Source organism: Bacillus hominis (genome assembly GCF_018332515.1).
Lineage (GTDB): Bacteria > Bacillota > Bacilli > Bacillales > Bacillaceae_G > Bacillus_A > Bacillus_A hominis.
Window position 1 is genome coordinate 1 of sequence record NZ_BOQD01000026.1, and the last position, 44,994, is coordinate 44,994.

Consider the following 44,994-nt stretch of genomic DNA (forward strand, 5'->3'; position numbering starts at 1 on the left):
CAAAAGAAAAGAAAGAAGTATATGTACTTCTTTCCCCTTCATCTTATTATCTTATTATTTTACTTTTTGTGAAACCATTTTTTCGTACGAAAGTAATCCATCAACAATAACTTGATTTAATTTAGCTACAGATTCCTTATCACTCTTTCCCTCCTTAATCGTTTGCACCGCTACTGACGTATACGTATAAAGCTTCTTCGCATCTTCACGCTTCATACTCTTTCCTTCCTTTTCAATAGCTTTCCACTCTTTTTCAATCGCCTCTACATCTTTTGGATTACTTTTCCCACTAGTTTGTACGCTGGACACATACTTTGCTAAATGAGTATATAATGGCTGTACTTTCACTAAAAACATTCCTACTTCTTTATCATTTTTGAGCAATGCTTTATCCGTAATATCCCAATTTTTTTTCAAAACTGAAACACCATCTTGCTTATATTGATCTATTAATTGATTAACAGCCTGTTCATCGCTCGTAATACCAACAACTAATGCATACTTATCACCGCTCGGTTTCAAAGCTGCAATTCCTCCATTACCTTTCCACTCTTCAAGAGCGGCCTGTCCCTTTTCTTCAGAAGAATAAATCCCTCCTTGAACAAAAAAGAATTTCATCGGATCTAATGACGTTCCTACCTGCGCTTTTTTGTTTTCCTCTTTTGGTGCTGGTGTTTGTTCTGCCGTTCCACCCACCTTTGATTCTTCATTCGGAGTCTGCTTCGAAGCTGTTACTTCGCTTCCCCCTGTCGTCCCTTGTCCAGTGACATGAAGCATTCCCATTCCCAACGCCGTACCAATAATAATCGCAGTTGCAACGATTGCAATTATTGTATTACTCCACTTCTTTCGGTATTTTTCCAGAGACACTGATTTCGCTTTTTGAAACGGAACGACGTTTTTCGGTCTCTCACTTTCTACTACCATCCAGTCAAATTCATCTTTCTTCTTTTCCTCATACTTCGCCTCTGTTCCATTCACTTTCACTGAGATCGTTCGTGATTGCTTGTCCATACACTCACACCTCACCTCTTATCGTTGTCCGGATCATATCATATTCATTTCACAAAAAAACGAGATATTTGTCAGAGGAATTCGCCAAATTATCCTATATAATTATCTTATATGTATGCATTTGACTTCATTTGTAGAACAAAAAACTAGATAGCAAAGACTATCTAGTTTTTTTCGCGAATATATTTTCGAACTTCAGAAATGAAATAAAGAGAACCCGTTATGATAAAGACATCATTTTCTCCTATCATTTCAACCTTTGTATCAATTGCCTCTTTCCAATTTTCAAAAACTAATTTTGATTCTTTCTGTGAATACGATGCAAGTTTGTCAGCAGAAATAGCACGATCGAAGGCGAATGTTGTAAAAATAATTTCATCAGCAATAGTTTCTAATTGACCTACCATGTTATGCAATTGTTTATCACCAAGGGCAGTAAATAAAACTATTACATTTTTATCTTTATAATGTGCCTCCACCGTTTTCACAAGACTTTCAATACCTTCTGGATTATGAGCACCATCTATAATAATATCTGGATTACTTTGCAACTTTTCAAATCGTCCAATCCAATATGCTTCATGTAACCCAGTTCTTATTTCTTCTTCCTCAATTAAAAATGATACATATGTTTTCAGATACATCACTGCCATAAGTGCTAATGCTGCATTTCCCACTTGGTGAATACCTTTCATTGTGATTTGCATATCTTCAAATGCGGCGAAAGGACAAGTAAAATCAAACTGTTCTCCATCTTCGTTAGACTGTTTATGTAACGCTGTAAAATGCTTGCCGATCTCGTATAAGTTTGCATTATTTTCCTTCGCAACCTTTTGAATGACTTGCAACGCTCCCTCATCTTGCACACCAGTAACTACCGGAACACCTGACTTAATAATCCCTGCCTTTTCGTATGCGATTTCTCCTAGTGTATCCCCTAAAATATGCATATGATCGTGACCAATATTCGTAATAATTGTAAGAACAGGATGAATAACATTCGTAGAGTCAAAACGTCCTCCAAGTCCTGTTTCAAATAAAACAACATCACAGAAATTGACTTTACCGAAATAACAAATTGCCATAACAGTAATAATTTCAAACTCAGTCGCTTCCCCTAGATCAGTTTCATCTAATTTTTCAACGATTGGCTTTACCATCTTTACAAGTTCAGTAATCTCTTCATCTGCAATTGGCGTTCCGTTTACACTAATACGCTCATTAAATGTTTCGATATAAGGAGAAGTAAACGTTCCTACTTTATATTTCGCGCCTTCTAGCATGTAGCGCATATATGTTAAAGTTGAACCTTTTCCATTTGTGCCGGCAAGATGAACACATTTTATATGACGCTCTGGATTTCCGAGTTCTTCTAACATCCATTGCATTCTTTCTAGCCCTGGTTTTATCCCAAATTTCAATCGGCTATGAATCCATCCTATCGCTTCTTCGTATGTATGTATCACGTATGCTTTTCCCCTTTCAAAAAACCTTCATCATTCTATTATACGCAAAGAAAAGAGACTCACCAATATAGTGAGTCTCTAAAAAATATTTTATTTCTCAAGATCTGCTAGACGTTGGCGAACTGCTTCGCGTTTTTCTAGATAATCTTGCTCTTTCGCACGCTCTCCGTCAATAACTTCTGCAGGAGCTTTCGCTACGAATCCTTGGTTTGAAAGTTTCTTCTGTACACGTTCTACTTCTTTATCGAACTTCTCAAGTTCTTTTTCAAGACGCGCTTTCTCTTCATCAAGATTGATAAGATCAGCTAATGGTAAGAATAACTCTGCACCTGATACGATTGCAGTCATCGCTTTTTCTGGCGCTTGTAAATCAATCTTAATTGTTAGCTCACTTGGGTTACAGAAACGCTCAATGTAAGAACTGTTTTTCGTAAGCTGAGCTAGTACTGTCTCGTCTTTTGCTTTAATTTGCATTTGAACTTTTTTGCTCATTGGTGTATTTACTTCCGCACGGATGTTACGAACAGAACGAATGATATCAACTAGAAGGTGCATTTCTGCTGCCGCTTCTTTATCTTGTAAATCTTCACGAACTGTTGGCCATGCCGCTACTGTAATAGACTCGCCTTCATGAGGTAAATGCTGCCAAATTTTCTCTGTTACAAATGGCATGAATGGGTGTAATAGACGCATTGTTTGGTCTAATACGTAAGCTAAAATAGAACGAGTTGTTTTCTTAGCTGCTTCATCTTCACCGTATAGTGGCAGTTTCGCCATCTCAATGTACCAGTCACAGAAATCATCCCAAATGAAGTTGTATAATGAACGACCAGCTTCACCGAACTCATATTTATCCATGTTACGTGTTACACTTTCGATTGTTTCGTTTAAGCGAGTTAAAATCCACTTATCTGCAACTGATTTTTCACCAGTTAAATCGATTTCTTCATACTTCATGTCATCCATGTTCATTAATACGAAACGTGATGCGTTCCAAATTTTATTAATGAAGTTCCAAGTAGATTCTACTTTTTCCATGCTGAAACGTAAATCTTGGCCTGGTGCACTTCCTGTTGATAAGAAGTAACGCATTGCATCTGCACCGTACTTCTCGATAACATCCATCGGATCAATACCGTTACCAAGAGATTTACTCATTTTACGTCCTTGCTCATCACGAACTAAACCGTGAATTAATACATCTTTAAATGGACGCTCTCCTGTAAACTCTAAACCTTGGAAAATCATACGAGATACCCAGAAGAAGATAATGTCATAACCAGTTACTAAAGCATCTGTTGAATAGAACTTTTTAAAGTCTGCTGCCTCTTCATTCGGCCAGCCAAGTGTTGAGAACGGCCATAGTGCTGAACTAAACCACGTATCAAGTACGTCGTTATCTTGATTCCAGTTTTCAATATCCGCTGGCGCTTCCGTGCCTACGTATACTTCACCAGTTTCTTTATGGTACCAAGCCGGAATACGGTGTCCCCACCATAATTGACGAGAAATACACCAGTCATGAATGTTTTCCATCCAACGTAAGTATGTGTTTTCAAAACGATCTGGTACGAACGTTACTTTTTCTTCTTCTTTTTGTTGAAGTTCTACCGCTTTTTCTGCAAGTGGAGCCATTTTTACGAACCATTGTGTTGATAAGTAAGGCTCAACAACTGCACCGCTACGCTCGCTATGACCTACTGAGTGCATATGAGGCTCGATTTCTACTAATACGCCAGCTTCTTGTAAGTCTTTCACTAACTCTTTACGACATTCGAAACGATCCATACCGTTATACTTACCAGCTTTTTCGTTCATCGTTCCATCTTCGTTCATTACTAAAATACGTGGTAAGTCATGACGGTTACCTACTTCAAAGTCATTCGGGTCATGAGCTGGTGTAATTTTTACAACGCCTGTTCCGAAGTCTTTTTCTACGTATTCATCAGCAATAATCGGAATCTCTCGACCTACGATTGGAAGTGTAACTGTTTTTCCGATTAAATGTTTGTAGCGATCATCTTCTGGATGAACTGCTACCGCTGTATCACCAAGCATTGTTTCTGGACGCGTAGTTGCAAGGCGAATGTGACCAGAACCGTCTGTTAACGGATAGTTCATATGGTAAAATGCACCTTGAACTTCTTTATGAATTACTTCAATATCAGAAAGAGCTGTGCGTGTTGCTGGATCCCAGTTGATGATATACTCACCACGGTAAATTAAGCCTTTTTCATATAATTGAACGAATACTTTATTAACAGCGTTAGATAAACCTTCGTCTAATGTGAAGCGTTCACGAGAATAGTCTAGTCCTAAACCAACTTTCCCCCATTGTTGACGAATGTGAGAAGCGTATTCTTCTTTCCATTCCCAAGCTTTTTCAAGGAATTTCTCACGGCCAAGATCGTAACGTGAAATACCTTCTTCACGAAGTTTTCCTTCTACTTTCGCTTGCGTTGCGATACCAGCATGGTCCATTCCTGGAAGCCATAATACATCGTAACCTTGCATACGCTTTGTACGAGTTAAAATATCTTGAAGCGTCGTATCCCAAGCATGACCTAAGTGTAACTTACCAGTTACGTTCGGAGGTGGAATTACAATTGTATACGGTTGTTTCTTCTCGTCTCCTGTTGCTTCGAAATATTTGCCTTCAAGCCACCATTGGTAAAGGCCTTCTTCAACGGACATATGATCATATTTAGTTGGTAAATTCTTTTCCGTGTTTGACATTATTTTCCCTCCTTAAAATAAAAAATGCCCCTCATCCAAAAAAGGACGAGGGACATCGCGGTACCACCTTTATTTACAAACAAATTCAGAATTTGCTTATACTCTTAATTTGATAACGGACAAATCCGTCTTTTCCTAATGAGAACTATTCCGTTCAGAAAAGATGCTCCAGGGCTACCTTCTAACATAACTATCTAGAGAATCTCCCAGCTAATGATTCTCCTCTCTGAAGACGTTTCATGTCATACTCTTCCCCTTCAATGCATTTATATGATTGTTAATTATTATATACAATAGTGTAAAAAACGAAACCTTATTCGTCAAGATAAATTTGAAACTACGGCTTTTATCTCTTTATGGAACTAATAAAAAAAGATAAGCAGGGTTCTCCCTACTTATCTTCTTTATCCCGCTATTTGCCGGGCAGTAAGACCCCCACTGATTAAAGTTTCACTTTATCCGTTCCCTTGCTGGGCAGCTTGTAATTGCGTAAGGAAATATTCTGTATTGCTAACGAGCCAATGCGATTGTTGCAGGCTTTTCACCCCGCGGAGCTCATTTTCCTCATTACGACTCTTTCTTCTTTTCGTATACGACTGAATTTGCCGAATAAAATGCGACGGGTACGTCATATACGCAAACATAAGAAGCTGCTCCTCTTTCGTAAACGGGAAATTTTTTTGATACATTTGATACCATTCAAAGCGATCACTCCGTGCAATTGGATATGTGTTTAAAGACCTTGAATAAAAGCTGACGATATCCTGTACCGGTGTAGCAAACTGAGACTTTTCTAAACTAATAAAATAACCGTTTCGTTCATAATCAAATAAAAAGTGATTAAGCGATACATTCCCATGAACGAAAGTAGTACGTGTTGTTTCCTTTTCTTTCATTGCATCATGCCATTCACTTAATTGCTTCGTTGCGAACTCACGCGCTCTCATAACATGGTGATAATACGTACAATATTGTAATTCAAACGGAGACATATACCACTTCGCTTCAGATTCTACAAGAAACTCTTCTAACATCTCACCATCATTTTCCCAACGGTCGGATATATTCGTATAATGTTTTTCTAAATCTTCTTCTGTATACGTCTCCTCTTTCACCGTTTTTTGATGCAACGTCCCGAGCGTTTGAAACATCTTATGGTATTGATCATTATCTTCGCCATTTCCTTCCGCACGTTCTAACCAAGGCATTAAATAATAACTATACGTCCCATCACTTAAAACATAATTCCCGTCCGTCGCATGATAGATGGGTACATAATTCGAAAAACCTTTCTCCTTCAAATATTGAATATGGTGCAAAAAATTATTCCGCTCTAATTTTCTATCTTGTATTTTCTTTAACGCATACGGACCTTGATTCGTATAAATTTTCATTACACTTCCGTGCTCTTCCATATGCTGAGTGTCCAATCTATATTGCTTCACAATGGGTTCATAGCGATTTCGTAATTCAATATCCATACGAATAACCCTTTCTTATTCAAAACATAGCTTCTAGGAAAAGAAAAGCGGTGAGTGAAAAAACTCACTCACTTATTTCGCCTTTGCTTTTGAAACAGGAATATATATAATTTGCCCTGTAGTTAAATATATATCTTCTGATTGATTTACACGATATAAGTTTTGTACAGTCGTTTCATAACGTTCTGCAACAGCTTCAATTGTATCTCCTTCTTGTACGAAGTACATTCTTAACTTCGTAAATTCTTCTTCTGGTTCTTTCGTAAATAATTTCGTTAAATAAAGTGCATTTTCATCTCGCTGTGAATATGCCTCTTCCTCTGGCTCTTCCTGCTTTTTCGCTTTTTCTTTCTTGAAATTTTTTCGCCCGAACAATTCAAATTGTGGCGTCGTTTCTTTCTCCTCTTCACGCCCCGCAAATTCATGTTCTTCTAATTCCTCTTCTTCTATTTCTTGCTCTTTTCTTTCTTCTAGCTGAAACGGTTCAAATGCATAATCTTCCCATCCATCTGATTCTTTATAGGCTGGTACTTCTTCATGCGGCGCAGGTCTATTCTCATCCTCTTCAGCTGAAACATCCTCTAACTCGGCATATGCCGTTTCTTCCTCTTCATCCTCGGTTCTTTCCTCGTCACATAAACCTGTAATAGATAGATCCGCTAACAATTGTAAGCAACCATTTTCCTTTAATTCATAATCAAACTCCTCGATTGATACATATAATTCTTCAATTACTTTCACTCGATTTCTTGGAATTGATATTTCGAGCGGAAAGGAATGGACAAGTTCATTAACCCCGTCTTCCCTTGTTTCTACATAATCAATTGCCTTTGCTGGTGATAGCTCTCTTAATGAATAAGCTGAATCATCTTGCCTTGCAACGTACTCTCCCGTTAAATCTAATTGCCCTCTCACGATAACTTCATGATCGAGCTCCTCTATCTCAACGTCTGGATCTAACGAAATTGACAAAAGTTCTTCGACTTCCTGTCCCTTTTGGAACCAAACAGATTCTTTTAACGAAAATCGTAACGAATGATCTGTTGCCACTTCTTTTCCCCCTCCCAAACTATATGTCATTACAGATTTATGTTCCCTAAGGCTACTTTATGAATAAAAAAAATCGCTCCCCTAATGGAAAGCGATTTTCTCTAAGAAATTATGCTTTTAATTTTGACATTGCAATTTCAGCCGCCGCAATTGTCGCCTCAATATCTGTATCACTATGTGCTGTTGATAAGAATAAGCCTTCAAATTGAGAAGGTGGTAAAAATACACCTTGTTCTACCATTTCACGATAGTAAGCTGCAAAGAATTCTAAGTTTGAAGATTTTGCTGCATCATAATTAATAACCTGCTCATCTGTAAAGAAAATACCAATCATAGAACCTGCACGATTAATGTGATGCGGGATATTATGCTTTTCAGCTGCCTTACGTAGTCCAGCCTCTAACATTTCTGCTTTACGCTCAAATTCCACATATGATTCTGGCGTTAACTGCACTAACGTTTCATAACCTGCTGTCATTGCAAGTGGATTACCCGATAATGTTCCAGCTTGGTAAATCGGTCCGCTTGGTGCAACTTGACGCATAATCTCTGCCTTACCACCGTATGCTCCTACCGGCAAGCCACCACCGATTACTTTACCTAAACAAGTTAAGTCAGGAGTTACGCCGTAGTAACCTTGTCCACAATTATAAGCAACACGGAATCCTGTCATTACTTCATCAAAAATAAGTAGTGCACCGTTTTGCTCTGTCACTTCACGAAGTCCTTCTAAAAACCCTGGTTGTGGAGGAACAACACCCATATTCCCTGCCACTGGTTCTACAATTATACAAGCGATGTCATCACCGAATTGTTCGAAAGCATATTTTACACTTTCTAAATCGTTATACGCTACTGTAATCGTATTTTGTGCTACACCTTCTGGTACACCAGGGCTATCTGGTAAACCTAGCGTCGCCACACCAGAACCTGCTTTAATTAATAACGAATCGCCATGACCATGGTAACAACCAATGAATTTCAAAATTTTGTTACGTCCTGTATAACCTCGTGCTAAACGAAGTGCACTCATTGTCGCTTCTGTTCCAGAGTTAACCATACGTACAATCTCAATTGATGGTACGCGCTCAATAACAAGCTGCGCTAATTTATTTTCAATTTCTGTTGGTGCACCGAAGCTTGTTCCTTTTTCAGCAACAGCTTTTAAAGCCTCAACAACACGGTCGTTCGCATGACCATGAATTAAAGGTCCCCACGATAATACGTAATCGATGTATTCATTTCCATCGATATCATATACTTTAGAGCCTTTTCCACGCTCCATAAACAATGGATTCATACCGACAGATTTAAAGGCACGAACAGGGCTGTTTACGCCGCCCGGCATTAAATTTTGCGCCTCTTCAAACGCCGCAATCGACTTATCAAACTTTTTCATTATTTAGCGCCTCCTTCTCGTAACCATCTTGCTGCATCTTTTGCATGATACGTAATAATCAAGTCAGCTCCTGCGCGTTTCATGCTAATTAATTTTTCAAGTACAACTTCTTTTTCATTAATCCAACCATTTTGCGCTGCCGCTTTAATCATCGAATATTCACCACTTACGTTATAAGCAACGACTGGTAAATTAAAGTTATTTTTCACATCACGAACGATATCTAAGTAAGAAAGAGCTGGCTTTACAATTAAGAAATCTGCCCCTTCCATTACATCTGATTCTGCTTCACGGAATGCTTCCATACGGTTTGCTGGGTCCATTTGATATGTTTTACGGTCTCCAAATTGTGGTGCACCGTGCGCAGCATCACGGAATGGTCCATAAAATGCTGATGAATATTTCACAGCGTACGACATAACTGGTACGTGCGCGAAACCATTTTCATCTAATGCATGGCGAATTGCTGTTACGAATCCATCCATCATGTTAGATGGTGCAATAATGTCTGCCCCTGCTTTCGCTTGACTTACAGCTGTTTTTGCAAGAACTGCAAGAGACTCATCATTTAAAATAACGCCATCTTCAATAACACCGCAATGACCATGGCTTGTGAATTGACATAAACATGTATCTGCAACTACTACTAGCTCTGAGAACTCATCTTTAATTTGCTTAATTGCACGCTGTACAATTCCATGCTCACAATATGCCGATGATCCAACTTCGTCCTTTTCAGCAGGTAAACCAAATACAATAACAGAACGAATACCTAAATCAACGATCTCTTGCATTTCAGCTTGCAATAAATCTAAAGACATTTGATATACGCCTGGCATAGAAGGAACTTCATTACGAGTATTTTCTCCTTCTAATACAAAAATAGGGTAAATAAAATCTTCTGTATGTAAAAATGTTTCACGCACAAGTGCTCGCATGCCCCCACTTTGTCTTAGACGACGATGACGATTAAATTGTAAAGAATTCATAGATTTCTATCCCCATTCTTTTATTTTGATTATGCATGTAAAGTAGATTCACAAATGCATTGTATTAACGATTCTATTGTATATTCTTCCGGTACGATAATATTTGAGAAATAACGCCTTGCCTCTTTTGCTGTTACCGGTCCTATACAAGCAATTGTACATTTTTTTGCCCATTCTCTCCAGTTTGTACCCTCGAGTAAATAAACAAAACTATCAACAGTTGAAGGGCTCGTAAATGTAATAATATTTACTTTCCCTAATTTCAATGCTGTTATAAGCTCTTGCTTTTTCTCTACATTCGCTTTCGTACCATATACGATTAGCTCATCTAAAAAAACACCAAACTCTCTTAGCTTTACTGGGATTACATCTCTTGCTAAATTCCCTTTCGGAAACAAAATACGCTCGTTTCCACTTAACTCTTTTAGAAACTCTTCAGCAAATACTTCTGCAACAAATGAGGTCGGAACGAAATGAACTTTATAGCCTCTTTTTTCTAACTCTAATTTTGTTTTCACGCCTACCGCAGCGATTTTAATAGTTAAAGGTATTTTCTTTCTCAAACCATCTAGAAAAAAGGCTACACCATTTTTACTCGTAAAAATAACCCAGTCATACAAATGCAGTTGTCCTGCTTTATATTGAATTTGTTCCGGAGATGTGCCCTCCATACGCAAAAGCGGAATTTCCAATGGAATTCCGCTCCTTTCTTTCACTGCTACACTCATTTGTTTCGCTTGATGCTGGGCACGTGTAATCAATACTGTTTTGCCAGCGAGAGCATCCATATTTATTGTTGCTCCTTATTTGCAGCAAGAATGAGCTCTTTTGCTCCTTGTTTAATTAAACGGTCCGCAGCCTCTAATCCAACTTGCTCCGGATCAGTACCTAATACTGTCTCTTTCAATAAAACAGAACCGTCCATAGAACCGACAAGAGCTGTTAATTCGATTGCATCATTTTCTTTAAGAGTTGCATATCCAGCGATTGGAACTTGGCATCCACCTTCAAGTTTATGAAGAAATACTCGTTCAGCAGCCACTGTTCTTTCTGTTACTGCATCATTAATATGTGCTAACAATTCCAGTAAATCCTTATCATCCTCACGACATTCAATCGCTAATGCACCTTGTCCTACGGCTGGTACACATAACGTTTCATCTAAATGTTCTGTAATAACTTCCCCGTCCCAGCCCATTCTCTGTAATCCAGCTGTCGCTAAAATAATCGCATCGTAATCTTCATCTTTTAACTTACGTAAGCGTGTATCGATATTCCCACGAATCCATTTCACTTGTAAATCTGGTCTCGCAGCTAGTAGTTGTGCACTACGTCTCAAACTACTCGTTCCTAAAATCGCACCTTCTGCTAAATCTTTAAACGATTCTCCGTTTTTAGAAATAAACGCATCACGAGGATCCACACGCTTTGGTGTACAACCAATCGTTAATCCATCCGGAAGTACAGCTGGCATATCTTTCATACTATGTACAGCCATATCAATTTCTTTCGTAAGTAACGCGTGTTCAATTTCCTTTACAAATAAACCTTTTCCACCTACTTTTGAAAGAGTAACATCTAAAATAACATCACCTTTTGTGACGATTTCTTTCACTTCAAATTCATATGGTAAGCCGAGCGCTTTTAACTGATCGATAAACCAATTCGTTTGTGTTAATGCTAGTTTACTCTTTCGTGAACCTACAATAATTTTGCGCATAATTCTCTCTCCTCATTATAAATACCAAAAGTGGAAATTGGATAAACTGCTTAATAGAAAAATGTTAATTAGTATTACGAGAAATGCCCCGATATTCCACAGCACAATTTTCTTCCCTTGCAACACATCTGCCGCTCGTAAATACAAGCCCGTACAATATACAAATAGAACGACAAAAGACCCGATTACTTTCGTATCATACCAATGGAAATTATCCAATTTTGTATATCCCCATATGCAACCTAATATAATTGCTAATAAGAAAAACGGAACAGAAAATAAATTTAATCCGTAAGACATAGATTCAAGCTTCGGCAAATTACCTAATCTTCTTAATCTCGCATTCCACTTTTTCTTTTTTAGTAGCCGATATTGCAATAAATACATAATAGAAAAAATAAACGATACAGTAAACGTCGCATAAGAAATAATCGCCATACCGACATGCACGTATACAAGCTCTGAAACTAATTGCTCCGCAAGTACTGGCGACATCTTTCCGAGCGGTGTAAAAATAGAAAAAGCGCTTACGCCAAATGCTACAACATTTGTAAAAAAGACTAAAAAGTCAATGCGCATAAATCGGTTAATGACTAATGACATCGTAATCAATAACCAAACATAAAAATAAATCCCTGATAATAAAGTTAAAATAGGATTCGTTTCTGAATCCGTAGCCCTAAGCAACATAAAAATAGACTGCAGAACCCATACAATCGAAAGTAACCAAAAAGCAAATCGGTTCGCCTTTCGGTTACTTTGGAAATAATCTATAAAATATAAACTAATGCTACAAGCATATAAAATAATTGCAATATGATAAATAATACTGTTATTAAAAAAACTCATCCGATCATCCTTCCAAATTATAAAGATGGAACGGATGGTGTCCACGCTCTTTTATGTTTTACTTCTTCCGCACGACTCTCTACTTCTTCCATTTCCAAATCAAAAATCTTCGCAAATAAAGCTAGTTTTTCCGTCGCCCCCTCTTCAGCAGCTATTTCCTTCGCTACTAAAATTGGGTCTTTTAACAATTGATTAATAATACTTTTCGTATGTTTACTAATTACTTTTTTCTCACGATCACTAAGGTTTGGTATTTTTCGCTCAAGGCTTTCCATCGTATCACTTTGAATTGCTAGCGCTTTATCACGAAGAGCCGATATTAACGGTACAACACCAAGCGTACTTAACCAAGTTTTAAATAAAACCATTTCCTCTTCAATCATAAATTGAATTTTCTCTGCTTCTTTTAAACGTTCAGCACGGTTTGCTTCCACTACACCTTGCAAATCGTCGATATCATATAAGAAAGAGCCTTCTAATTCATCAATCGCAGGATCAATATCACGCGGTACTGCAATATCAACCATAAATAACGGACGACCAGAGCGCATTCTCTCCACTTTCGTCATCATCTCTTTCGTAATGACATATTCTGATGCACCCGTTGAACTAATTAAAATATCCGCTTCTAATAATGCACATTGCAATTCACTTAAAGGCTTTGCATGTCCCATATATTTCTCAGCCATCACTTCCGCTTTTGTAAGCGTCCTATTCATAACTGTTACTTTACGAGCTCCACTTCCGTATAAGTTTTGCAGTGCAAGTTCACCCATCTTACCGGCACCAAGAATAAGTACATGACAATCTGTTAAATCGCCAAATATTTTCTTTCCAAGCTCAACAGCAGCATAACTAACAGACATCGCACTTTCACCAATCGTTGTTTCTGAGTGCGCACGTTTTGCTAACGTAACCACTTGCTTAAACAACTCATTAAAAATTGTACCTGTCGCTTTTACTTGTTGTGCTTCTAAAAAGCTATCTTTTATTTGACCTAAAATTTGCGTCTCTCCAACAACCATAGAATCTAAACCGCACGTTACGCGGAATAAATGATCTATTGCGCCATCTTGTTCAAAAATAGACAAGTATGGTGCGACTTCTTCTATTTCAAGCTGAAACCAATCAGCTAAAAACTTCTTAATGTAATACCGTCCCGTGTGTAATTGATCGACAACAGCGTAAATTTCAGTGCGATTACAAGTTGATACAATGACATTTTCTAGCACGCTCTTTTGATTTTGTAATGTGGTCATTGCTTGCTCTAGCTCTGCTGCCTGAAATGTGAGTTTCTCACGAAATTCTACAGGGGCTGTTCGATAATTTACACTAACAACAAGAATATGCACGCAGCATGTCCCCCTTCACCCGTTTTATCACTTTATCTACTATCATAATACAACTTTCCTCTTATGAATCTGACAATCGTGTGAACAACTGATTATTTTTTATTTATTCTCCATATGTAATAAAGGAGCTTCAGTAAGATTAATAAAGAACTTTCTACTTTATAATGATTATAAAATAACAACTCTATTTGTACGTTACCAAAAAAAGTCCTCATAATCAAGTGATGGAAACTATTCCATATTAATTATAACATCATCTTCTCTATCTTCTTTCATCATGAAGGAAAATATGTATGATTGTTCCAAAACATAGCACCTACTTTCTCAATGCAATGTATTTGACATTGTATTTATTTTTCGTTATATTGATTTTACAAAATTAAATTGCGCACAACTAAAAAGAAAGGAGTTATTCATGAGAGAAGATTCTTTGCATCTAGATAACCAACTTTGTTTTTCTATTTATGCTTGTTCTAGAGAGGTTACCCGTTTTTACCGACCTTATTTAGAGGAAATGGGCATTACGTATCCCCAGTACATTACTTTACTCGTACTATGGGAACAAGACGGACTAACAGTAAAAGAAATTGGAGAGCGTCTATTTTTAGACTCTGGTACGTTAACACCTATGTTAAAACGCATGGAATCCTTAAACCTTATACAACGTATTCGTTCAAAAGAAGACGAGCGAAAAGTTTGTATTAAATTAACGGAACAAGGTAAAGATTTAAAAGAAAAAGCTTGTTCATTACCAAAAACAATGGCTACCAACTTAGGAATTACAGAGCAAGAATATCGTTCTTTACTAATCCAATTAAATAAACTAATTGAAACAATGAAAACAATTAATGATAGAAAAGGGGAGTAAACATGGATAAATTATATACCGCTTCAGTAACAGCAACAGGTGGAAGAAACGGTAAGGTAGTTTCAGATGATGGCATATTAAATCTTGATGTAAAAATGCCAAAAGCACTAGGCGGCGCAGGTGGAGAGGCAACAAATCCAGAACAATTATTTGCAGCTGGTTATGCAGCTTGCTTTGATAGCGCATTGCAACTTGTAATTCGTACAAAACGTGTGAAAGTGGAAAGTACAGAAGTGACTGCACACGTTTCTATCGGTAAAGATACAGATGGTGGTTTCGGACTATCTGCTGTACTTGACGTACATGTTGCTGGTGTTTCTCATGCCGAAGTACAAGAACTTGTAGAAGCCGCTCACGGTGTATGTCCTTACTCTAAAGCAACAAGAGGAAATATTGAAGTTACATTAAACGCACGCTAAAAGTTTAGTAAATAAAAAAACGCGCGACATTCGTCACGCGTTTTTTGTTTTTGTCATTTTATGAATTGCCTTCCACGCTTCTTCTTTTCCAAGTCCTGTTTCAGAAGAGAATAGAACGATTTCATCGCCAATTTCAACAGCAAGCGTTTCTTTTACAACTTTTAAATGCTTTTGCCATTTCCCTTTCGGAATTTTATCGGCTTTCGTTGCAATAATAATTGTTGGGATTTCATAATGCTTTAAGAAATCATACATCATCACGTCATCTTTTGTTGGTTGGTGACGTAAATCAACTACTAATACAGCTGCGTCTAATTGCTCACGTGTTGTAAAGTATGTTTCAATCATTTTGCCCCATGCCGCGCGCTCCGTTTTAGATACTTTCGCATATCCATAACCTGGAACGTCAACAAAATGCATCATTTCATTGATTAAGAAAAAGTTCAGCGTTTGCGTTTTTCCTGGTTTAGAAGAAATACGTACTAACTTTTTACGATTTAAAATTTTATTAATAAAGGAAGACTTCCCGACATTAGAACGACCTGCCAAAGCAATTTCTGGTAAATCACTGTCTGGATATTGTTCCGGTTTAACGGCACTAATTACAATATCTGCTTTTGTTACTTTCATTGTTTCACTCCTACTAATGCGTGCTCCAATACTTCGTCTAAATGAGATGCAAGCACAAACGTAAGGTTTTCTTTTACGCTCTCTGGAATATCATCTAAATCTTTCTCATTTTCCGCCGGTAAAATAATTTTTGTTAAGCCTGCGCGGTGAGCACTTAATGTTTTTTCTTTTAAACCACCAATTGGTAATACACGACCACGAAGTGTAATTTCACCTGTCATACCTACTTCTTTACTTACAGGAATACCTGTTAGTGCAGAAATAAGTGCCGTTGCCATCGTAATACCTGCTGACGGTCCATCTTTTGGAACTGCTCCTTCTGGAACATGAATATGAATATCGTTTTTCTCATGGAAATTCGGATCGATCTGCAGCTCTTCTGCACGAGAACGAATATAGCTAAACGCTGCTTGTGCGGATTCTTTCATAACATCCCCAAGTTTCCCTGTTAAAATTAATTTCCCTTTTCCTGGCGCTACAGACACTTCAATTGCAAGTGTATCGCCGCCCGCTGCTGTGTAAGCTAAACCTGTTGCCATACCAACTTGGTCTGTTTTTTCAGCTTGACCATAACGGAATATATGCTTACCAAGTAAATCAACAATATTTTTATCTGTTACAACAATGCGCTTGCGTTCTGCTGTAACGATAATTTTTGCTGCTTTACGACAAACTTTTGCAATTTGACGCTCTAACGTACGAACACCAGCCTCGCGTGTATAATAACGAATAATTTCAAGAAGCGCTTCATCACGCACTTGCAAATTACCTTTTCGCAAACCGTGCTCTTTTAATTGTTTCGGCAATAAATGCTCACGAGCAATGTGCACCTTTTCAAGTTCTGTATAACCAGCAATCGAAATGATTTCCATACGGTCAAGCAATGGGCCTGGAACACTTGCAAGTGTATTAGCAGTTGCAACGAACATAACTTTCGATAAATCATATGGCTCTTCAATGTAATGATCACTGAAGTTATGATTTTGTTCCGGATCTAACACTTCAAGTAACGCCGCTGATGGGTCTCCCCTGAAATCGTTAGACATTTTATCAATCTCATCTAATAAGAAGACTGGATTAACTGTTTTCGCCTTTTTCATACCTTGAATAATACGTCCTGGCATCGCACCTACATATGTACGACGGTGACCACGAATTTCAGATTCATCACGCACACCACCAAGAGAAACACGTACAAAATTACGATTTAACGATGTTGCAATAGAACGTGCTAACGAAGTTTTCCCAACCCCAGGAGGTCCTACTAGACAAAGAATTGGTCCTTTTAATGAATTCGTTAACTTCTGTACAGCTAAATACTCAAGTACTCGCTCTTTCACTTTTTCAAGACCGTAATGATCTTTATTTAAAATTTCTTCCGAATGAGCGAGGTCAATCATATCCTCTGTTGCTGTTGTCCATGGGAGAGCTAATAACCAATCAATATAATTACGAATGACACCACTCTCAGCAGAACTTACAGGTAACTTTTCATAACGATCTAATTCTTTCAGTGCAGCCTTCATTGTTTCTTCAGGCATTCCCGACTGTTCAATTTTCTCACGAAGTTCTTCAACTTCCCCGCCCTTGCCTTCTTTATCACCAAGTTCAGTTTGAATCGCCTTCATTTGCTCACGTAAGAAATATTCTTTTTGCGTGCGCTCCATTGAACGTTTCACTTTTTGTCCAATTTTCTTTTCTAGGCTAAGTAACTCTTGTTCATCTTGAATAATTGAAATAAGTGTATGTAGTCGTTCTTTCACAGATACAATCTCTAAAATCTCTTGTTTCTGCTTCGTTTTAATCGGTAAGTGAGAAGCAATTAAATCAGCTAGTCTTCCGGGTTCTTCTATATCAGCTACCGTTGCAAATGTTTCATTTGAAACTTTTTTCGAAACTTTAATATATTGTTCGAAATGCTCCAGTAACGTACGCATAAGAGCCTTCTCTTCTAAATCATCTTCTACTTCTTCAGTTACTGTTCTAATAGAAACTTGTACCACATTTTCTTCTTCGATAAACTCTACTACTTCTGCTCTATGTAAACCTTCTACAAGGACACGAAGCGTACCGTTCGGCAATTTTAACATTTGCTTCACTTTCGCCACTGTACCTACACTATATATGTCATCTTCTTTCGGATCGTCGATATTCATTTCTTTTTGCATTGCTAAAAAGATGATATTTTCATCCATTGCCGCCTGCTCTAGTGCTTGTATCGATTTATCACGTCCTACATCAAGATGCAGAACCATCGTTGGATATACGAGAATGCCTCTTAATGGTAGGAGGGGCACAATTCTTTCATTCGTATTCATACTAGACATAGCACCTCCATAATAAATTAAACTCCTGTTCAACTATTTTATATTACAATACATCTAGATGCAATTGCAGAGATTCTTCGCAATTGTAAATCTCCTGTTTTTTTGTGCCTCACGAAAAGAAAAAAGACTCCGCTTAAGCATACAAACTTAAACGAAGTCTGGCAAATTTTATTATTATATATTCTCACATTGATTGTGCATCTGTTTCGTCCAAAGAAGTATGCACATCAAGCTCACGATGCATATTTTCCTGCATAAATGTTAATTCAAATACTTCTTTTAATTTGCGAACAGGAATGATCTCAATTCCCTTTATTGTGTACAAAAATGGTTGCATGTTTTCAGCCGGAATGATGACTTTCTTAGCTCCCGCTTTTTTCGCAGCTTTTATTTTTGCGTACACACCACCAATAGGCTTCACTTCTCCGTGGATACTTATCTCACCTGTCATCGCCACTTCATTATTCACATACGTACGATGCACTGCTGAATAGACACCTGTTGCCATAGCAATACCTGCTGAAGGTCCATCAATCGGGATACCACCAGGAAAATTAATATGTATATCATAACCTTCTGGCAACACATCTAGAGAACGAAGTACTGTTAACACATTATCAACAGAACCTTTCGCCATACTTTTTCGACGAATCGATTTCGTTTGGTTACCAATACTTTCCTCTTCTACAATTCCAGTGACATTTACTGACCCTTTATCTTTCGCAGGAATAGCTGTTACCTCAATTTCTAATAACGCACCTGTATTCGGCCCATATACAGCAAGCCCGTTCACAAGACCGATTCTTGGAATTGGATAAATACGTTTTTCGTACTTTGGTGTAAGCTGACTAGAATGAACAACCCATTCAATATCTTCATCTTTAATGAAAGGTCGCTCTTCATTTATCGCCATACCAGTAGAAATTTGCACGAGATTAATTGCTTCTCGTCCATTTCTTGCATACATTCCAATCATTTCGATACCTTTCTCACCTACTTGCATTTCCACTTTATCAGCTGCATTTTTCGCTACTTTTTGAATTTCTTCTGTATCTAACTCACGGAAGAACACTTCTAAACAACGCGACCTAATTGCAGGAGGAATTTCCTCTGGCGAACGCGTCGTTGCACCAACTAAGCGAAAATCTGCAGGTAAACCTTTTTGAAAAATATCATGTATATACGTTGGAATCATCGAATTTTCTTCACTATAGTACGCACTTTCCAAAAATACTTTCCGATCTTCTAACACCTTTAGCATTTTATTCATTTGAATTGGATGTAATTCACCAATCTCATCGATGAACAAAATACCACCATGAGCATCTGTTACAGCCCCTTTTTTCGGCTGTGGGATACCCGCTTGCCCCATTGCACCTGCTCCTTGATAAATCGGATCATGCACTGAACCAATTAATGGATCCGCAATACCACGCTCATCAAACCTAGCTGTCGTTGCATCAAGTTCGATAAATGTTGCATTTGTACGAAATGGGGATTTCGGATTTCGTTTCGCTTCTTCTAATACAAGGCGTGCTGCCGCTGTCTTTCCGACACCTGGCGGACCGTATATGATCACATGTTGCGGATTAGGACCACAAAGAGCCGCTTTTAACGACTTAATCCCGTCTTCTTGCCCTACAATGTCTACAAAGGATGTAGGACGTACCTTTTCCGCAAGTGGCTCTGTTAAAGAAACCTCACGCATTTTACGAAGCTGCTCTAATTCTTTTTTCGATTCTCGATCAATTGAAACTTTTTGTGTTCGCTGATTTCGAAGTAAGTGCCAAAAATACAATCCGACAATTACGCCAAAAACAAGTTGAACAAGTAAAAATATATTTGTCCAGCTCATAATTCATTTCCTCCCGCTATGTTTTACCTTTTAGTATTTCCTGGGAGGAATAGTGCTAAACATAAAGAAAAACAGCAATTATAAAAATTGCTGTTTCTTCTTCGCATTATGCAGATGTTTTTGTATCAAGTACAGTACCGTCTTGTAACACCAATTTCGGCGGTTCATTATCAGCTACTGTTTCTTTCGTAAGAATACACTTCTCGATATCTTTGCGAGATGGAAGTTCGAACATTACATCAAGCATCAAGCCTTCAATAATAGAACGAAGTCCACGAGCACCTGTTTTACGTTCAATTGCTTTTTTCGCAATCTCAACTAGTGCACCTTCTTCAAACTCTAACTCAACATCGTCAAGCTCCAATAATTTTTGGAATTGCTTAACAAGTGCATTTTTCGGTTTAGTTAAAATATCTACAAGAGCATCTTCATCAAGCGGCTCTAGGTTCGCAATAACTGGAAGACGACCGATAAACTCCGGAATTAAACCGAATCTTAAAAGATCCTCTGGTAAAACGTGAGATAAAACATGCTTCTCATTTACATCAGCATTTTTCTTCTCAGCACCAAATCCAATTACTTTCTCACCAAGGCGACGTTTAATAATAGGCTCGATGCCATCAAACGCTCCACCACAAATGAATAGGATGTTCGTTGTATCAATTTGAATAAACTCTTGATGCGGGTGCTTACGACCACCTTGAGGTGGAACGCTTGCTACAGTACCTTCTAAAATTTTCAGAAGTGCCTGCTGTACGCCTTCACCAGATACATCACGTGTAATTGATGGATTTTCGGACTTACGTGCCACTTTATCAATCTCATCAATATAAATGATTCCTTTTTCCGCTTTCTCTACATCATAATCAGCTGCTTGGATTAATTTTAGTAAGATGTTTTCTACATCTTCCCCTACATATCCAGCTTCTGTTAAAGATGTTGCGTCAGCGATCGCAAATGGAACATTTAAAATACGCGCTAATGTTTGTGCCAATAATGTTTTACCACTACCAGTTGGCCCAATAAGTGAAATATTACTCTTCGCTAATTCTACATCATCAATTTTGCTGTTAGAATTAATGCGTTTGTAATGGTTATATACCGCTACCGCCAGTGCTTTTTTCGCGTTATCTTGTCCGATGACATACTCATCTAAGATTTCACGAATTTCTACCGGTTTCGGTACATCTTTGAATTCTACTTCTTCGTCCTTCGCAAGCTCCTCTTGTACAATTTCAGTACAAAGCTCGATACACTCGTCACAAATGTAAACACCTGGACCTGCAACTAGCTTTCGAACTTGCGTTTGTGTTTTACCACAGAAAGAACATTTTAATTGACCTTTTTCATCATTAAATTTAAACATATTTTCACACCCCTTACAAAGTGCTAATCTCTTGCCTTCGTATGTACACGATAAATGTATCGTATGTAAATACATATTATGTCACTACGTGGCGAGAAATACAAATAATATGACTAGTTATGTACAAATAAAAAAATTTAAAACTTTTGAAATATGTATATTCGACTTGCAAAGGAACTTTTCCTTCTTCATCGAAAAGTTTTATAAATATATTTCTATATTTATAAAACAAGGCACGATTAAAATCGCGCCTTGTTATTTTATTATGCAGCGTTGTCTACTAAGAAGTCTACAGCTTTACGCACTTTAAGATCTTCAGCTAAAGCGTCTACGCTTCCAAGAGCTTGCTTGATAGCGTCTACTGGCATACCGTACATTTCAGCCATTTTTTCAACTTCTGCAGTTACTTCTTCTTCAGTAACTTCGATGTTTTCAGCTTCAATGATAGCTTCAAGAACAAGATTGATTCTTACACGTTTTTGTGCATCCTCTTTCATTTGCTCTTTTAATTTGTCAGCGTCTGTACCTGTGAATTGGTAGTAAAGCTCAAGGTTCATACCTTGTTGGCTTAAACGTTGCTCGAATTCACGAACCATACGATCTAACTCAGTGTCGATCATAGCTTCTGGAATGTCGATTTCAGCGTTAGCAGCAGCTAATTCTACTACTTCGTCACGTACTTTGTGCTCAGCTTCGTGCTTTTTGCCTTCTTCTAAGTTTGTACGAAGTTTTGTTTTTAATTCATCAAGAGTTGTAACTTCTTCGTCAGCATCTTTAGCGAACTCGTCGTTTAACTCAGGAAGTTCTTTTGTTTTGATTTCGTGAATTGTTACTTTGAATGTTGCTGGTTTACCAGCTAATTCAGCAGCATGGTACTCTTCTGGGAATGATACTTCAACTTCTTTAGAATCACCAGCTTTAAGACCAATTACTTGCTCTTCGAAACCTGGGATGAAAGTACCAGAACCGATTGCAAGAGAATAGTTTTCGCCTTTTCCGCCTTCAAATGCTTCGCCATCAACGAAACCTTCGAAGTCGATTACAGCTGTATCACCATCTGCAACAGTTCCTTCTTCTTTAACAACTAGTTCAGCTTGACGCTCTTGTAAAGCTTTTACTTCGTTCTCTACATCCTCGTCAGTTACAGTTGTTTCAACTTTTTCTACTGCTAAACCTTTGTAATCACCTAATTTAACTTCAGGTTTTACAGTAACTTTTGCAGTGAAAATTAAGTTTTGGCCTTTTTCGAATTTCTCGATGTCAATCTCAGGATGAGCAACTGGGAAGATACCAGCTTCATCGATTGCTTCACCGTATGCTTTTGGTAAGATAATATCTAAAGCATCTTGGTATAAAGATTCAATACCAAAGCGTTGTTCGAATAATGGACGAGGCATTTTTCCTTTACGGAAACCTGGTACATTAATTGTTTTTACTACTTTTTTGAATGCAGCGTCGATAGAGTTATTTACTTCTTTAGCATCAACTTCGATTGTTAAAACGCCAACGTTACCTTCTAATTTTTCCCATTTTGTAGACATTTATTCTTTCCCTCCAACTATAATAATGTATGCACATACCTCTATAGATTAAGATTTTTATTATCTCTTTTTTGAAATAACAAATGTACAAATAATCCTCTAGCAAAAGCTTTCAGATACAATGTTCCAATCTACTAATTGTCTAAAAGACAACTACGGTATATTTTGTTCGAGAATAATATGAAACATATTAAGTAAGAGAATTATACTCCTCTTCTCTTACAAACAGGCAGATTTCTGCCTTTTGCAACCCTTACATTATAACATAGAATGTGCTCGTTTCAATAACTGAACGATTCTTTTTCATAATTATACGGGCAAATACCCTTCTCTTTCAATACGTAGTAACCATTGATAGGCAATATGAAATTCCTCAAACTCAATATTGTATGCTGTCATAAGTTCTTCTTCATCAATAGCCAATCCGAAACGCTTTCTTCCAACTCTCTCTAAGACGGCAGCCCAAATTTCTACTTTATCCATTAATAGAGGGAATGGGAAAATGCTAATTTGTAATTCTTTCCAGTATGTAACCATTGCACTAAATATATCTGGATAATTTTGCTCTAATCGACTTGATAATTTATGTATAATGTTATCGGATTGCTCCTCATTATGACCTGTAAATGCTGGAATTACCTTGATCATATTTCCAAACTTTTCTACTTCTATCTCTTCTTCTACTTGATTTTCTATCATTTTATACAAAATAGAAGTTTTCAAATAAGGGTGCTGCTGTTCGTCTATTAAAAATCTCTTTAAAACAGGTAATGCAAGATCCAAGTCTTTTAACGAAAGTTGCTGAATCACTCTTAACTTTTGCCCAAAGTTTTCACCAAAAATCCCATTAGTAAACTCATCCAAATCAAAATTAGAATCCACTAATGACGCATCTTCCTCATTTAGCATCCCTTCTGCAAATAAAGCGAGCTGCGCTAATTTTTCCTTTTGCTCCGGCATTATGTCTTTCGTTTGCAGAACCTTTTCAACAGTTTCAATAACACCTTCGTAATCATTTGTTTGAACTAAAATAGTCACATACGTTTCAAGAATATCCCCAAATAATACAGCTCCTGTTTCAAGCAACTGTTCACATTTGTCTTTCGCTTCTTCCATACGTTTTAATTCTAGCAAACAAATAACGGAAGCTAATTCTGTTTGTTCCGTTTCTGCATTATACTGACGTAATATTTCAAAGCAGCGCAATGCATCTTCGAATTCCCGCTCTTTCAACGCTAAAAAACCTTTATCAATATAGCGTTCGGATAGTTGCGGAAACAATACGACCGTATTTTCTTTTTTATCCATACGTCCGCCTCTTTTTCTAGATTTTAATGATCTTCAAAGTAAATATATCAAATGCGTAATGAGAACACAACATTCCAAAATTATTTATTTGAAATATAGGAATATTCTATTTTTATAACGGAAAAGCAACAAATTTTTAAATAAAATTCATTTTTCACAAACAAAAACCCTCACGCAGAGGATTCATCATTAATGGAAAGCTTGTATAATTGTGGGGTATATAACAAGGGTAATAATTTGGAGAACAATAATTGCCATAACAATCATGCTAAAGTAGAAGATCGGTTTACTTCGCTTCATTAAAAACATAATAATAAGCATCGTACAAGCAAACAAACTTAAAAAGAACAAACTTGTTGTCGAACTAAGTATACCACTCGGGACAAAGAACAATAAAACTACACTACAAGTACCTATAATTCCAAATAACCATTCCATTCATTCACTCATTCCCTTTCCCTCTCATGGCAGTTTTTTCTACGCTACTAAATGTTTTACAACATCAACTACATATGTTAACTTTTCATACGCCACAAACCCAAAAGCTACTGTTAAACCCGTTACAATTAATCCTTTCATCATCTCTTCCTCCTCATGTATCGTTGTTATCTTCATTATAGAGGATTCGTAATTTGTTACCATCGAACTTCCTTACAGTTACCTTACAGAATTGTAAGATTTCAAAAATTGATTTAAAATCGTGTTAATATATTTTTGTACAATTAAGAATTTATTTTACAAGGGGGATTATACATGTTTAAAAAAATGGCCGCTGATGTTTTAGGATTAAGTGATGTAGGTTCTGTCATTACGCCGCAGGATTATGATAAGGTTGATGCTGATGATTACGTGATGCATGAAGACGGGGAGAAAATTTATTTTCTAATTAAATCAAAATCAGATGAATATTGTTTCACAAACAAAGGATTAATCCACCTAGATGGTACAAGCGCAACAAGTAAAAAACGTACACTACGCCGCTTTAGCTATAGTAAATATCAAATTAAAAACGTAGCACTTGAAACTGCGGGAACAATTGATTTAGATGTAGAAATTAAGTTTCAAATGGGAGATGAGCATTATTCAATTGATGTTCATAAAAAACATATTGAAGAATTAAAAGATTTATATAAGGCTTTACTTAAAATAGAAGAAATCTCATACGACAACGATATTACATTGCAGTATGCACATAAAAGTTTAGATATGGCTTCTAACGCTTTCAGCCGTATTTCAAATGCACAAGTAAATTTAGCAGAGCAATTTAAAGAGATGAACGAGATCGCCTTTAACTGGCTTGTTGATACGAAGAAACAATATAATGTGAAAGATTATGGTTTTGTCTTTGAAAAGTTTATTAATAACTAATTTAAACAAACAAAAAACCTTGTTATCAAAAGATAACAAGGTTTTCTTAGCGTCCCAGGAGAGATTCGAACTCCCGACCGTACGCTTAGAAGGCGTATGCTCTATCCGGCTGAGCTACTGGGACATGGAGCGGGTGAAGAGAATCGAACTCTCGACCAGAGCTTGGAAGGCTCTTGTTTTACCACTAAACTACACCCGCATATGTTATTTCATTTTTCTTCGTTAGCGCCATTGCCCTATCGACAATATTTATTATATTCATAACCACTTATAAAGTCAACACTTTTTTAAAAGAGGATAATTTTTATTATCCTCTTTTAAAAGTTGCTTGTTCCACCAGCTGTCCGTCTAATGTTTCAAAACGAACTTCTATATGATTTTCATCCATTTCTAATAAAGCGAATGTCTTTTCTACACGAGAGCGCGGGAGCAAAATACTCCCTGGATTAATAAATAAAATCCCATCAAGTAATTCTGCCCCTAATACATGAGAATGTCCAAAGCATGCTACTTGCGCTCCTACTTCTTCTGCATGATATGCTAATGTTTGTAATGTCATTTTCACATTATGACGATGACCGTGTACAACTAAGAAACGAATTCCATCTACATCAGTTACAATTTCATCTTGAAAGTTAGCATAATCACAATTCCCTTTTACAACATGGAAACCTTGCAGCTCTTCGTGAGCAGGCGTTAGCTCTGAATCACCACAATGAATCATGACATCTACTTTCCCTTCGTACTTCTCTTTTAACTGCTGTAATTCCTTCACAGAGCTATGACTATCGCTTACGATTAAAGCTTTCATCAATCTCTCTCCCTTATTCTTCTAAAAACCATTCTGGGATTTTTTCTTCTAATTTACGAAGAGCGTGTCCGCGGTGACTAATTGCGTTTTTCTCATCCGAACTTAGCTCAGCCATCGCTTTTTTATATTCTTCTACATAAAAAATCGGATCGTATCCGAAACCATTTTCCCCACGGCGCTGTTCTAGAATTTTCCCTTCGCACGTTCCGTTTACAATAACCGGCTCTTTATCCACTTCAGGGAAAGCAACTGCTAATGCACAGTAAAAACGAGCTGTGCGTTTTTCTAAATCGATGTCAGTTAACCCTTGTAACACCTTATCTATATTCGCCTGATCATCTTTCGGCTCTCCAGCAAAACGAGCTGAATATACACCTGGTTTCCCGTTTAAGGCATCTACAATAAGACCAGAATCATCCGCAATTACGATGGAATTCAACTGTCTACTAAGACTGTCCGCTTTTAAAATTGCGTTTTCTTCAAATGTTTCACCAGTTTCTTCGACTTCTTCAATATGAGGAAAATCGTGTAAAGATTTCACTTCTAAGTCAAATCTCTCAAATAACTCAGCAAACTCACGTACTTTCCCAAGGTTTTTCGTAGCTACAACAACTTGCTTCATATTTTCCACCTCTACTCTATATGAGATACGATGTCACCTAACGCTTCTTTTTGCTTTTCAACAAGTTGGAAAATCCCTTGTTCAGCAGCATCAAGTAGTTCATTTAATTCAGCTCTGCTAAACGTCGCTTCTTCTCCAGTTCCTTGCACTTCAACAAACTGACCTTTTCCAGTCATAATAACGTTCATATCAACGTCTGCTTTAGAATCTTCAGCATAATTTAAATCTAAAACGACACCTTGTTCTTCAACGATGCCTACTGACGTTGCCGCTAAATAATCTTTCACCGGAATTTTAGATACTTTGTCTGCTTGCAATAATTTTTCAAAAGCTAATACCATTGCCACATAAGCACCCGTAATAGAAGCTGTTCTCGTTCCGCCATCCGCTTGAATTACATCACAGTCAATCCAAACCGTTCTTTCGCCAAGCGCTTCTAAATCAACAACCGCACGTAATGCTCGTCCAATTAAACGCTGGATTTCCATTGTGCGCCCTGTTACTTTCCCTTTACTTGACTCCCTGATTGTGCGTTGCTCTGTCGCACGTGGAATCATTGCGTATTCTGCTGTTACCCAACCTTTTCCTTCTCCACGCATAAACGGCGGTACACGCTCTTCAATTGTCGCTGAACAAATTACCTTTGTATCCCCAACTTCAATTAGTACCGATCCCTCTGGATGTTTTAAATAATTTGTATGAATATGTATATGGCGTAGCTCTGCTTGTCCTCTACCATCTACTCGCATAAAAATAACCCCCTCTTAACTACTACTCATTAGTATAGCCAAATTTAAATGTATGATATGTATACAATAGAAGAAGGGGAACTCAAAAAGCAATTCCCCTTTCTTACATAAGTATATCAAATTATTCGCGATTAAAAACTACCTGTATTTACGTTTTGTGGCCGATCAACAGGTTTTATTAGCTTTTCACCCTTCTCATCCATAAGATTCGCTTTCCCATTCACTTCAATAGAAACATTTTTCACACCTTGTTTTTCCGTTAAAGATAAGACCAACGACTTCAATACATAATTTGAAATCATATTTTTATCTGGGTTTACAAATATATTTTCATTAAAGTTTAATGTAAGATTTCCGTCCTGCACTTTCGGATTCGTAATAAGCTTAGCTCCCGGATTAAAATCATTTAGTAACGAACCGTGAATCGGACCTTTTACAAGTTCGTCCACAATTGCTGCATAATCATTTTCTTTCCCTTCTGCAACACGTCTTGTTACCGGTACGTAATATTGCTGCTTATTATTATTTTGCGCCATAAAGTAAAGTGTAACTGGTTTTGTATGCGTTACATCTGCTACTTGTTCATCATCAAAGTTAATTCCATTCGCACGACTTACACCTTCACCAAGCGGCGTACCCGCAACAGGCATCTTCGCTAGCTTTTCACCATTTATTTGGAACTGCACTTGTTTTATTTCTGTAAATTGAGTCAAAGTCCACGCTACTGATTCAACAATTTGACGTTCTTCTTCTTTTGAATAATTTTTCATTTCTTTAGAGAAATCAATTACTGCTGTCCCACCTTTTTTCAAATTTAAAGTCATCGTCGTATTCGCTGGAAGGACTGCTCGAAATCCATTCGGCAATAAATTTGTGACTGGTCCATCTTTCACAAGATACTCTAACGTTTGCTTTACAACTTCATTCGCTTTCGGAGTAGGCATTGCAATAGTTTGCGGTACGACATATCCATTTTTATCAACGAGGTATAACTCTCTATTTACTGTTTGCCCTTGTTTATCTTTTTTAGCTGTTTCTTTCTTTTCACCTTCTGTATACGTAACTTTTTTTGGCGGATCAATTTGTTCTGTCGCTTTCTCTTGATTTAATAAGCCACACCCTGATAATAAAATCGCACTCACAGTAGCACCAACAACCCATTTAAAAGTGGATTTAGGCATGCCATTCCCCCCTAAAATCTAAGTTTGTACTATTATGTATACGAGCTGTTTCATATTTTAGAACAAGCTATAGCCACTTACACAGAAAAAACCCCTGATTTCTCAGGAGTTCTCTTATATGAATCTACTATTATTCTGTTTCTAAATTAATATGCTTCACATTTTCAATCGGCTGACCGAACCACTTCGATGCAATTTCTTTAAACAGACCTATTTTACCAGTCGTTAAGAAGAGATGATCACTTTGTTCCTCTCCCTCATTTAACATCTTACTATGGTATAAAATCGTGCTTACCTCACGCGCTGTTTCATCACCCGAACTAATTAGTTGCACCTTATCTCCCATTACCTTTTTAATAACGGGACCTAAAATCGGATAATGTGTACACCCTAAAATAAGTGTATCAATGTCAGTACTTTTCAACGGTTGCAACGTTTCTCTTACAACTTCATACGCCATTTCACTTTCGAAATTCCCGCTCTCTACAAGCTCAACGAAAGGCGGGCACGCTAAACTTTCTACCATAACACGGTTATTAATAGACTTTAGCGCCTCTTCATAGGCACCACTTTTTACTGTTCCAATCGTTCCAATAATCCCAACATGATACGTATTTGTCACTTTTAAAGCTGTACGTGATCCTGGATGAATAACTCCAACTACTGGAATTGGTAATTGTTTCTGCATTTCTTCTAATACAACCGCAGTTGCTGTATTACACGCAATAACTAACATTTTGATATTTAAATCTAATAAATGCTCCGTCATTTCCCACGTAAATTGACGCACTTCTTCACGAGAACGCGGACCATAAGGGCAACGTGCTGTATCCCCTAAATATATAATACGCTCTTTCGGCAACTGACGAATTAATTCCTTCGCTACTGTTAAACCGCCCACTCCTGAATCAATAACACCGATCGCTCTATTCAACTTAATCACCCGTTTTCTCATTCATCATCTTATTTTATCCCGCTATTTGCGGGCAGTAAAACTCCCACCTCAAAATTCGGCTGCAGCAAAGAAGTTAAGCAGGAGATCCACTGCCCGTAAACGCCCGATTGGTGAAGGCTAATAATCAGTAGAGGATGAACAAAACCCCCACTGATTAAAGTTTCACCTTATGTTTATCAGTATATTTTACACACTTTAAGTTCGCTAACTTAAAATGCCCCTGTATAAAATTTTTCATTTGTACCTGTATAGATCAGGACCTTTTTTATTTTGCTCCTTTTTTTCATAATTTGCAAGACAGAAAAATAACCGACCTTCTATATGAAAGTCGGTTTCTTCTATATAAAATATATATTCATTACGCCACTTTTCTCTGAATAGAAGACATTCCTATTAATAAGAAGAAATGTGCAGAAATTAAAAAGACGATAATTTATTTACAGCTCTTTTTATAACCTTACCTATTTCCACGCTAGACTGCGGATTCTGTCCTGTAATCAAACGCCCATCTACTACGACATGCGGCGTGAAATTAGGAGCTACATAAAATAAAGCTCCTTCTTCCTTCAATTTACTTTCTAGCAAAAACGGCACTCGCTTTTCTAAATGTACAGCTTTTTCTTCATCATTTGTATAACCTGTTATACGCTTACCCGCACTAAAAAACGAACCATCTTTATTTTTCACACCGACTAAGGAGCTTACTCCATGACAAACAGCCGCTACAATCCGGTTATTGTTATACATATTTACAATCAAATTTGCTACATATGGATTCCCCGGAAAATCTACAATCGCCCCGTGCCCACCACCAAATAAAACCGCATCATAATCCGAAAAATGAACAGTTGAGATCGGCTTCGTATTTTGCAATAAGGAAGCGACATGCTTAAATTCACGGGGAATCCCGTTTGGAATAGACACTCTATCAATAGGTACTCTACCGCCCTTTATCGACACAATATCAACATCAAACTTAGCTTCTTTAAATAAATTATAAGGAGCTGCGAGCTCTTCAAGCCATAAACCAGTCGGGTGTCCATTCATATCATGAGCGCTTGTTGAAACTAACAATATCCTTTTCAACACATCCCCTCCTTACTACCTATTTATGTATGAGACATTATTATCATTCATATAGAACATGAAACAAACAAAAAAACAGCCGACCTTTTGTATAAAAGTCGGCTTTCTTTTTATAGCTCAAGCTCTCCCATACGAAGAAGCTCAACAACTGCTTGTGAACGTCCTTTAACCCCTAGCTTTTGCATTGCGTTTGAGATATGGTTGCGTACTGTTTTTTCACTTATAAAAAGTTCACCTGCAATTTCCTTCGTCGTTTTATCTTGAACGAGTAATTCAAATACTTCTCTTTCTCTCTTTGTGAGTAACGGTTTAGATTGATACGCTTTTTCCTTCAACTGGTATAACCCTCCTTGCTTAAGCCAGAGCTGTATATGTGTAAGTTGGGTGTTTATTTAGTCAAGATATTGTATGAACGAAATGTGCAGGTGGTGAATGAAAATAGGCTTTATTTCTTATGTTATTTTAGACTTTTATACGGTTTATGCACTTATTTTATACATTCACTTCTCCATGCGCCATATTTGTTCTAGCAATATACTTACAACTGTACCTACGAACAAACCATTTCCGAATATATATTGCATAACAGACGGCAAGGATTGGAGTGCTCCAGACGGTAAAAACATAACACCGCTGCCAAATAATACTGCAACTCCTAAAATTGTTACATTCCTTTCATTAAGCTCCACTTGTTTTATATTGTTTAACCCAATACCAATTAGCTGTACGAATGAGGCCATTAAGACTGCAGATGCAACAGCGGATGGTAACGACGCTAAGTAACGAATAATACTTGGAAATAGCGACATAACGACTAGTAGTACACATGCAAATAAGAATGAACGCATATACTTTTGATTTGTTAAACGTATGAAACCTGCCGTTGCTGGTAACGGAACGACACCTACTGTTGAAAATAAAGAGGAAATCATATGTGAAATCCCTCCGACCCACGTACCGTTTCTCAGCTGTCTTTGTTCAATAGCTGCTTTATGAATCGTAGCTTGATTGATTGCTATAATAGCTGCTACTGTATTTGAAACTAAAATACATACCATAACAAAACTCGATACAGCCATACCCGTATTCCATTTTGGAAGTCCCCAAGCAAATATATGCGGAAATTGCACAAAATGAGTTACTTGAGATGGGATCGTCACTTTTCCTGCAATGAGAAAAATAAGCCATCCGCTAATTATCCCTATTAAAACCGCATAACTTTTGACAAAGCCTTTTCCGAAATTGGAAAGTACGATTACAAACAAAAATATGCCAACCGCAATCAACGTTGTAAATCCATCAATTTGAGAAACAGTAGCTGTAATTCCTAGCATTCCTTTTAAAAACACACCACTTAATTGCAAACATAATAACAGTAAGAACGTCCCTGTAACGAGCGGCGTAAATAAAAATAAAATACGTTCTATAAAACCAGTTAGCCCTAATCCTATTAAGATAACTCCGGCAACCATCATCCCTAGTTCTAAAATTTGCAACGTACTATGTAGTTGATCTTGCCCTACAGTTGCATAAGCAAGTACGGTAAATACACCAACCCAAGATCCAGCTGGCCCATCAGCAATAGGCAGTTTATGTCCAAGCCATCCTTGTAGAAAAGAAGATATACCAACTACAAAAAATGTACGCTGCATTAAATAAAATACTTCTTCCGTCGTAAGATGAAATAATCCGCCAACGACAATTGGTAGTGCGATTGAATTCGCTAATAAAAAAATAAACCATTGCAAAGTTCCCATAATATGATTTTGGTTATGTTGATTGTCCAAATTTTTCATCCCTTCCATACATTTCACACAAAAATACACTTTATATTATTACGTAGCTTTTCGAAACAACTCTTTTTGTCCCTTCGATTTCTTCCCATATCCAAACGTTGCAATGTAAACTCCACAAACGATAAAAATAGCTCCAATTATTTGAATGGATGTTACACCTTTCTGCAATATAATATACCCTACCACCATCGTAACGAATGGTTCTAAATTTAAAAACATTGCCGCTGTTGATGCTTGCGCTTTTCTCAATTGATTATTCCAAACCAATGTACAAATTCCATGCATAAGTATTGCTGTCACAATTAGAAGCGACCAACTCTCTATAGAGTACTTCAACGTTATGTGAGAAAAGGTAAAAGCAAGAAACGGTAACATAATTAAAAAACCAAAAATTGAAGAGAAGAATGTAATAAAAAACATATCATCTCTTTTCCCCAATTTCCGAATTAAAACAATGGATAAAGAAAAGGATAACATCGTTATAAAAATCCATATTAATCCTTCTGAAAAGACGAACCTCTGCCCAACACCAATAACAAAAAACACCCCGAAAGTAGCAATCCCTCCTCCTATTACTAACTTAGCTGTTAACGGCTCGTTTAAAATAAATACCGCTAGAATAGAAGTCACGACAGGAGTAAGTGCTAATATTAGCGCAGCTGTTGTTGGTTCTGCTGTTTGTAATCCTTCATAAAAAGACCATTGATTAATCGCGACACCCATAACCCCAATTAATAATACACTTTTCATTTCATTCTTTTCTATATATAAGTCTTTCTTACATATAATGGCGTACGCCAGAAAAAACAAATTAATAAATAACAACCGAAGTGTCGTTAACAAAACTGGATGAAATGCATTTACTAGAATCGCACCAAATATAAAATTACTCCCCCAAACTACTACACAGATAAAAAGTAATATATAAGTACGTGTCACCTATTCCCCTCCGTTTCTCGTAAAAAAGAAGGATTCCTACTCTTTCATTAGGAACCCTTAAAAATATATATAAAATTTAGGGAGGTACGTAAATTAAATCAATACACCTTGAACATTCTGCAAGGAACCCGCTACTATTTTTCCACCTTTCATCACGGCAGGTCGTTTCGCTCGTCTAGCAATTGCTTCTGCTGAACAAGTAGCTTGTAAGAAGACAAAATCAGCTTTATCTCCTACTTTAGGCCAAACTTGATTTCCTTCTTGATCCAATGGCGTTTTTCCACCTGTAATAAACGCTAGAGACGAAGATAAAGATTTCTCATCAATCCAGCGATACTTTTCTGCTAAACGCCCTACTCTTTCAAAAATATCAGCATTTCCAAATGGGCCCCATGAATCAAACATACTATCACAACCTAAAGAAACGGAAACACCTTTTTCTGTAAGCAATGGTACTGGCGGCATATTTCTATTAATTGGTACTGTCGTAATAATAGACATTCCTCTTTCAGCTAATAAGTCTGCCATCTCTGCTCCTTCTTCTTTAGATACATCTCCTAGACTAAACGCATGACTAACAGCAACACGCCCGTCCCAACCCGCATCCTCTGTAAATTGAGCTAACTTTTTAATTGTATAAATACCTAAATGCCCTGCATCATGTAAATGTAAATCAACATCTGCATTTGCCTCTACAGCGATTTCCATCATATCAAAAAGTGATTTTTCAATATTATTATCTACAGTAGCTGGATCTACACCACCCACTAAAGTTGCGCCCACTTTCATCGCTTCCCTCATAAGAGAATGCGCTTCTGTACGAAGTAAACCGTGTTGTGGGAATGCTACGATTTCATATGTAAACGCACCTTTCATATCCTCTAAAGTTTGACGTACAGACTCTAAGTTTTTAAGACCGATATACGGATCAATATTTACATGCGTTCGAATATGAGTCGAACCAGCATTTAAAATGTTACTTAGTAACAACTCTGCTCTCTCTCCAGTTGTTTGAGCTAAAATCGGTAACTCCTGTTGTTCTAACTCTAATCTCTCAATAATATTTTTTACTGGTGTGCATGCTTCCCATGGACCACCAAGTCTTGTCTTATCAAGGTGAAAGTGATTTTCCACAAATGACGGAAGAACAAGCAATTCTCTCGCATCTTTCGTTTCATACTCTGTTTGAAGCGGTACATCCGCAAGTACAATCTTTGCAATCTTTCCATCCTGTATAAGTAAATGATGCAAAGCTGTTTCTGTGCCTGTAACTACTTCACTATTAAACTTGTAACCTGTTTCTAATCGTACATTCGTTAACCAATACACATTTTGCATTTCAATCATCCTCTCAAACAAGATTATTTATAGCTATTTTTTGTAAACTACCAGCAACAACATTTCCTTTATATAGAACAGCACAGCGCTCTGTTTGTCTTGCTACTACCTCAGCTGAACATGATGCTTCCGTAAAGACGATATTTGCTTCATCTCCTATTTTTGGCCATTGACGATTTCCTTGATCATCTAATATAGATTTCCCACCCGTAATAAACTGAAGTGCTTTCCCTAAAGAGCGCTCATCAATCCATCTAAATCTCTCCGCTAGACAATTTGCCTTTTGCAGCATATCTCCCGTTCCAAATGGAGACCAATGATCAGTTATACTATCGTTTCCTAGTGAAACTTTTACACCTTTACGATTTAATAATGGAACTGGAATCACATGTCTACTAATTGGAACTGTTGATGTTATATCCATGCCTAATGCCGCAAGTCGTTCAGCCATTTCCTCCGCTTCTTCTACCGATACATCCCCAAGTCCAAGAGCATGGCTAATTGTAACTCTTCCTTGCCACCCTGCTTCTTCTGTTAACGCTGCTAATCTCTTCATTGTAAATATTCCGAGTTGGTCCGCATCATGTAAATGAATATCAATGTCTGAATCAAACTCAACTGCAATATCCATAATTGTATTTAATGATTTTTCAATATTACTATCTACAGTAGCTGGGTCTACTCCACCTACTAAATGAGCCCCCATACGCATAGCATCTTTTATAAGCCCTACAGAATTACTTCGTAACAAACCGTGTTGTGGAAACGCTACAATTTTTGCTGATAACTTATCTTTATATGTTTCCAGTGCCCCAATCGTCGCTTCTAAATTCCCAAGACCAATTACAGGATCAATATTGCAGTGTGTCCGAATATTTGTCGCTCCATTTTCAAGTAGTAATTGCAACATTTTCTCCGCTCTACTCTTTGCAGTTTCTAATTGCTTTGGAAGAATGGTTTGCTCCTCATGAATACGAGTGAATATACTTTTCACTGGTGTACATGCTTTCCACGGTCCACCATAATACGTTTTATCAATATGGATATGCATTTCTTCAAATGCTGGTAATGCCAATAAAGCATTTGCATTTACTACTTCCCCATCTTGCTCCGCTACAATCCCAGGTAATATCTTCGTAATCTTTCCATCTTCAATAAGCAAACTACAAATTTCCGTTTCTGTACTTGTAATTCGTGATTCCTCATATACGTACCCAGATTCAAGTTTCACATTCGTTAACCAATATTTTGATTTTATACTCACTTTTTCAATCTCCCTTCGCAATGGGTTTTCTACTATACAAACGAAACAAAAACAGATAAAAATTTCTATCAGTGTAAAATGGTGTTTTACACTGATAGAATTTTCTATTTTACTGTAGCTCTACACCTTCCAGTCGCAAATACCCAGATGGATCAATCCAAAATCCTTTTATATTTTTCGTAGTCGCTGCAATATGATTAATCCCTCGAATTGGTACTAGTAAAGCATCTTTCAATTCAATTTCTTGCAACTGTTTATACAATTCTTTTCTCTTCGTCTCATCTTTTTCTTTTCTAGCATCTTCTATTAATTTATCTACTACCGGATTGCTATAGAAAAATTGGTTTCCAGTTGCTCCATGCGAACTAGAATGGAATAAATTATATTGATTATAGTCACCATCACCTGTTGCATTCCCCCAACCACCAACAAACATCGCATGCTCTGATTTATTCGTTGCAGCTAAAAACGCACCATATTCCATAACTTTAATTTCTACTTCAACACCAATCCCTTTTAGTTGAGATTGAATTACCTCCACTAACGCCATTCTCACTTTACTGTCATTCGTCCAAATTGTTGTTTTAAACCCATTTGGATAACCAGCCTCTGCTAATAACTTTTTCGCAGTATTAATATCATACTTATACCCTTTTACGTCTTTCGTATAACCAAATACTTTAGGAGTCATTACAGAGTTCACTTCAGTCCCAACATTGTTATATACTCCTTTTAAAATTCCTTTCGTTTCAATCCCATGTGCAATCGCTTGACGAACAATCGGATTATCAAATGGCTTTTTCTCTACATTAAATCCAATATATTCTACACCTAAACCTTCATTTTCAATTAACTCCATAGATGGCGAATTCTTCACTCTCTCTACTTCAGTTACAGGTAAATTCTCTGCAATGTGAGCTTCACCAGTTTCAATCATTCCAATGCGTGTTGCATCTTCCGGTACTACTTTGAATACAACTTCATCAACCTTTGCTTTTTCACCCCAATAATTTTTATTCTTCTCAAGGCGAATTTCTTCACCTGGTTTCCATGATTTAAAAGTAAATGGACCTGTCCCAACTGGATGCTGTGCTAAACCTTTCCCTTTCTCATCAATTGCTTTCGGACTTAAAATACTTCCTTCATTACTTGCGAAAATAGATAAAAGAGGCGCATATGGGTATTTCAATACAAACTGTACTGTGTATTCATCAATTACTTTTATTTCTTGGATCATGGAATAAACAGTTGCTCGATTTGAACCCACTTTCGGGTCTAATACACGTTCAAAGTTTTTCTTTACTGCCTCAGCATTAAATGGCGCACCGTCTTGGAATGTCACTCCTTGTTGTAACTTAAATTCCCAATTTAAATCATCAATTTGTTTCCATTCCTTTGCTAACATTGGCTTAAAATCCATGTTTTTATCTCGTTGTACAAGGTTTTCATACACTTTATGGTATACAATACTCGCTGAAGGAATGTTTGTAATAAAATGCGGATCTAAATTATCAGCATCTGACAGTCTAGCGATCGTTAAAACGCCACCTTCTTTTGCCCCTTTACTCCCCGACCCTTCGTTGCCTGTCTTCGTATTAGATGAACATCCCGCTAGAAAAACTGAAAGACATAAAATTGTGATAAAGCAAATCACAAGTCCCTTTTTAAACCTCATCGCCCTTCCCCCTCCACTTTCTTTTATCTCTACATCATAAAGTGAAACCTTAAACCTATCTTTCTATTTTACCTACTTTCTAAGAGCGGATAACTTCACCACCTTCTCTTCTGCAAGTTTGTTTATGTATTTGTAATTATAAATAACTTTACGGAAAAAGTTTTTAAACATCTTTACCTCTATTTGCACTTTCTTTACTATTTGAATTTTCTGAATTTTTTAAACATCTTTACTTGTATTTGCATTTTCTTTACTTATTGTTTTAAATCCGTTTACTTTGATGAATTTTCTGATAATTTATTCATAAAGAAAGGGAGGTATGGAAAATGGAAGTTCGTCTTTCTAAAGAAGAAAAAACTTCTTTACAAACGATTCAAACGAAGAATACATCGAAATTGATAACTGCCTATCGAAAACTGAGGAAAAATAAAATGGCATTCATCGGGGGAATTATCGTTCTGTTCTATATTTTAATAGCTATATTCGCTCCATTATTAGCACCCTATAATCCATTTGATATTCAGTTAGTCAATAAGTTACAACCACCCTCAATGGAACATTGGATGGGAACAGATGATAAAGGTAGAGATATTTTAAGCCGCCTTTTACACGGGACACGTCTTTCATTATTTGTTGGATTTTCTTCTGTATTTATAGGTGCACTGTTCGGCATTATTCTCGGTATCGTTTCTGGTTATTACGGTGGATGGTTTGACACAGTTATTATGAGAATCATTGATATTATGCTAGCTTTCCCTGGTATTTTACTTGCTCTTGCCATTGTAGGTGCACTAGGACCAAGTCTTGTGAACGTAATTATCGCTATTGGCTTTTTCTCAATCCCTATGTTCGCTCGTATCGTTAGAGCTTCTACATTAACAGTAAAAAAATTAGAGTATATCGATGCTATAAGGGCACTAGGAGCGAGTGACTTCACTATTATTATGAAGCACATATTCCCTAACATCTTATCGCCTATTATCGTCCAAGCTACTTTACGCTTAGCTACAGCAATTTTATCTGCAGCTGGATTATCATTTTTAGGACTTGGAGCGCAGCCACCTTCACCTGAATGGGGAGCGATGTTAAGTAATGGACGTGACTTTTTATTTACCGCACCACATATCGCAATGTTTCCTGGAATCGCAATGTCTACACTCGTAATCGGTTTAAACATGTTTGGTGACGGATTACGTGATGCACTAGATCCGAGACTAAAAAAATAGAAAGGGGCATTATACATGCTAATGTTTATATTTCGTAGAATACTACAATTAATTCCCGTTCTTTTCGGCGTTGTATTCGTTGTTTTCTTAATTATGCAAATGGTACCCGGTGATCCAGCTCTCCTTATTGCTGGTGAAGGAGCATCAAAAGAAACTGTCGAACAAATACGTCACCAATTAGGATTGGACAAACCTTTTATCATGCAATATTTCTCTTATATCGGAAATATATTACAAGGCGATTTTGGGGTTTCGATTCGTTCTAATCGCCCAGTGTTAGACGAAGTATTAATTCGCCTTCCAATCACTATTGAACTTGCACTGTGTAGCATCGTAATTACAGTTGTAATCGGGATGATTGCTGGTATCATCTCTGCTACGAAGCAATATTCTTGGACAGATGTTTCTATTATGATCGTCGCTTTATTAGGTGTCTCATTACCAAGTTTTTGGTTTGGACTTATGCTCATTTTCTACTTCTCTGTCCAAATTCAAATATTCCCCGTTTCTGGTTGGGGAACTTGGATGCACATGATTTTACCAGCACTTACACTAGGTGCATCTGGCGCAGCAATTGTAGCACGTATGACTCGCTCAAGTATGCTTGATGTCATACGCCAAGATTATATACGAACGGCAAGAGCAAAAGGGGTAAAAGAAAGAGTAGTTATATATAAACATGCTCTGAGGAACGCATTAATCCCCATTATTACCGTTGTCGGATTACAATTTGGTGCACTTTTAGGCGGTACAGTTTTAGTAGAATCCGTTTTCGCTATAAATGGACTTGGAAGATTAATTGTAGATGCCATTCGAATGAGGGACTTACCAATGTTACAAGGGGGCGTATTAATCGCCTCAGTAATCTTCGTTCTAGTCAATCTTATTGTTGATATTTTATACCGTTATTTCAATAAACGTATTGAGCTTAATTAAGGAGGTGCACAAACATGAACAAAAAGGAAGAGGTATTACAGGTTAAAGATTTAAAAACACATTTCTTTACAGACGAAGGTGTAAGTAAAGCGGTTGATGGATTAAATTTCTCTGTTTCCAAAGGAGAAACACTCGGAATCGTAGGTGAATCTGGTTGCGGAAAGAGCATCACTTCCCTATCCATTATGAGGTTAATCGGCCGAGAAAGCGGCAGTAAAATTGAAGGCGACATTTTATTTAAAGGAAAAAATTTATTACAACAAAGCGAAGCTGAAATGCGTGCAATTCGTGGCAATCAAATCTCAATGATTTTCCAAGAACCAATGACATCTTTGAATCCAGTATATTCCGTTGGGGAACAGATCGCAGAAGCAATTCGTATCCATCAAAAATTAAGCAAAAAAGAAGCTTGGAATAAAGCTGTCGATATGCTGAAACTAGTTGGAATTCCTTCTCCTGAAAAGCGTGCAAAACAAGAGCCACATGAACTAAGCGGAGGAATGCGCCAACGCGTTATGATTGCAATGGCACTTGCTTGCAATCCAGATTTACTCATTGCAGACGAACCAACAACTGCTCTTGATGTAACCATTCAAGCTCAAATATTATCACTTATGAAATCGCTTCAAAAACAACTCGGTATGGGGATTATCATGATCACTCATGATTTAGGAGTCGTATCAGAAACATGTGACAGAGTTGCGGTCATGTATGCTGGAAAAATTGTCGAATATGCAGATATCGAGCATATATTTACTAGCCCAAAACACCCTTATACAATCGGACTTCTTCAATCTCTTCCAAGACTCGATACAGACCAAGAAGAATTACAAACTATTCCTGGATCCGTACCAAGTCCATACCATATGCCGAGTGGATGTCGCTTCGCTGATAGATGCACACATGCAAAAGAACTATGTCATAATACTCTTCCAGAACTTCAACTAACGCAAGATGGAAGCGAGGTTCGGTGCTGGATGTTTACAGACCTTTGGAATAAATCATCTTCGGAAGAATTGGAGGTATTATAAAATGTCTACTACGCAAATAAATAAACGAGAACTATTACAAGTACAAAATTTAAAACAATACTTCCCTATAAAAAAAGGAATTCTAGGACGCTCTATTAGCTATATTAAAGCGGTTGACGATATTAGTTTTACAATTTACGAAAAGGAAACTGTCAGTATTGTTGGGGAATCTGGTTGCGGAAAATCCACTACTGGGCGTGCAATATTACGCCTTGATGAAGCAACAAGTGGAAAAATCATATTTCAAGATAAGGATTTACTAGAATTAAATAACTCAGCAATGCGAAAAGTTAGAAAAGATTTACAAGTTATTTTTCAAGATCCCTTCGCTTCTTTAAACCCTCGACAAACCGTAGGGAGTATTTTAGAAGAAGCTATGGCCATTCAAAACGTATGTCCAAAAGGAGAAAGGAAAGCAAAGGTTATTGAGTTACTCGGGAAAGTTGGTCTTCCACCTGATGCAGTGAAGCGCTACCCACATGAGTTTAGTGGTGGACAACGCCAAAGAATTGGAATCGCTCGCGCCTTAGCTGTTAATCCAAAACTCATCATTTGTGACGAAGCTGTCTCCGCCTTAGATGTTTCAGTGCAAGCACAAGTTTTAAATTTATTAAAGCATTTGCAACAACAATATGGGTTAACGTATTTATTCATCTCTCACGATTTAGCTGTCGTTCGTCACATATCAGACCGCATCATTGTAATGTATCTTGGTACCATTGTGGAGATTGCCGATAAACATTCTCTTTTTAACAATCCGCAACACCCTTACACAAAAGCGCTTCTCTCAGCAATTCCTACCATTAGTACAGGAATGAAAAAAGAGCGTATTGAACTTAAAGGAGACCTTCCCTCTCCTTTAAACCCGCCGAAAGGCTGCCGTTTTCATACTCGTTGTCCGTATGCAATTGAAAAATGTACAACGCAGCAACCAAGTTTTCAATCTATAAGTGAAGATCACAAAGTAGCCTGCCATATCATTTGAATCGAATCTGAATAATAGAAATATTTACAACACTTTAGTATAATAATAAAAAACAAGATTGAGGTATGTATGTTAACTTATGAAGCATTTGCTGTATTAATAACTATACTTGTCTTAGCTCCAATTTTTGGAGCTATTATTTTATTATTTTTATTTATTTTTGAAAAACGAATCGATTTACTAGAAAGTGAAAAGAAAAAAATAGCACTAGAAAGAGAGTTGCAACAGTCTTTATATCATCAACTCACTCAACAAATTCAGCCTCATTTTTTATTCAATACATTAAATACAATTTTAAGCTTAGCTCGTCTGCAGAGAACAGATGAAGTTGTCCGATCGCTCGAGATCTTTTCTCTATTTTTAAAAGGAAAATATAAAACAACGGATTTGTTAATTCCTATTTCTGAAGAACTGGCGTATACGAATTATTATATTGAGATTCAAAAAATGCGATTTCGCTCGAGGCTTTCAGTAAGCATTACTTCTTCTGAAGATTTACACAATGCCCATATTCCACCTTTCGTTATTCAAACGTTAGTTGAGAATTCCTTTAAACATGGTCTTGAAAAAAAAACTGGTCAAGCAATTTTAAATATTCATTTATACAATACAAATAACCGAATTACACTTCTAGTATCCGATAACGGCACTCAAAACGAACCATTTACGTCCCATACAGAAGAAAGCGGATACGGACTTGAGAATATAAAACAACGATTTCAGCTATTCTTTCAAGAACAAACTACGTTCTCTTTCCTCTCTACAAAAGAGAACGGCACGACAGTAGAAATAACATGGCCTTTCATCACAGAAAAAAACACAGAGGAGGTAATACAAAAATGAACGTGCTATTAGTAGATGACGAACCGCTAGAACTGGAACAATTAGAATTTCTCATTCACCGCCAGTTTCCTAATTGGACACTGCATCTAGCCTTAGATGCGGATGAAGCTTTAAGTATAAATGAAAAATTCTCGATTCATTTAGCACTTTTAGATATTCACCTTCCAGGCATATCTGGCCTACAACTAGGTGAAAAATTAAAAAATAGTAACTCTAACCTGGACATCATCATCGTAACCGCATATCAAAATTTCGACTATGCAAAACAATCTATTCGTCTAGGAGTCATTGACTACATAACAAAGCCAATTATAGAAAAAGAACTCATCGATGTATTGCAAAAATACAAAGGAGATTCCAATTTCATTTCTTACTCACGTATTATTCAAGATACATTAGACATCATTCATGAGACTTTTCATGACAAACTACACTTAGCAGACATCGCAGCTAAAGTACATACAAATCCGACTTACTTAAGCCGGAGGTTCCATGAAGAAGTAGGGATTTCATTTTCCGGGTATATCATGCAATATCGTATTGAAATGTCACAGAAGTATTTAATGGAACACCCACATTGGTGTATCTCGCAAATCTCTGAACGATCTGGTTTTAATAGCCAGCATTATTTCAGCACTGTTTTCCGCAAAATGACTGGAATGACTCCGAAAGAATATAGAGGCGAGGGATAAATTGTGACAAAAAACAACTCAGCTTTCACATCTTTACAATTAGGTATAGGAACTGGCACTGTTCTTTTATTATCTAAATGGGTCGCAAGTATATCAACGCTCGCTTTACCTGAATCTATTATCAATTATGGGTTACTCGCTGGCATTCTTTATGCTATGATTGGTCCTTTCACTCTTATTTTATTGGGGATTTTAATAAAAAAAATACGTTCTACATTTCCAGAGGGAGAATCGATTCACGATTACTTATCATATAAACTTTCTCACACAGGATATATAATTGTATGCTCTTTCCTTGTTCTATTGGGTATAGAAAGTATGTTCATTCAAACGAAAGTTGCTAGTATTTTACTTAATGTTTTCTTCCATATTCCATATACATTGGGCTCCTTCCTTTTCATTACCCTTTGTACAATATTCGTAATGTTAAGTAACGCTAAGCTATTTACTAAAATGGCTATTATGCAAACTGTATTAATGTTTTCTACCATGATCATTATTCCAATTTATTTTTTTGTACAAGATGGAATCACTCATGTATACGATGGGATTCGCTTATATCACCCTTATTTGCTATTTTATGAAAATATAAATGGAATATATTTTCTTACTGCCGGCATTCTAATCGAAACGGGAAGAGTATTAATAAGCCCCACATCTTGGGATAAAGCTTTCCGTATTCATCCTAAAAAAATCATTCCGACTTTTTTACTGTCAGGATTTATATGGATTACCATCCCTTTGGCATTTGCTTCTCTAATTATGATAGTTATCTTTAGCGGGAGCTTAGATCATTTATACGACCTTCTAGCTCAGCTTCCCAAAAAAATAGAATTTACTATTTTATTTTATTTGCTCGTTATCGGCTCGTTAAGTGCAATAACTTCCAGCTTTATTTCTTGGATGCATGGATTTACCAAACTCATTCGAGACTTTATACCGATGATACGCACAAAAATGAATTTCAAATTACATACAGCTCATTTTATTTCTATAGCTATCGGATTTTCAGCTTTTTTCATTACAATTACTACAAACTATACTATTTTAGAAATTATTTTTTTCTTTGGTATTCTTTATACATCTCTTATCATCACAATATTATTCCTTATTTTTAGTAAACAAAA

The 44,994-nt window shown here is 37.0% G+C and carries 40 protein-coding genes, 2 tRNA genes and 1 other annotated feature; of the genes, 10 read left to right on the forward strand and 32 right to left on the reverse strand.

Annotated features, from left to right (window positions below; all coding sequences use genetic code 11):
- Positions 1 to 54 precede the first annotated feature (54 nt).
- The 11 genes from KI356_RS03410 to hemA form a co-directional block, all read right to left on the reverse strand.
- On the reverse strand, positions 55 to 1,014 hold the full coding sequence (locus KI356_RS03410; protein WP_212934801.1) for a stage II sporulation protein B: 960 nt from the start codon (positions 1,012 to 1,014) through the stop codon (positions 55 to 57).
- A 164-nt stretch (positions 1,015 to 1,178) separates the two neighbouring features.
- Positions 1,179 to 2,480: a bifunctional folylpolyglutamate synthase/dihydrofolate synthase gene (locus tag KI356_RS03415; RefSeq protein WP_212934802.1), complete on the reverse strand. Its 1,302-nt coding sequence runs from the start codon at positions 2,478 to 2,480 to the stop codon at positions 1,179 to 1,181.
- A gap of 90 nt (positions 2,481 to 2,570) precedes the next feature.
- Positions 2,571 to 5,216: a valine--tRNA ligase gene (locus KI356_RS03420; protein WP_212934803.1), complete on the reverse strand. Its 2,646-nt coding sequence runs from the start codon at positions 5,214 to 5,216 to the stop codon at positions 2,571 to 2,573.
- A 38-nt stretch (positions 5,217 to 5,254) separates the two neighbouring features.
- Positions 5,255 to 5,486 (reverse strand) — a binding site (T-box leader).
- Positions 5,487 to 5,671: 185 nt separating this feature from the next.
- Positions 5,672 to 6,697 (reverse strand): spore coat protein YsxE, encoded by a 1,026-nt coding sequence (gene ysxE / locus KI356_RS03425; RefSeq protein ID WP_128280827.1) that lies wholly within the window; start codon positions 6,695 to 6,697, stop codon positions 5,672 to 5,674.
- Between the two features lie 72 nt (positions 6,698 to 6,769).
- Entirely contained in the window at positions 6,770 to 7,777 is a 1,008-nt protein-coding gene (gene spoVID, locus KI356_RS03430; protein ID WP_205685962.1) for a stage VI sporulation protein D, read from the reverse strand.
- 79 nt (positions 7,778 to 7,856) lie between these two features.
- Positions 7,857 to 9,146: a glutamate-1-semialdehyde 2,1-aminomutase gene (hemL, locus tag KI356_RS03435; RefSeq protein ID WP_128280825.1), complete on the reverse strand. Its 1,290-nt coding sequence runs from the start codon at positions 9,144 to 9,146 to the stop codon at positions 7,857 to 7,859.
- Entirely contained in the window at positions 9,146 to 10,135 is a 990-nt protein-coding gene (hemB, locus tag KI356_RS03440) for a porphobilinogen synthase (RefSeq protein ID WP_128280824.1), read from the reverse strand. Before hemB ends, hemL begins: the two co-directional genes overlap by 1 nt.
- A 29-nt stretch (positions 10,136 to 10,164) precedes the next feature.
- Entirely contained in the window at positions 10,165 to 10,923 is a 759-nt protein-coding gene (gene hemD / locus KI356_RS03445; protein ID WP_212934804.1) for a uroporphyrinogen-III synthase, read from the reverse strand.
- A gap of 2 nt (positions 10,924 to 10,925) precedes the next feature.
- Positions 10,926 to 11,855 (reverse strand): hydroxymethylbilane synthase, encoded by a 930-nt coding sequence (gene hemC / locus KI356_RS03450; protein ID WP_002122802.1) that lies wholly within the window; start codon positions 11,853 to 11,855, stop codon positions 10,926 to 10,928.
- A 15-nt stretch (positions 11,856 to 11,870) separates the two neighbouring features.
- The gene (locus KI356_RS03455) at positions 11,871 to 12,704 is read right to left on the reverse strand and encodes a cytochrome c biogenesis protein (RefSeq protein WP_128280822.1); all 834 of its coding nucleotides are present in this window, start codon (positions 12,702 to 12,704) and stop codon (positions 11,871 to 11,873) included.
- Between the two features lie 17 nt (positions 12,705 to 12,721).
- Entirely contained in the window at positions 12,722 to 14,056 is a 1,335-nt protein-coding gene (hemA, locus tag KI356_RS03460; protein ID WP_128280821.1) for a glutamyl-tRNA reductase, read from the reverse strand.
- A gap of 415 nt (positions 14,057 to 14,471) precedes the next feature.
- Between hemA and KI356_RS03465 the strand changes: the two genes are divergently transcribed.
- Together KI356_RS03465 and KI356_RS03470 are read left to right on the forward strand one after the other, a co-directional pair.
- Positions 14,472 to 14,924 carry a MarR family winged helix-turn-helix transcriptional regulator gene (locus KI356_RS03465; RefSeq protein WP_128280820.1) on the forward strand — a complete coding sequence of 151 codons (453 nt, stop codon included), beginning with the start codon at positions 14,472 to 14,474 and terminating at the stop codon, positions 14,922 to 14,924.
- Positions 14,925 to 14,926: 2 nt separating this feature from the next.
- Complete coding sequence (locus KI356_RS03470) at positions 14,927 to 15,343, forward strand: organic hydroperoxide resistance protein (RefSeq protein WP_212934805.1); 417 nt, start codon at positions 14,927 to 14,929, stop codon at positions 15,341 to 15,343.
- 33 nt (positions 15,344 to 15,376) lie between these two features.
- On the opposite strand, the gene ysxC is transcribed toward KI356_RS03470, so the two are convergent.
- The 7 genes from ysxC to KI356_RS03505 form a co-directional block, all read right to left on the reverse strand.
- The gene (gene ysxC / locus KI356_RS03475; protein WP_000869121.1) at positions 15,377 to 15,973 is read right to left on the reverse strand and encodes a ribosome biogenesis GTP-binding protein YsxC; all 597 of its coding nucleotides are present in this window, start codon (positions 15,971 to 15,973) and stop codon (positions 15,377 to 15,379) included.
- Entirely contained in the window at positions 15,970 to 18,300 is a 2,331-nt protein-coding gene (lon, locus tag KI356_RS03480) for an endopeptidase La (RefSeq protein ID WP_128280818.1), read from the reverse strand. The genes ysxC and lon overlap by 4 nt, the downstream gene beginning before the upstream one ends.
- A gap of 184 nt (positions 18,301 to 18,484) precedes the next feature.
- Positions 18,485 to 20,155: an ATP-dependent protease LonB gene (lonB, locus tag KI356_RS03485; protein ID WP_128280817.1), complete on the reverse strand. Its 1,671-nt coding sequence runs from the start codon at positions 20,153 to 20,155 to the stop codon at positions 18,485 to 18,487.
- A 106-nt stretch (positions 20,156 to 20,261) separates the two neighbouring features.
- A complete protein-coding gene (clpX, locus tag KI356_RS03490) occupies positions 20,262 to 21,521 on the reverse strand; it encodes an ATP-dependent protease ATP-binding subunit ClpX (RefSeq protein WP_000472285.1) in 1,260 nt (419 codons plus the stop codon).
- Positions 21,522 to 21,784: 263 nt separating this feature from the next.
- Positions 21,785 to 23,062 carry a trigger factor gene (gene tig, locus KI356_RS03495; RefSeq protein WP_128280816.1) on the reverse strand — a complete coding sequence of 426 codons (1,278 nt, stop codon included), beginning with the start codon at positions 23,060 to 23,062 and terminating at the stop codon, positions 21,785 to 21,787.
- A gap of 309 nt (positions 23,063 to 23,371) precedes the next feature.
- On the reverse strand, positions 23,372 to 24,370 hold the full coding sequence (locus KI356_RS03500; RefSeq protein WP_128280815.1) for a hypothetical protein: 999 nt from the start codon (positions 24,368 to 24,370) through the stop codon (positions 23,372 to 23,374).
- A 189-nt stretch (positions 24,371 to 24,559) separates the two neighbouring features.
- On the reverse strand, positions 24,560 to 24,808 hold the full coding sequence (locus tag KI356_RS03505; protein WP_128280814.1) for a hypothetical protein: 249 nt from the start codon (positions 24,806 to 24,808) through the stop codon (positions 24,560 to 24,562).
- Positions 24,809 to 25,123: 315 nt separating this feature from the next.
- Here KI356_RS03505 and KI356_RS03510 point away from each other — a divergent pair, with 315 nt between their 5' ends.
- Complete coding sequence (locus KI356_RS03510) at positions 25,124 to 25,738, forward strand: PH domain-containing protein (RefSeq protein WP_128280813.1); 615 nt, start codon at positions 25,124 to 25,126, stop codon at positions 25,736 to 25,738.
- A 50-nt stretch (positions 25,739 to 25,788) separates the two neighbouring features.
- Here KI356_RS03510 and KI356_RS03515 read toward each other — a convergent pair.
- The 14 genes from KI356_RS03515 to KI356_RS03580 all read right to left on the reverse strand — a co-directional run bounded on the left by KI356_RS03515 (position 25,789) and on the right by KI356_RS03580 (position 38,154).
- A tRNA-Arg gene (locus KI356_RS03515) sits at positions 25,789 to 25,862 on the reverse strand.
- 1 nt (position 25,863) lies between these two features.
- A tRNA-Gly gene (locus tag KI356_RS03520) sits at positions 25,864 to 25,937 on the reverse strand.
- 108 nt (positions 25,938 to 26,045) lie between these two features.
- Positions 26,046 to 26,549, reverse strand: coding sequence for a metallophosphoesterase (locus KI356_RS03525; RefSeq protein ID WP_002067355.1), 504 nt, complete (start codon positions 26,547 to 26,549; stop codon positions 26,046 to 26,048).
- Between the two features lie 13 nt (positions 26,550 to 26,562).
- Complete coding sequence (locus KI356_RS03530) at positions 26,563 to 27,171, reverse strand: XTP/dITP diphosphatase (RefSeq protein WP_128280812.1); 609 nt, start codon at positions 27,169 to 27,171, stop codon at positions 26,563 to 26,565.
- An 11-nt stretch (positions 27,172 to 27,182) separates the two neighbouring features.
- On the reverse strand, positions 27,183 to 27,920 hold the full coding sequence (gene rph / locus KI356_RS03535; RefSeq protein WP_088060105.1) for a ribonuclease PH: 738 nt from the start codon (positions 27,918 to 27,920) through the stop codon (positions 27,183 to 27,185).
- Positions 27,921 to 28,051: 131 nt separating this feature from the next.
- Positions 28,052 to 29,101 (reverse strand): GerMN domain-containing protein, encoded by a 1,050-nt coding sequence (locus tag KI356_RS03540; protein ID WP_128280811.1) that lies wholly within the window; start codon positions 29,099 to 29,101, stop codon positions 28,052 to 28,054.
- Between the two features lie 130 nt (positions 29,102 to 29,231).
- Positions 29,232 to 30,044, reverse strand: coding sequence for a glutamate racemase (gene racE, locus KI356_RS03545; protein ID WP_002122827.1), 813 nt, complete (start codon positions 30,042 to 30,044; stop codon positions 29,232 to 29,234).
- Positions 30,045 to 30,473: 429 nt separating this feature from the next.
- Positions 30,474 to 31,145: a type 1 glutamine amidotransferase domain-containing protein gene (locus KI356_RS03550; RefSeq protein WP_212934806.1), complete on the reverse strand. Its 672-nt coding sequence runs from the start codon at positions 31,143 to 31,145 to the stop codon at positions 30,474 to 30,476.
- Between the two features lie 107 nt (positions 31,146 to 31,252).
- Complete coding sequence (gene gerE / locus KI356_RS03555) at positions 31,253 to 31,477, reverse strand: spore germination transcription factor GerE (RefSeq protein ID WP_000659484.1); 225 nt, start codon at positions 31,475 to 31,477, stop codon at positions 31,253 to 31,255.
- Positions 31,478 to 31,642: 165 nt separating this feature from the next.
- On the reverse strand, positions 31,643 to 32,938 hold the full coding sequence (locus KI356_RS03560) for a purine/pyrimidine permease (RefSeq protein ID WP_212934818.1): 1,296 nt from the start codon (positions 32,936 to 32,938) through the stop codon (positions 31,643 to 31,645).
- A gap of 39 nt (positions 32,939 to 32,977) precedes the next feature.
- Positions 32,978 to 33,877 (reverse strand): DMT family transporter, encoded by a 900-nt coding sequence (locus KI356_RS03565; protein WP_212934807.1) that lies wholly within the window; start codon positions 33,875 to 33,877, stop codon positions 32,978 to 32,980.
- A gap of 93 nt (positions 33,878 to 33,970) precedes the next feature.
- The gene (locus tag KI356_RS03570) at positions 33,971 to 35,215 is read right to left on the reverse strand and encodes an amidohydrolase family protein (RefSeq protein WP_212934808.1); all 1,245 of its coding nucleotides are present in this window, start codon (positions 35,213 to 35,215) and stop codon (positions 33,971 to 33,973) included.
- A gap of 13 nt (positions 35,216 to 35,228) precedes the next feature.
- Positions 35,229 to 36,479, reverse strand: coding sequence for an amidohydrolase family protein (locus KI356_RS03575; RefSeq protein WP_212934809.1), 1,251 nt, complete (start codon positions 36,477 to 36,479; stop codon positions 35,229 to 35,231).
- A 109-nt stretch (positions 36,480 to 36,588) separates the two neighbouring features.
- Positions 36,589 to 38,154, reverse strand: coding sequence for a glutathione ABC transporter substrate-binding protein (locus tag KI356_RS03580; RefSeq protein WP_212934810.1), 1,566 nt, complete (start codon positions 38,152 to 38,154; stop codon positions 36,589 to 36,591).
- 326 nt (positions 38,155 to 38,480) lie between these two features.
- Here KI356_RS03580 and nikC point away from each other — a divergent pair, with 326 nt between their 5' ends.
- The 7 genes from nikC to KI356_RS03615 all read left to right on the forward strand — a co-directional run.
- Positions 38,481 to 39,380, forward strand: a complete 900-nt coding sequence (gene nikC, locus KI356_RS03585) for a nickel transporter permease (protein WP_212934811.1) — start codon at positions 38,481 to 38,483, stop codon at positions 39,378 to 39,380.
- Positions 39,381 to 39,395: 15 nt separating this feature from the next.
- The gene (gene nikB / locus KI356_RS03590) at positions 39,396 to 40,316 is read left to right on the forward strand and encodes a nickel ABC transporter permease (RefSeq protein ID WP_212934812.1); all 921 of its coding nucleotides are present in this window, start codon (positions 39,396 to 39,398) and stop codon (positions 40,314 to 40,316) included.
- 14 nt (positions 40,317 to 40,330) lie between these two features.
- Complete coding sequence (locus KI356_RS03595; protein WP_212934813.1) at positions 40,331 to 41,347, forward strand: ABC transporter ATP-binding protein; 1,017 nt, start codon at positions 40,331 to 40,333, stop codon at positions 41,345 to 41,347.
- A gap of 1 nt (position 41,348) precedes the next feature.
- Entirely contained in the window at positions 41,349 to 42,332 is a 984-nt protein-coding gene (locus KI356_RS03600) for an ABC transporter ATP-binding protein (protein ID WP_212934814.1), read from the forward strand.
- Between the two features lie 69 nt (positions 42,333 to 42,401).
- Positions 42,402 to 43,175, forward strand: coding sequence for a sensor histidine kinase (locus KI356_RS03605; protein WP_212934815.1), 774 nt, complete (start codon positions 42,402 to 42,404; stop codon positions 43,173 to 43,175).
- A complete protein-coding gene (locus KI356_RS03610) occupies positions 43,172 to 43,867 on the forward strand; it encodes a response regulator transcription factor (RefSeq protein ID WP_212934816.1) in 696 nt (231 codons plus the stop codon). Before KI356_RS03605 ends, KI356_RS03610 begins: the two co-directional genes overlap by 4 nt.
- Positions 43,868 to 43,870: 3 nt before the next feature.
- Positions 43,871 to 44,994, forward strand: a 1,124-nt coding sequence (locus KI356_RS03615) for an SLC5/6 family protein (protein ID WP_212934817.1), incomplete at its 3' end; no start/stop codon positions are given.

Coding starts and splice junctions, on each gene's coding strand:
- KI356_RS03410 (WP_212934801.1), bottom strand. CDS start 1,014: ATGGACAAGCAATCACGAACGATCTCAGTGAAAGTGAATGGAACAGAG.
- KI356_RS03420 (WP_212934803.1), bottom strand. CDS start 5,216: ATGTCAAACACGGAAAAGAATTTACCAACTAAATATGATCATATGTCC.
- ysxE (WP_128280827.1), bottom strand. CDS start 6,697: ATGGATATTGAATTACGAAATCGCTATGAACCCATTGTGAAGCAATAT.
- spoVID (WP_205685962.1), bottom strand. CDS start 7,777: ATGACATATAGTTTGGGAGGGGGAAAAGAAGTGGCAACAGATCATTCG.
- hemL (WP_128280825.1), bottom strand. CDS start 9,146: ATGAAAAAGTTTGATAAGTCGATTGCGGCGTTTGAAGAGGCGCAAAAT.
- hemB (WP_128280824.1), bottom strand. CDS start 10,135: ATGAATTCTTTACAATTTAATCGTCATCGTCGTCTAAGACAAAGTGGG.
- hemD (WP_212934804.1), bottom strand. CDS start 10,923: ATGGATGCTCTCGCTGGCAAAACAGTATTGATTACACGTGCCCAGCAT.
- hemC (WP_002122802.1), bottom strand. CDS start 11,855: ATGCGCAAAATTATTGTAGGTTCACGAAAGAGTAAACTAGCATTAACA.
- KI356_RS03455 (WP_128280822.1), bottom strand. CDS start 12,704: ATGAGTTTTTTTAATAACAGTATTATTTATCATATTGCAATTATTTTA.
- KI356_RS03465 (WP_128280820.1), top strand. CDS start 14,472: ATGAGAGAAGATTCTTTGCATCTAGATAACCAACTTTGTTTTTCTATT.
- KI356_RS03470 (WP_212934805.1), top strand. CDS start 14,927: ATGGATAAATTATATACCGCTTCAGTAACAGCAACAGGTGGAAGAAAC.
- ysxC (WP_000869121.1), bottom strand. CDS start 15,973: ATGAAAGTAACAAAAGCAGATATTGTAATTAGTGCCGTTAAACCGGAA.
- lon (WP_128280818.1), bottom strand. CDS start 18,300: ATGTCTAGTATGAATACGAATGAAAGAATTGTGCCCCTCCTACCATTA.
- lonB (WP_128280817.1), bottom strand. CDS start 20,155: ATGAGCTGGACAAATATATTTTTACTTGTTCAACTTGTTTTTGGCGTA.
- clpX (WP_000472285.1), bottom strand. CDS start 21,521: ATGTTTAAATTTAATGATGAAAAAGGTCAATTAAAATGTTCTTTCTGT.
- tig (WP_128280816.1), bottom strand. CDS start 23,062: ATGTCTACAAAATGGGAAAAATTAGAAGGTAACGTTGGCGTTTTAACA.
- KI356_RS03500 (WP_128280815.1), bottom strand. CDS start 24,370: ATGGATAAAAAAGAAAATACGGTCGTATTGTTTCCGCAACTATCCGAA.
- KI356_RS03505 (WP_128280814.1), bottom strand. CDS start 24,808: ATGGAATGGTTATTTGGAATTATAGGTACTTGTAGTGTAGTTTTATTG.
- KI356_RS03510 (WP_128280813.1), top strand. CDS start 25,124: ATGTTTAAAAAAATGGCCGCTGATGTTTTAGGATTAAGTGATGTAGGT.
- KI356_RS03525 (WP_002067355.1), bottom strand. CDS start 26,549: ATGAAAGCTTTAATCGTAAGCGATAGTCATAGCTCTGTGAAGGAATTA.
- KI356_RS03530 (WP_128280812.1), bottom strand. CDS start 27,171: ATGAAGCAAGTTGTTGTAGCTACGAAAAACCTTGGGAAAGTACGTGAG.
- rph (WP_088060105.1), bottom strand. CDS start 27,920: ATGCGAGTAGATGGTAGAGGACAAGCAGAGCTACGCCATATACATATT.
- KI356_RS03540 (WP_128280811.1), bottom strand. CDS start 29,101: ATGCCTAAATCCACTTTTAAATGGGTTGTTGGTGCTACTGTGAGTGCG.
- KI356_RS03560 (WP_212934818.1), bottom strand. CDS start 32,938: ATGAAAAATTTGGACAATCAACATAACCAAAATCATATTATGGGAACT.
- KI356_RS03570 (WP_212934808.1), bottom strand. CDS start 35,215: ATGCAAAATGTGTATTGGTTAACGAATGTACGATTAGAAACAGGTTAC.
- KI356_RS03580 (WP_212934810.1), bottom strand. CDS start 38,154: ATGAGGTTTAAAAAGGGACTTGTGATTTGCTTTATCACAATTTTATGT.
- nikC (WP_212934811.1), top strand. CDS start 38,481: ATGGAAGTTCGTCTTTCTAAAGAAGAAAAAACTTCTTTACAAACGATT.
- nikB (WP_212934812.1), top strand. CDS start 39,396: ATGCTAATGTTTATATTTCGTAGAATACTACAATTAATTCCCGTTCTT.
- KI356_RS03595 (WP_212934813.1), top strand. CDS start 40,331: ATGAACAAAAAGGAAGAGGTATTACAGGTTAAAGATTTAAAAACACAT.
- KI356_RS03600 (WP_212934814.1), top strand. CDS start 41,349: ATGTCTACTACGCAAATAAATAAACGAGAACTATTACAAGTACAAAAT.
- KI356_RS03605 (WP_212934815.1), top strand. CDS start 42,402: ATGTTAACTTATGAAGCATTTGCTGTATTAATAACTATACTTGTCTTA.
- KI356_RS03610 (WP_212934816.1), top strand. CDS start 43,172: ATGAACGTGCTATTAGTAGATGACGAACCGCTAGAACTGGAACAATTA.